At 63.8% G+C, this 57671-nt stretch carries 47 protein-coding genes and 2 pseudogenes (1 of these 49 only partly in view); 23 read left to right on the top strand and 26 right to left on the bottom strand.

Going from position 1 to position 57671, the window contains the following annotated elements:
• A protein-coding gene (locus ACNFBR_RS08445) for a helix-turn-helix domain-containing protein (RefSeq protein WP_416734476.1) crosses the window boundary here: on the top strand, positions 1-239 show its 3' end. 577 nt of this gene lie to the left of the window's left edge; only the last 239 of its 816 coding nucleotides appear in the window; the start codon falls outside the window, past its left edge; the stop codon is at positions 237-239.
• Here ACNFBR_RS08445 and ACNFBR_RS08440 read toward each other — a convergent pair.
• The 3 genes from ACNFBR_RS08440 to ACNFBR_RS08430 form a co-directional block, all read right to left on the bottom strand.
• Positions 229-1014, bottom strand: coding sequence for a 2-keto-4-pentenoate hydratase (locus tag ACNFBR_RS08440; RefSeq protein WP_416734475.1), 786 nt, complete (start codon positions 1012-1014; stop codon positions 229-231). The genes ACNFBR_RS08445 and ACNFBR_RS08440 overlap by 11 nt on opposite strands.
• 277 nt (positions 1015-1291) lie before the next feature.
• Positions 1292-2635, bottom strand: coding sequence for an MFS transporter (locus ACNFBR_RS08435; protein WP_416734474.1), 1344 nt, complete (start codon positions 2633-2635; stop codon positions 1292-1294).
• A gap of 44 nt (positions 2636-2679) precedes the next feature.
• Positions 2680-3822, bottom strand: coding sequence for an iron-containing alcohol dehydrogenase (locus ACNFBR_RS08430; RefSeq protein ID WP_416734473.1), 1143 nt, complete (start codon positions 3820-3822; stop codon positions 2680-2682).
• A gap of 142 nt (positions 3823-3964) precedes the next feature.
• On the opposite strand from ACNFBR_RS08430, the gene ACNFBR_RS08425 reads away from it, so the two are divergent.
• From ACNFBR_RS08425 to ACNFBR_RS08405, 5 genes are all read left to right on the top strand, one after another.
• The gene (locus ACNFBR_RS08425; protein WP_416734472.1) at positions 3965-4906 is read left to right on the top strand and encodes a LysR family transcriptional regulator; all 942 of its coding nucleotides are present in this window, start codon (positions 3965-3967) and stop codon (positions 4904-4906) included.
• Positions 4907-5022: 116 nt separating this feature from the next.
• Positions 5023-6246: an SfnB family sulfur acquisition oxidoreductase gene (locus ACNFBR_RS08420; RefSeq protein ID WP_416734471.1), complete on the top strand. Its 1224-nt coding sequence runs from the start codon at positions 5023-5025 to the stop codon at positions 6244-6246.
• Positions 6247-6255: 9 nt separating this feature from the next.
• On the top strand, positions 6256-6921 hold the full coding sequence (locus ACNFBR_RS08415; RefSeq protein ID WP_416734470.1) for a methionine ABC transporter permease: 666 nt from the start codon (positions 6256-6258) through the stop codon (positions 6919-6921).
• 26 nt (positions 6922-6947) lie between these two features.
• Positions 6948-7718 carry a MetQ/NlpA family ABC transporter substrate-binding protein gene (locus ACNFBR_RS08410; protein ID WP_416734469.1) on the top strand — a complete coding sequence of 257 codons (771 nt, stop codon included), beginning with the start codon at positions 6948-6950 and terminating at the stop codon, positions 7716-7718.
• A gap of 42 nt (positions 7719-7760) precedes the next feature.
• Positions 7761-8774, top strand: a complete 1014-nt coding sequence (locus ACNFBR_RS08405) for a methionine ABC transporter ATP-binding protein (RefSeq protein ID WP_416734468.1) — start codon at positions 7761-7763, stop codon at positions 8772-8774.
• Here ACNFBR_RS08405 and metC read toward each other — a convergent pair whose 3' ends face one another.
• From metC to ACNFBR_RS08375, 6 genes are all read right to left on the bottom strand, one after another.
• Positions 8775-11465 carry a cystathionine beta-lyase gene (gene metC / locus ACNFBR_RS08400; RefSeq protein WP_416734467.1) on the bottom strand — a complete coding sequence of 897 codons (2691 nt, stop codon included), beginning with the start codon at positions 11463-11465 and terminating at the stop codon, positions 8775-8777.
• 145 nt (positions 11466-11610) lie between these two features.
• Positions 11611-12201 (bottom strand): cysteine dioxygenase, encoded by a 591-nt coding sequence (locus ACNFBR_RS08395; RefSeq protein ID WP_416734466.1) that lies wholly within the window; start codon positions 12199-12201, stop codon positions 11611-11613.
• 29 nt (positions 12202-12230) lie between these two features.
• Entirely contained in the window at positions 12231-13049 is an 819-nt protein-coding gene (locus tag ACNFBR_RS08390; protein ID WP_416734465.1) for an amino acid ABC transporter ATP-binding protein, read from the bottom strand.
• Positions 13039-13719, bottom strand: a complete 681-nt coding sequence (locus tag ACNFBR_RS08385) for an amino acid ABC transporter permease (protein ID WP_416734464.1) — start codon at positions 13717-13719, stop codon at positions 13039-13041. The genes ACNFBR_RS08390 and ACNFBR_RS08385 overlap by 11 nt, the downstream gene beginning before the upstream one ends.
• On the bottom strand, positions 13709-14443 hold the full coding sequence (locus ACNFBR_RS08380) for an amino acid ABC transporter permease (protein ID WP_416734463.1): 735 nt from the start codon (positions 14441-14443) through the stop codon (positions 13709-13711). The genes ACNFBR_RS08385 and ACNFBR_RS08380 overlap by 11 nt, the downstream gene beginning before the upstream one ends.
• Positions 14443-15282 carry a transporter substrate-binding domain-containing protein gene (locus ACNFBR_RS08375; protein WP_416734462.1) on the bottom strand — a complete coding sequence of 280 codons (840 nt, stop codon included), beginning with the start codon at positions 15280-15282 and terminating at the stop codon, positions 14443-14445. Before ACNFBR_RS08375 ends, ACNFBR_RS08380 begins: the two co-directional genes overlap by 1 nt.
• A 274-nt stretch (positions 15283-15556) precedes the next feature.
• Between ACNFBR_RS08375 and ACNFBR_RS08370 the strand changes: the two genes are divergently transcribed.
• A complete protein-coding gene (locus ACNFBR_RS08370) occupies positions 15557-16408 on the top strand; it encodes a LysR substrate-binding domain-containing protein (protein WP_416734461.1) in 852 nt (283 codons plus the stop codon).
• Between the two features lie 18 nt (positions 16409-16426).
• On the opposite strand, the gene ACNFBR_RS08365 is transcribed toward ACNFBR_RS08370, so the two are convergent.
• Positions 16427-16891: an Lrp/AsnC family transcriptional regulator gene (locus ACNFBR_RS08365; RefSeq protein ID WP_416734460.1), complete on the bottom strand. Its 465-nt coding sequence runs from the start codon at positions 16889-16891 to the stop codon at positions 16427-16429.
• Between the two features lie 119 nt (positions 16892-17010).
• Here ACNFBR_RS08365 and ACNFBR_RS08360 point away from each other — a divergent pair, with 119 nt between their 5' ends.
• From ACNFBR_RS08360 to ACNFBR_RS08330, 7 genes are all read left to right on the top strand, one after another.
• Positions 17011-17730, top strand: coding sequence for an AzlC family ABC transporter permease (locus tag ACNFBR_RS08360; protein WP_416734459.1), 720 nt, complete (start codon positions 17011-17013; stop codon positions 17728-17730).
• Positions 17727-18029 carry an AzlD family protein gene (locus tag ACNFBR_RS08355; protein ID WP_416734458.1) on the top strand — a complete coding sequence of 101 codons (303 nt, stop codon included), beginning with the start codon at positions 17727-17729 and terminating at the stop codon, positions 18027-18029. Before ACNFBR_RS08360 ends, ACNFBR_RS08355 begins: the two co-directional genes overlap by 4 nt.
• 159 nt (positions 18030-18188) lie before the next feature.
• Entirely contained in the window at positions 18189-19064 is an 876-nt protein-coding gene (locus ACNFBR_RS08350) for a universal stress protein (RefSeq protein WP_416734457.1), read from the top strand.
• 231 nt (positions 19065-19295) lie between these two features.
• The gene (locus ACNFBR_RS08345; protein WP_416734456.1) at positions 19296-19982 is read left to right on the top strand and encodes a TetR/AcrR family transcriptional regulator; all 687 of its coding nucleotides are present in this window, start codon (positions 19296-19298) and stop codon (positions 19980-19982) included.
• 210 nt (positions 19983-20192) lie between these two features.
• On the top strand, positions 20193-21248 hold the full coding sequence (locus ACNFBR_RS08340) for a Rieske 2Fe-2S domain-containing protein (RefSeq protein WP_416734455.1): 1056 nt from the start codon (positions 20193-20195) through the stop codon (positions 21246-21248).
• Between the two features lie 36 nt (positions 21249-21284).
• The gene (locus ACNFBR_RS08335; protein ID WP_416734454.1) at positions 21285-22640 is read left to right on the top strand and encodes an FAD-dependent oxidoreductase; all 1356 of its coding nucleotides are present in this window, start codon (positions 21285-21287) and stop codon (positions 22638-22640) included.
• Positions 22641-22765: 125 nt separating this feature from the next.
• Positions 22766-23695 (top strand): LysR family transcriptional regulator, encoded by a 930-nt coding sequence (locus ACNFBR_RS08330; protein ID WP_416734453.1) that lies wholly within the window; start codon positions 22766-22768, stop codon positions 23693-23695.
• 22 nt (positions 23696-23717) lie between these two features.
• Here the strand turns inward: ACNFBR_RS08330 and ACNFBR_RS08325 are convergent, their stop codons facing one another.
• Positions 23718-24194: an Lrp/AsnC family transcriptional regulator gene (locus tag ACNFBR_RS08325; protein ID WP_416734452.1), complete on the bottom strand. Its 477-nt coding sequence runs from the start codon at positions 24192-24194 to the stop codon at positions 23718-23720.
• 107 nt (positions 24195-24301) lie between these two features.
• On the opposite strand from ACNFBR_RS08325, the gene ACNFBR_RS08320 reads away from it, so the two are divergent.
• Together ACNFBR_RS08320 and ACNFBR_RS08315 are read left to right on the top strand one after the other, a co-directional pair.
• On the top strand, positions 24302-25147 hold the full coding sequence (locus ACNFBR_RS08320) for an EamA family transporter (protein WP_416734451.1): 846 nt from the start codon (positions 24302-24304) through the stop codon (positions 25145-25147).
• Between the two features lie 156 nt (positions 25148-25303).
• Positions 25304-26530, top strand: a complete 1227-nt coding sequence (locus ACNFBR_RS08315) for an MFS transporter (protein ID WP_416734508.1) — start codon at positions 25304-25306, stop codon at positions 26528-26530.
• Between the two features lie 153 nt (positions 26531-26683).
• Here the strand turns inward: ACNFBR_RS08315 and mgtA are convergent, their stop codons facing one another.
• The 3 genes from mgtA to ACNFBR_RS08300 form a co-directional block, all read right to left on the bottom strand.
• Positions 26684-29398, bottom strand: a complete 2715-nt coding sequence (gene mgtA, locus ACNFBR_RS08310; protein ID WP_416734450.1) for a magnesium-translocating P-type ATPase — start codon at positions 29396-29398, stop codon at positions 26684-26686.
• Positions 29399-30136: 738 nt separating this feature from the next.
• On the bottom strand, positions 30137-31762 hold the full coding sequence (locus tag ACNFBR_RS08305; protein WP_416734449.1) for a methyl-accepting chemotaxis protein: 1626 nt from the start codon (positions 31760-31762) through the stop codon (positions 30137-30139).
• 139 nt (positions 31763-31901) lie between these two features.
• Positions 31902-32792 carry an alpha/beta fold hydrolase gene (locus ACNFBR_RS08300; protein WP_416734448.1) on the bottom strand — a complete coding sequence of 297 codons (891 nt, stop codon included), beginning with the start codon at positions 32790-32792 and terminating at the stop codon, positions 31902-31904.
• A gap of 226 nt (positions 32793-33018) precedes the next feature.
• Between ACNFBR_RS08300 and ACNFBR_RS08295 the strand changes: the two genes are divergently transcribed.
• The gene (locus tag ACNFBR_RS08295; protein ID WP_416734447.1) at positions 33019-34263 is read left to right on the top strand and encodes a DUF1835 domain-containing protein; all 1245 of its coding nucleotides are present in this window, start codon (positions 33019-33021) and stop codon (positions 34261-34263) included.
• A gap of 154 nt (positions 34264-34417) precedes the next feature.
• Here the strand turns inward: ACNFBR_RS08295 and ACNFBR_RS08290 are convergent, their stop codons facing one another.
• A complete protein-coding gene (locus tag ACNFBR_RS08290; protein WP_416734446.1) occupies positions 34418-35893 on the bottom strand; it encodes a PLP-dependent aminotransferase family protein in 1476 nt (491 codons plus the stop codon).
• On the opposite strand from ACNFBR_RS08290, the gene ACNFBR_RS08285 reads away from it, so the two are divergent.
• The 3 genes from ACNFBR_RS08285 (at position 35894) to ACNFBR_RS08275 (ending at position 39988) form a co-directional block, all read left to right on the top strand.
• Positions 35894-37636 carry a M24 family metallopeptidase gene (locus ACNFBR_RS08285; protein WP_416734445.1) on the top strand — a complete coding sequence of 581 codons (1743 nt, stop codon included), beginning with the start codon at positions 35894-35896 and terminating at the stop codon, positions 37634-37636.
• Positions 37637-37725: 89 nt separating this feature from the next.
• Entirely contained in the window at positions 37726-39420 is a 1695-nt protein-coding gene (locus ACNFBR_RS08280; protein ID WP_416734444.1) for a GmrSD restriction endonuclease domain-containing protein, read from the top strand.
• Between the two features lie 31 nt (positions 39421-39451).
• Complete coding sequence (locus tag ACNFBR_RS08275) at positions 39452-39988, top strand: hypothetical protein (protein ID WP_012272811.1); 537 nt, start codon at positions 39452-39454, stop codon at positions 39986-39988.
• Positions 39989-40064: 76 nt separating this feature from the next.
• Here the strand turns inward: ACNFBR_RS08275 and dapA are convergent, their stop codons facing one another.
• Positions 40065-40931, bottom strand: a complete 867-nt coding sequence (gene dapA, locus ACNFBR_RS08270; RefSeq protein ID WP_416734443.1) for a 4-hydroxy-tetrahydrodipicolinate synthase — start codon at positions 40929-40931, stop codon at positions 40065-40067.
• Between dapA and ACNFBR_RS08265 the strand changes: the two genes are divergently transcribed.
• Positions 40930-41208 carry a hypothetical protein gene (locus tag ACNFBR_RS08265; protein ID WP_416734442.1) on the top strand — a complete coding sequence of 93 codons (279 nt, stop codon included), beginning with the start codon at positions 40930-40932 and terminating at the stop codon, positions 41206-41208. The two genes, dapA and ACNFBR_RS08265, sit on opposite strands and share 2 nt — an antisense overlap.
• A 47-nt stretch (positions 41209-41255) precedes the next feature.
• On the opposite strand, the gene bcsC is transcribed toward ACNFBR_RS08265, so the two are convergent.
• The 9 genes from bcsC to ACNFBR_RS08220 are packed head-to-tail and all read right to left on the bottom strand — an operon-like array spanning position 41256 to position 54965.
• The gene (bcsC, locus tag ACNFBR_RS08260) at positions 41256-44774 is read right to left on the bottom strand and encodes a cellulose synthase complex outer membrane protein BcsC (RefSeq protein ID WP_416734441.1); all 3519 of its coding nucleotides are present in this window, start codon (positions 44772-44774) and stop codon (positions 41256-41258) included.
• A complete protein-coding gene (gene bcsZ / locus ACNFBR_RS08255) occupies positions 44762-45877 on the bottom strand; it encodes a cellulose synthase complex periplasmic endoglucanase BcsZ (RefSeq protein ID WP_416734440.1) in 1116 nt (371 codons plus the stop codon). Before bcsZ ends, bcsC begins: the two co-directional genes overlap by 13 nt.
• Entirely contained in the window at positions 45877-48165 is a 2289-nt protein-coding gene (gene bcsB, locus ACNFBR_RS08250; protein WP_416734439.1) for a cellulose biosynthesis cyclic di-GMP-binding regulatory protein BcsB, read from the bottom strand. The genes bcsZ and bcsB overlap by 1 nt, the downstream gene beginning before the upstream one ends.
• Entirely contained in the window at positions 48162-50771 is a 2610-nt protein-coding gene (gene bcsA, locus ACNFBR_RS08245) for a UDP-forming cellulose synthase catalytic subunit (RefSeq protein ID WP_416734438.1), read from the bottom strand. Before bcsA ends, bcsB begins: the two co-directional genes overlap by 4 nt.
• Complete coding sequence (gene bcsQ, locus ACNFBR_RS08240) at positions 50768-51475, bottom strand: cellulose biosynthesis protein BcsQ (protein WP_416734437.1); 708 nt, start codon at positions 51473-51475, stop codon at positions 50768-50770. Before bcsQ ends, bcsA begins: the two co-directional genes overlap by 4 nt.
• Positions 51472-51690, bottom strand: a complete 219-nt coding sequence (gene bcsR, locus ACNFBR_RS08235) for a cellulose biosynthesis protein BcsR (RefSeq protein WP_416734436.1) — start codon at positions 51688-51690, stop codon at positions 51472-51474. Before bcsR ends, bcsQ begins: the two co-directional genes overlap by 4 nt.
• Positions 51687-53300 carry a cellulose biosynthesis protein BcsG gene (gene bcsG, locus ACNFBR_RS08230; RefSeq protein WP_416734435.1) on the bottom strand — a complete coding sequence of 538 codons (1614 nt, stop codon included), beginning with the start codon at positions 53298-53300 and terminating at the stop codon, positions 51687-51689. The genes bcsR and bcsG overlap by 4 nt, the downstream gene beginning before the upstream one ends.
• Positions 53293-53478 (bottom strand): cellulose biosynthesis protein BcsF, encoded by a 186-nt coding sequence (gene bcsF / locus ACNFBR_RS08225; protein WP_416734434.1) that lies wholly within the window; start codon positions 53476-53478, stop codon positions 53293-53295. Before bcsF ends, bcsG begins: the two co-directional genes overlap by 8 nt.
• Entirely contained in the window at positions 53475-54965 is a 1491-nt protein-coding gene (locus tag ACNFBR_RS08220) for a BcsE family c-di-GMP-binding protein (RefSeq protein ID WP_416734507.1), read from the bottom strand. Before ACNFBR_RS08220 ends, bcsF begins: the two co-directional genes overlap by 4 nt.
• A gap of 297 nt (positions 54966-55262) precedes the next feature.
• Between ACNFBR_RS08220 and ACNFBR_RS08215 the strand changes: the two genes are divergently transcribed.
• The gene (locus ACNFBR_RS08215; RefSeq protein ID WP_416734433.1) at positions 55263-57116 is read left to right on the top strand and encodes an ABC transporter ATP-binding protein; all 1854 of its coding nucleotides are present in this window, start codon (positions 55263-55265) and stop codon (positions 57114-57116) included.
• Positions 57117-57271: 155 nt separating this feature from the next.
• On the opposite strand, the pseudogene ACNFBR_RS08210 reads toward ACNFBR_RS08215, so the two are convergent.
• Positions 57272-57385, bottom strand: a pseudogene (locus ACNFBR_RS08210) (IclR family transcriptional regulator); the annotation flags it as partial.
• Here ACNFBR_RS08210 and ACNFBR_RS08205 point away from each other — a divergent pair.
• Positions 57379-57627 (top strand): annotated as a pseudogene (locus ACNFBR_RS08205) (multidrug ABC transporter ATP-binding protein); the annotation flags it as partial. The pseudogenes ACNFBR_RS08210 and ACNFBR_RS08205 sit on opposite strands and share 7 nt — an antisense overlap.
• Positions 57628-57671: the final 44 nt, after the last annotated feature.

Here is a 57671-nt window from a genome sequence, read left to right as displayed (position 1 = left end):
GCATGCGCGAACTGCCGGCTCCGGGCAGCCCGCTCGAAGCGGCTGCCACGCCAGTGCTGCTGACGCGTGTGCATAGCCCCTATGGCGAGCTGAGGTTCCTGTCCACCTTCACCACCTTCGGCATGCCGCAGGACATCACCGTGCAATCGCTGCGCATCGAACACCTGATACCTGCCGATGCACAGACCCGCCAGCGGATGCTGGCGGCATACGAGCAATGGTCGGCCGTTACAGCGTGAACGACAGCTCCTGGCCAAGGAACCTGGCGCTGATCCGGTGCCCGGTTCCGTTCAAGTCGAATGGCTGGCACATGGCGCCCGTGGTCACCACATCACCTGCCTTCAAGGTCTGGCCACGTTCGGCTGCATGTGCATAAAGGTGGGCTAGCGACACCAGCGGATCGGTAGCCGCCTCGCCCGACAAGCCACGCGCCCGTAACACGCCGTCTACATACACCTCGGTGGTCTCGGCCAGGTCGGCCAACAGCGGTACAGCGATGCCTGCGCCCAGGCTGCTGCCGACCACCAGTGCCTCGAAACCTACGTTGTCCGCCACGAAGCTCGGCCAGCCGACCGCCTTGCGATCGACGAAACGCGAGCGCACCACTTCGAAGGTGACGCAGGTAGCGCGGATGTCCTCGCTGACCGGGGCCCGCCCAGCGTGCGGCGGGATATCACGATCGAGCACGAAAGCGATCTCGCACTCGATGGTCACCGGTGTAATGGCTGGCAGTTGGATGTGCGCGCCATCTGCATGGCAACGCCCGGCCGCCAGTTGGCCAACCAAAGGCTGCGACAAATTGGCAGCACGCATGGCTGCGGGGCTGCCGACGCCCAGCTTCCACCCCGCACGCTGGCCAGCGGCAGCGGCAAACAACTGGTCCTGGCTGTCATAGCCTTGCTTCAATGTCTCGGGCTTGAGGCTGGCGGGCAGTTCCGTCAGCAGGTCACCGCTGCGCCAGTGCTGCAGTAGCAAGGCTGCGGTGCGTTGGTGTACGAAGAGCGAACTGTTCATCAAGACCTCATGGAAATGGGCGATGGTGGGCAACAGAGGCTAGGGCATGAAATTGATAAGGATAAATATATTGTCATGATGCCTGGCATAACAAGTTGTTATGAACAGCCTCCCCGAAGCGGTGCATCTGTCTTGCACCGTCACCCAGGCTACCGCGTCACCCGGTAGGAGCAGCCTTGTGCTGCGAAGAGGTCATTGCAGCCAAAGCGATTCTTTAGCCTTGCCGGCCTCTTCGCAGCGCAAGGCTGCTCCTACAGGGATTGCGCTGGCGTGGGGGTCATTGGTCGTTGGATATCGGCTGCTTCAGCAACAGTACGTAAGCCATCGCCGCCACCGCTGCCACCGCTGCGCTGATCAGGAATGCCGAAGCGAACGAGCCGGTCTGCTGGATGCTGAATCCGGTCACGATCGGTGCCACCGAGCCGGCCAGGTAGCCCCCGAAGTTCTGGATCGAGCCAAACGAGGCCACACGCCGGCTGTCGACCACGGTGTTGGCAATCATCCAGGCGGTGGAGCTGGCCATGTTCACGCTGAACAGCGCGCAGCACAGCAGCGCCACGCTGAGCATGAAGCCGCTGCCGAACGACAGTGGAACGGTGAATGCCGCCGCCGCGAACAACGCAGCCACCACTACCCGCTTGCGGCTACCCAGCACACTGGCGCCGTTCTTTACCAGGCGGTCGCAGATGCGGCCCGCGACAATGGTACCCAGCGCGCCGAACACATAGGCCAGCGAAACCACCCAGGCCGTCTGGTACAGGCTCAAGCCATGCTCGCGCTCGAAGTAGCCCGGCAGCCAGGTCAGGTGCAACCACAGCATGTAGATCACGCCCATGAAACCCAAGACCGCGCCCCAGGTGCTCTTGTGGCGGAACAGCTCGGCCCACGCTGCCAGTTGTGCCCGCAGGCTCGGCCTGGCGCTCGCCACCGGCTGGTTATGCGCCTGGGTCGCCAGCAGCCGCTCACGCTCCTCGGCCGGCAGTTCGGCCAGGTAACGCGCCTTGCTTTTGTAGAAGGCGAACCAGCAGGCGGCGACCAGAATGCCGAACACCCCTGTGACGATGAACATGCCACGCCAGCCCCAGGTGACCATCAACAATGTCAGCAACGGCGGCGCCAGGCACGGCCCGATGCAGGTCGACGACAGCACGATACCGGTCGGCGTACCCCGTTTCTCGGCCTCGAACCACTCCGCCAGCGCCTTGGCCGCCGACGGGAACATCGGCGCTTCGCCAATCCCCAGCACCACCCGCAGCCCGATGAATGCGGCAAAGCTGTTGATCAGGCCAGAAGCCGTCTGCGCCACCGACCAACCCAGCAGGGCCGCCCCCAGCGAGATCTTGCTGCCCAGGCGGTCGATGATCATACCCAGGGGCAGTTGCGAAAAGGCGTACGCCAGGGAAAACGCCGACAGCAGAATGCCCATCTGTGACGGCGTGATGCCCATGTCGCGCTGGATCGACGTGTTGGCAATCGACAACGCACTGCGGTCGACGTAGTTGATGATGCCGATCACCAGCAACAGGCTGACGGTGATGACCTGGTACTTTCTGAACGGGTTCGCACTGGCGACCGCTTCCGGCGCGCCTGCAAGCTCGGCTTGCGCATATTTGCTATTCATGGGCGTTCACTTTTGTTGTTATTAAAAGAACCGCGAGCAACGGCTTACATGGACGCTTCAAGCAACCATTGGTAGTCCTCGGCAGACGCCTCACGCGGGTTGGTGCGGTGGCTGTGATCGGCCAGCGCGCCGTGGATGATGCGCGGGAACAGGTCCTCGCTCACGCCAAGCTCGCGCAAGCCAGTCGGCAGGCCCAGGGTGCGGGTCATCTCGCGGATGGCCGCTTCGATCTGGCTATCGTCAGCCAGCCCCATCGCCTGGGCGATGCGTTGCATCTTGTGCTCGTTCAGCACCGTTTCGGCCTGGCGGTTGAAGCTGATGACGGCGGGCAGGAAGATCGCATTGAGGGTGCCGTGGTGCAGGCGCGGGTTGATCCCGCCCAGCGCATGGCTAAGGCTGTGCACGCAACCCAGGCCTTTCTGGAAGGCCAGCGCGCCTTGCAGCGAAGCACTCATCATGTTGATGCGCCCGTCCAGGTTGCCCGGTTCGCGGGTGGCGGTTTCGATGAAGCGCCAGGCACGCCACAGGCCATCCAGGGCAATGCCGTCGGCAGGCGGGTTGAACGCAGGTGCCATGAAGGTTTCCAGGCAGTGGGCAATCGCATCCATGCCGGTGGCCGCCGTGAGCGGTGCCGGCAGGCCGAGGGTCAGTGCCGGGTCACAGATGGCGGCCTTGGGCACCACGTGGGGCGAAATCACCCCCACCTTGCGCCCGTCATCCAGAATCAGGATGGCGCCCCGCCCTACCTCGCTGCCCGTGCCAGCGGTGGTCGGCACGGCAATCACCGGCGCGGTTGCCGGGGTGATGCGCGCCAGCCCGCCCTCGATCACCGCAAAGCTTTTCAATGGGCCGTCGTGCCGGGCACACACGGCCACGCCTTTGGCCAGGTCAATCGCCGAGCCGCCGCCAATGGCGATGATGCCGTCACAGCCGCACTCTTTGAACATGGCCACGGCTTCACGCACCGCATTCTCGTTGGGGTTGGGTGGCGTACCGTCATAAATCGGCAGTTGCACGGTGCTGTCGCCGAAGGTGTTCAACGCCGTATCGACAATACCGGCAGCGCGTACGCCACGGTCGGTCACGATCAAAGGCTTGGTTATACCAATGCGCTCGCATTCGGCGGGAAGGCGTGCAATGGCGCCAATATCGAATTGGATCTGAGTGATGTAATTGATCAGCGACATAAGGCTTGGCAGGCTCCTGATGTTATTGTTCTGGGTGTTTCGGCCGCATTGGATGCGACACTGTGCAGCGCCAGTATAGGAATGCGCGGCTGACCATGGTATTGACAACTATCCATATCGGTATAACTAGAGCACATACCAGATGACCCCATCGCTCAATTCGATCATGTCCCGCCTGCATGCCCGCCACCTGCGTTTGTTGATCGAGCTGGACGAGCACCGCTCGCTGCTCGGTGCGGCAAGCAGCGTCGGGCTCACCCAGCCTGGTGCCAGCAAGGCACTGCAGGAAATCGAAACCACCTTCGGCAGCCTGCTGTTCAACCGCACCAATCGCGGGCTGGAACCCACGGCCGCCGGGCACTGCGCCATCCGCTACGCACGCGTGCTGCAAACCGATATCGCCAACCTGCGGCATGACCTGGATGCCATCCTGCGTGGGGTCGGCGGCCGGCTGGCGGTGGGGGCGATCATGGGCGCCGTGCCGCTGCTGATGAAGGCCGTGTCACAGCTGGCCAGCATCCAACCGCAGATGTCGTTCGAAATCATCGAGGACACCAGCCAGTCACTGCTGGCGCAGATCGAAAGCGGCCGCCTGGACATCGCCCTGTGCCGCACCAGTGTCAGCAACACACCACAGCTGTTCGCCAGCACCTTTGTCCAGGATGAAACCCTGGCAGTCATCGCCAACTTCGACCACCCGCTAAAGCATGCGCCCAGCCTTAGCCTGGCCGAGCTGGCCGAAAGCCGCTGGATCGTGTACCGGGCCAACATGCCGATGCGCGTGCAACTGGAGCGCGAATTCCACGATGCCGGGCTGCGCTTCCCGCTGCACCTGGTCGAAACCACGTCGATCCTGGCGACCTTGTCGCTGTTGCAAAACCGCCCCGACTTCGTCGCGCTGGTGTCGATCGACGTGGCCCGGCAATGTGCGATGAATCAACAGGTCAGCATACTGCCCTTGAACATGGGCTCGGTCAGCGACCCCTACGAGCTGGTTACCCGTAAAGGCAGCCAGGCCACTCCGGCCATGGACAAGCTCACCGAACTGCTGCTGTTGCAGGGCCGACAGTGCAACAACAGTTAGTTGGGTTTCAGGCAGATAGCACCCGAAACCCTAAGCTAAAAGGCTGATTTCATTGGGTTTAAAGGTTGGCACAGCAGCTGCAAAGTGAAGTTATCCGACTACACGACGAGTTGCTCATGCCTGACCCTACCGTTTCCGCCAACTACGACATCCGCACGCCAGCGGCGCACATCATCCGCGATGACGCCGAGGCGCTCTCCGTCGCCCATCAAGTCGCCGAACTGCTGCGCGAGGGTGCAGCCGAACGCGACCGCAACCGCGAAGTGCCGGCTGACATTGTCGACGCCTTTTCCAACAGCGGGTTGTGGGGCATCACCGTGCCGCGAGCCTACGGAGGCGCCGAGGTCTCGTTCGCCACGCTCGCCCGGGTGATCGCCATCGTCTCGGCGGCCGACCCGTCGCTTGGGCAAATTCCACAAAACCACTATTGCCTGCTCGAAGACATCCGCCTGCAAGGTACGCCAGAACAGCAACGCTACTTCTACGGCCTGGTACTGCAAGGCCACCGCTTTGCCAATGCGCTGTCGGAAACCGGCGGCAAGACCGTCCAGGACATCCGCACACGCTTGGTCGCCGAAGGCGATGGCTACCGCATCGACGGGCGCAAGGGCTATTGCACCGGCTCGCTGTATGCCCACTGGCTAGGCGTGCTGGCACTGGATGAACAGGACCGTGCCCAACTGGCCTTCGTGCAACGTGGCAGCGCCGGCCTGGTGATCGTCGATGACTGGAGCAGCATGGGCCAGCGCACCACGTCCAGCGGCACGGTGCTGCTCGACGGCCTGCGGGTGCCGGCCTTCAATTTGTTCCCCAGCTACCGCTCCTACGAGAGCCCGACTCTCGCCGGCCCCTTCGCCCAGTTGACCACGGCCGCCATCGACGCCGGCATCGGCCGCGCAGCACTGGACGACACCATCGCCTTCGTGCGCGAGCATGCCCGGCCGTGGATCGATGCCCAGGTCGACAAGGCCAGCGAAGACCCATTGACCATCATCCAGGTCGGCTCGCTGGAGATTCGCCAGGAGGCCGCCGAGGCGCTGCTCGAACGCGCAGGCCAGGCCCTGGATGCGGCCAAACCCGCACCCGACGAAGACAACGTGGCCCTGGCTTCGCTAGCGGTGGCCAAAGCCAAGGTGCTGACCACCGAGACGGCTATCGAAGCCAGCAACCGCTTGTTCGAGCTGGGCGGCACGCGCTCGTCGCTGACTCGCCACAACTTCGACCGCCACTGGCGCAACGCCCGCGTGCACACCCTGCACGACCCGGTGCGCTGGAAGTACCACCTGGTCGGCAACTGGGCATTGAACGGCATCAAGCCGCCTCGCCACGACTGGAACTGAGGCCACCCTATGAACGACCTGCTGAGCAACGTCGACTGGGCGGAAATCGCCCAGGCCTGCCTGGAAACGCTGAGCATGCTGGGCGCCGCGCTAGGCTTTACCGTGCTTCTGGGCCTGCCCCTTGGCGTACTGCTGTACCTGACCGGGCAACGTCAGCTGCTGGCCCATGGCCCGCTGTACCGGAGCCTGTCGGTGGTGGTCAACGTGCTGCGCTCGCTGCCGTTCATCATCCTGCTGATCGTGCTGATTCCGCTGACCACCCTGCTGACCGGCACTTCGCTGGGGGTGAAGGGCACCATTCCACCGCTGGTGGTCGGCTGCACACCCTTCTTCGCCCGCCTGGTGGAAACCGCCCTGCGCGAAGTGGACCGCGGCCTGGTCGAAGCCAGCCAGGCCATGGGTGGCAGCATCGCGCAGATCATCCGCTACACCCTGCTGCCCGAAGCGCGCACCGGGCTGATCGCGGCGGTCACCGTCACTGCCATCGTGCTGGTCGACTACACCGCCATGGCCGGCGTCATCGGCGGCGGCGGCCTGGGCGACCTGGCGATCCGCTTCGGCTACCAACGTTTCCAGACCGATGTGATGGTGGTCACCGTCCTGCTGCTGATCCTGCTGGTGCAGGTGCTGCAGATGAGCGGTGACCGCCTGGTAAGACATTTCACCCGCCGTTGACCCCCTACTCTTCTCAGGTACCGACCATGAAAAAGACCCTCACCGCCCTTGCCGCTTTGTTCGCCTTCAGTGCCCAGGCCGCCGAACACCTGGTGGTCGGCGCCACGCCGGTGCCGCACGCGGAAATTCTCGAGTTCGTCAAACCGGCACTGGCCAAGCAAGGGGTCGACCTGGACATCAAGGTGTTCAACGACTTCATCCAGCCCAACCTGCAACTGGCACAGAAGAACCTGGACGCCAACTACTACCAGTACCGGCCGTTCCTCAATGACTTCAACAAGACCCGGCACACCGACCTGGTGCCGGTGGTGGGTGTGCACATCGAGCCCTTTGGCGCTTATTCGGCCAAGTACAAGACCCTGGCCGAACTCCCCGATGGCGCCAGCGTCGCCATCCCCAACGACCCGGTGAACACTGGCCGCGCCCTGGTGCTGCTGGCCGAGGCCGGCCTGCTCAAGCTGAAGGACCCGGCCAACCCGCAGTCCACCCAGCGAGACATCATCGACAACCCCCACCACCTGAAGATCCGCGAACTGGAAGGCGCCATGCTGGCCCGCTCGGTGAAACAGGTCGACCTCGCCTTCGTCTTCGCCAACTACGCACTGGAGGCCGGTATCGATACCAACAGCGCGCTGATCGTGGAAAAAGGCAAGGACCTGTACGTGGAATACCTGGTCGCCCGCCCCGACAACCTGCAGGACCCAGGTATCCAGAAACTGGCCAAGGCACTCAATTCCCCCGAAGTGCGCAACTTCATCCTGACCCGCTACAAAGGCCAGATCGCCCCTGGTTTCTAAACCCACGACGCCCGCCGTTCACGGCGGGCATGGAACCTGAACATGAGCCGTTACCAGCAGCAAATCCAGCCCACCGATGCCCACCTGTGCCTGCGCGGCATCCACAAACGCTATGGCGCGGTCAGCGCACTCGACGCCATCGACCTGCAGGTGCGCCGGGGCGAGGTGTTCGGCATCATCGGCCGCAGCGGCGCGGGCAAGTCCTCGCTGCTGCGCCTGCTCAATCGCCTGGAGGCGCCTAGCGCCGGGCAGGTACTGATCGACGGCCAGGACATCGCCGGGCTGCACGGCAAACCCTTGCACGCCCTGCGGCGCAAGGTGGCGATGATCTTCCAGCACTTCAACCTGCTGGCCAACAGCACGGTGGCCGAAAACATCGAACTGCCGATGCGCATGGCCGGGGTGCCGCAAGCACAGCGCAGCGCCCGGGTGGAAGAACTGCTGCGCCTGGTCGGCCTGGCCGGCCGGGGCGGCGCATACCCCGCGCAACTGTCCGGCGGCCAGAAGCAACGCGTCGGCATTGCCCGGGCGCTGGTGCTGGAGCCGCAAATCCTGCTGTGCGACGAAGCCACCTCGGCGCTGGACCCGGAAAGCACCCAGGCAATCCTTGACCTGCTGCGCAGCATCAACCAGCGGCTGGGCCTGACCATCGTTCTGATCACCCACGAAATGCAGGTGATCCGCGACCTGTGCGATCGTGTGGCAGTGCTAGAGCAAGGCCGAATCGTCGAGACCGGCGCGGTGTGGGAAGTGTTCGGCAACCCCAGGCACGCCGTCAGCCGTATCCTGCTCGGCGAAGGCACGCCTGCAGCGCAGCCCCTCGGCACCGGCAAGCGCTACCTCGACTTGCACTACACCGGCGGCAAAGGGCTCAAGCCCGACCTGGCAGCCATCGGCGCCGCGTTGGGCGATGGGGTCAGCCTGTTCTGCGGCTCGATCGCGCCAATCCAGGGGCGCTACCTTGGTCAACTGCGCCTGGCCATCGCCAGTGCGACGCCAGACGACGAGCTGTTGCGCCAGGCCAGCGTGCTGGCTGACCGCGCCGAGTGGGCCTGATCAGCGCAGCGCCTGGTCGAGGTCGCGCTGCAGCGAGCCGAGCGCTTCCAGGCCCACGTGCAGGCGCACCAACGCGCCGCGCACGGGCGTTGCGAAGCTGCGCTCGCCCAGCTCGGCCAGGGTCACCAGGCTTTCGTAGCCACCCCAGGAGGCGCCAATGCCGAACAGGCGCAGGCGATTGATGAACGCTTCTGCCCGGCCCAGGCTGGCGTCGGCCAGTTCGAGGCTGAGCAGGCCATTGCTGCCCTTGAAGTCGCGCCGCCACAGGGCGTGGCCCGGGTGCTCCGGCAACGCCGGGTGATACACCCGCGCCACGTCCTCGCGTGCCTGCAGCCAGTGGGCGATCTCCAGGCCCTGGTGCCCGTGCACGGCCATGCGGCTGGCCAGGCTGCGCGCCCCCCGCAGCACCAACCAGGCATCGTCCGGGCTGACCGTGCAGCCGCAGGTATCGCTGCTGCGCGACAAGGCGGCGAAGGCCTGGCGGGTGGTGCACACGCTGCCCATCATCACGTCACTGTGCCCGCCCACGTACTTGGTCAGGGCCATGACCGAGATGTCGGCGCCCAACGCCAACGGCTGGTACAGGTAACCCGAACCCCAGGTGTTGTCGACCGCCAGCAGGATCCCGCGCGGCTTGCACAACGCCGCCATGGCCGGCAGGTCAATGAGCTCGTACAGCAACGAACTCGGGCTCTCGCTGTAGACCATGCGCGTGTTCGGGCGCAACGCGGCCTCCAGGCCCTGGCCATCGGCGGCGAAATAGCTGACCTGCACCCCGAACGGCTGCAGCAGCTCGCGCGCCAGGCGCCGCACCGGGCCATACACCCCGTCGCTGAGCAGCACATGGTCGCCGGGGCGCAAGTAGGCGAGAAAGGTCTGAGCGATGGCTTGCAGCCCGGTCGCGAACAACTTGCAGCGGTAGCCGCCTTCCAGTTCGCTGACCAGGTCTTCGAGGGCAAAGGCCGTGGGGTTGCCGCGGGCACCGTAGCTGAGCACCCGTTGCTGGTCCCGGTGGCTACGCGCTTCACGCTGCTCGGCGACGCTGTCGAACAGCACGGTACTCAGGCGACTGACCGGTGGGTTGACGCCGTGGGCACCTTGGCCCGCTTCGCCACGCCCGGCATGCACCAGCCGTGTCGCGACCGGGTCGCTGTGCGTCAGCGGTGTGAAGCTGGCAACCTCGGCGGCACTCATCTGCGCGATCAGCCCGGTTTCCCAGGCCAGGTAGCGGCGTGCCGCCTCCTTGTTGCCAGCGTGTCGGTCATGGACGAAGAACAGGAAATCGATGCACGCGGCGTCCGGCAACAAGGTGTCGTCCGCGACCTGCGGCCATTCGGCCAGCAACGCCTGGGGGAACAGGCGCGCGGCGCGGCGCTGTGTATCAGGCAGTTCGCTGGCTGCCAACTCGGCGACGCGAGGGTCGTCGGCAATGAACACCAGGCGCCCAGGCTGCTCACGCACCTGCTCGGCCAGCCCTGGGCGTATCGCCCACTGGGCGCCGCGCAGGTGGCGCTTGCGGTAGGCCGTGCTCGGGCGCAGGTCCAGCAGCACGGCGCCCTCCAGTTCTTCAGCGCAGGCTTGGGCCAAGGTGACTGGCAACGGCGGCGTTGCCGGTAATGCCAGGCCACTGCCCAGGCCGCCTTCGAGCACGTACGCTTCATGGCCCATCTGCTTCAGCCAGCTGGCCACCACCGGGGCGCGCACACCGTCGCCATCGAACAGCACTACCCGCGCCTTGCGCACGCCAATGTACAAGTCAGTGCCCTGCACCAGTTGCCCGCCTGGGCAATGCTGCGCGCCGGGCAGGCTGCCGGCGGCGAATTCCTCCGGCGTGCGCACATCGCACAGGAACAGCGAGCGTTGTGCATCCTGCTGCCAGGCTTTAACCTGCGCCGCCGTCACCCACTGCACCCCGGCCTTGTGCGCCAACCCCGTAGCACGTGCCCGTTGTCGCCCCAGTGCCTGGCCGCTGTGCGGCGGATACCCGCGTTGCCCACCGTGCTCCAGGGGCAGGTCGACCAGGTACCAGCCTTGGGTGCCGTTCTCCAGGGCATAGACCGGGTTGTCGATGCCGAGGTTGATCAGGGTTTGCGCGCCGATGATGCTGCGGGTGCGCCCTGCGCAGTTGATCACCACCGGTGTTTTGGGGTCATGCACCAGGTCTTCCAGGCGGTAGCCCAGTTCACCGTTGGGGCAGCAGGTGGCGCCGGGGATGTTCATCTTGGCGAACTCGTCCAGCGGCCGACCATCGAGCAGCACCAGCGGCTTGCCCTGGCGTTGCCATTCGGCCAGTTCCTGGGCGCTGATGCGGGGGGTGTGGCAGGCATGCTCGACCAACTCGCCAAAGGCCTTGGAGGGCAGGTGCACGCCAGCGAACAGTTCGAAGCCAGCGGCCTGCCAGGCCTGGCTGCCGCCTTCGAGCCAATGCACGGCCGTGTAGCCCAGCGCCTGCAGGCGCTGCACGCCACGCTGCGCCAGTTCGCCGCCGGTTGCGTCGTAAACCACCAGACGCACCCGTGGGTTGGGCGCCAGGCGCGGGGCCTCGATTTCCAGCCGGCTGTACGGCAGGTTCACGGCGTAGAACAGGTGAGCTTCGCCGTATTGGCCGTGCTCGCGCAGGTCGAACAGGGCGATTTCGTGGCCGTCGAACAGCCAGTCATGCAAAAGCGCGGGGGTGATGCTGGAGGTCATGGGACGCAGTCCGTGGTCGTTTTCAGGGTTGAGCAATGGTTGTCTGTGCCGGCCCCTTCGCAGCACAAGGCTGCTCCTACAGGTGGCACGCGATCCCCGTAGGAGCAGCCTTGTGCTGCGAAGGGGCCGGCACAGGCAACACACATCAAAGGCCGTAAGCCGCGATCGAAGGCGCCATCTGTGATTTGTTGTAGTTCACCACGCTGCCGTCGTCCTTGACCCCGTAACGGTTCTCAAGCGATTCCAGCGGCCGACCATAAAGGTGGAAGTGCAAGGTCGGCTGATCACCCTCGACACGAATGCCATGCAGGTCTTCGCCCAGGAACGCCACCGAGGTCCCTGGCTGCACCACGATCTCCTGCTCCAGCGCCAGGCGCGCACGGGCCGGGTCGCTGCCGTCATCTTCGCGGCGGTACACCCGGTTCAGCTCCTGCCCCTCGACGGCGACGATGATCGCCCAGGTCTCGTGGTTGTGTGGCAGGGTCGCCTTGCCCGGCAGCAGCGAGTTGACGTACAGGGTCGGCGACTCGCCATCGTCGTTCAGGCGGTAGCGGAACTGGGTCTCGCCGGTGGTCGCGTCCGGTGCCGGGAAGCGTTCGAAGTTGAACAGTTCGCGGCGCTCGGCAAGGCCTTCGAGCAAGCGCACGATCTGCTGCAAGGCGGCGCGGTCGACGCCACGCTCATGAATAGCGCGCACTTGCGCCAGAAACGGCTGGATCACGGAATCACGGGACATTATCGGTTTCTCTTCTTGGCTAGCGGAGGTCACACGCTGAGGCTGTAGCGCCCCAGGTTGCTGAATACATCGGGCGCCGGGCGGCTCGGGCGTTGGCCGCCCTCACCCAGCGCATGCTGCAGAAAAGCACGGGTACGCTCGTGTTGCGGGGCGCGGAACAGCTGTTCGGCGCTACCCTGCTCGACGATACGACCATGCTCGGTGAAATACACCCGGTCGCTGATTTCTTCGGCAAAGCGCATTTCATGGGTGACCAGCACGCAGGTCATGCCCTCCTCGGTCAGCTCACGGATCACCGCCAGCACTTCGCCGACCATTTCTGGGTCCAGCGCCGAGGTCACTTCATCGAACAGGATCAGCCGTGGCCGCATCGCCAAGGCACGGGCTATGGCAACGCGCTGCTGCTGCCCACCCGACAGCTCACCCGGGAAGGCTGCTGCCTTATGGCCCAGGCGCACCTTGTCGAGCAGCGCCAGGGCCTGCTCGCGCGCTTCAGCGCGGTTGCGCCCAAGCACTTTGGTCGGGGCGATCAGCAGGTTGTCCAGCACGCTGAGGTGGGGAAACAGGTTGTATTGCTGGAAGACGAAGCCCACCTGTTTGCGCAGGGCGATCAGCTCAGCCTCGCCGCGCAAACGCTCGACCTGGGTATCGCCAATGCGGATGCTGCCACGCTGCGGCCGCAGCAGGCCGGTCATGCAGCGCAGGATGGTTGATTTGCCCGAGCCGGATGGGCCGATGATCGACACGGCCTGGCCCGCCTGCACATCGAGGTCGATGCCGCGCAATACCGGGTTGTCGGCAAAGGCCAGGTGCACGTCGCGCAACTGGATCAAGGGTTCAGAAGGCATAGCGGCGCTCCAGGCGTTGAGTCAGGCGGGCAATGGGGTAGCAGTAGGCGAAGAACAACGCCAGCACGCTGAAGTACACCAGCACGGTGAAGCTGCTGCGGTTGACGGTATTGGCGGCGATCTGCGCGCTGTCGATCAGGTCGTGCACCCCCACCAGCGAAGCCAGGGCGGTGCCCATGGTCACCACCGCGTACAGGTTCATCCAGGGCGGCAGCATGCGCCGCAGGCACTGCGGCAGAATGATCGAGCGGAAGATCTGCACTCGGCTGAAGGCCAGCGAACGCGCGGCCTCCCACTGGGTACCCGGGATAGACGCCACCGCGCCGCGGAAGATCTCGGCAACGTTGGCACTGGCAGGCAGGGCCAGGCCGATCGTGACCTTCAGCCAGTCGGGAAAGGCCAGCCAGCTACCAGCCACCTGGATTTCGAACGGGAACACGTAGGAAGTGAAGTAGATCAGCACCAGCCACGGCGCGTTGCGGAACACCTGCACCCACAGCCGTGCGATCACCCGCAGTGGCGCCAAAGGCGACAGCAAAAGAACGCCTACCAGCAAGCCCAGCATCGTGCCCAGACCAATGGCGCCGACGCTGATCTGGATGTTCTGCAACAGGCCCGCCCCCAGGGTCGGTGACCAATGCCACAGCGTGGCGAGGTTCTCAATGGCCATAACCAGGCATCCTCAGGCGCGCTTCCAGGGCGCGACCGGCACAATTGACGGCGAAACTGAGCAGGCCGTAGAAGGCCAGGATCAGGATCATCAGTTCGATGACGTTGTCGCCCTGGGTCCAGATCATGATCGAGGCATAGGTGATATCGTTGACCGCGATCGCCGACGCCACGGCGGTCATCTTCACCAGGTCGATGAGGTTGTTGACCAGCGCCGGCAAGGCGAAGCGCACGGCCAGCGGCAGCTGTACCTGCAGCAATAGCTGGCGACGGTTGAAGGCCAGCGAGCTGGCCGCCTCCAGGGTGACTGCCGGCACCGCCTCGATGCCGGCGCGCAGCGCCTCGGCGTGGAACGCCCCTTTGTGCAGGGATATCACCAGCACCACCCAGGCAAAGGGCGTCATCGGGTTGGCGTTGCCCAGGCTCTGGTTGATCAGCATGTTCAGCACCAGGAACGCGCAGTACAGCTGCACCAGCGTCGGCGTATTACGCGTGACCTCGATAAAGGCCCGCGCCGGCCAGGCCAGCCAGCGGCGGCCGCTGGTGAGCGCCGCCGCCAGCAGCACACCGACCAGCAGGCTGCCGACCACGCTGAACAGGCACAGCCAGACGGTGGTCAGCGCCCCCTGCAACAACTTGCCGCTGGCGTAGGCGTCGAACAGGAAGCCGTAATTCAGGCCAAGCCGGGCGAGTTGCCCGACCAGCCCGTGCAAAACCTCGCTCATCAGGCGCCTTCGCCCTGCAACTTGGCACGCAGCTCCACCAACGCCGGCGAGGCCGGGGTGATGTGGTTGGCCTGCTCACGCTCGATCAGCCAGCCGCTGCGGTGCCACTGTTTGACGAACGGGTCCAGGCGCTGCTGGGTGTCGGTCTCACCCAGGCGTGTCCAGATCACCGACGGCGCCGGGTTGAGTTCGGGGGCCAGGGCGCGGTAGCCGCTCCACTCGCCACCTTTGGCCAGTAGCGGATTGATCAGCGTGGCATCGTGCACGGCAGCCACGCAGTTGTTGCCGCGCAGGGCCAGCAGCGATTCGGCCGAGGTCTTGAAGGCTTTGATGTCGGCACCCAGGTCCACCAGCGCCTGGGTGTAGCTGCTGCCCTGGGAGGTGCACACCGGCTGGCCCTTGAGCTCGGCCCAGGTTTTGATCGAGCTGTCCTTGGCCAGCGCCGCGGTACCGCCCACGCGGTAGAACGGCGTGGGCACGTGGCCCAGCAACTTGTCGCGCTCGGGGGTCCACTCCATGTTGGCGATCAGCAGGTCGACCTTGCCCTGTTGCAGAAACTGCACGCGGTTGGCCGGCTGCACGGCTACCAGATCGACCGCCACGCCCAGCTGGCGCGCCAGGTCACGCGCGAGGTCGACGCTGAAACCGATCGGTTCGCGGGTGGCCGGGTCGATGGCGCCGAACGGGCCACCGGACAACACCACGCCCACGGCCAGCTTGTGGCGTTGCTGGACCTTGTCCAGGGTGGCATCGGCCTGGGCCAGGCCGCTGGCGGCCAGCGTGGCGGTGGCCAGCAACGATGCGAACAGCCCACGACGGGCAATGGTGGACAGCGACATGATGGGGGTTCCTCGTCCCGGCAGCCGGAACACCCGGCCAATGAGCGCGCATGCTAGAAAGTTGCAGGGATGAGGGGAAATTCAAATATCGCCTATCGTTATAACATTGAATGATCAGAAAGTTTTCAAAATGGGTATAAGCCGCGAAAAACCTGGCCCATGCAGATTCCCTCTTGATCAATGACCAAACAATAGATAAACATTCATTATCAGTGGCTGCGTACCGTTAATGTAAAAGCACGCCCTTATTCCGCTTCTTTGCCTGGCCCACTCCATGAGCACCCTCGACCTCGACCTGCTGCGTACGTTCGTCGCCATCGCCGACCATTCAAGCTTTGCCGAGGCCGGCCGTAACCTGGGCCGTACCCAGGCCTCGGTCACCCAACACATGCAGCGCCTGGAACAGCAAGTAGGGGTGCCGCTATTGCGCAAACAAGGCCGCCACAAGTCGCTGACCGACGCTGGCCGCCAGCTACTGCGCGATGCCCGGCAAATGCTCGCACTCAATGACGAGGCGCTCGCCGGCCTGCGCCTGGATGGCCCCAGCGGCGTGCTGCGGATCGGTTCGCCCCACGACATCGCCGACACCATCCTGCCGCCTCTGCTCAGCCACATCGCCCGCTCGGCGCCCAACTTGCGCCTGGAAATCGACGTTGGCCGCAGCCCGTTCCTGATGGAGGACTTGCAGCGCGGCAAGGTCGACATGGTCATATCGACCCGCACCGCGCCCGGCCTGGAAGGCTTTGCGCTGCGCACCTCGCCGGTGTGGTGGATATGCGCGGCGCAGTATCAGCACCTGCCCGGCGAGCCTTTGCCGCTGGTGCTGGTGGACGAGCCCAGCCTGTACCGCAAACTGGCCCTGGAGGCCCTGGAGCGGGCCGGTATCGCCTGGCGCCAGGCGTACCTGGCGTCCAACCTGATCGGCGTCAAGGCAGCGGTGCGCGCCGGCCTGGGCATTACCGCGCGCAGCCAGGAAATGGTCGGGCCGGACATGCGCGTGCTCGGCCAAAGCGACGGCCTGCCGGCGCTACCCGATGTGACCTACCACTTGTGGGTGCGGGCCAACACCGTCAACCCGCTGGTGCGCCAGGCCTACGCGATGGTGCGCGCCAGCGCGGGGCTATGATGGCGAGCAGCCGGGCAGCTACACCGGCAGCTCGGTGGTCAGCTTGATCTTTTCCATCGGCACTTCGGTCTTCACGTTCTGCACCACGCTCAGGCTGGTCAGGTGCGCCACCTGGAAACGTCGATAGGCCTCAAGGTCTGCCGCCACCACCCGCAACATCAAATCACAATCACCGGCCATCACATGGCATTCCACCACTTCAGGCAACTGGCGCACGGCCTCGACGAACGCGTCGGTGGTTTCCTGGTCCTGGCGCTTCAACCACACCCGCACGAACAGGGTCAGGCCCAGCGCGACCTTGGCCGGGTCCAGCAGTGCCACATAGCGCTCGATCACCCCAGCCTCCTCCAGCAGCCGCACCCGGCGCAGACACGGTGAAGCAGACAACCCCACCTGTTTGGCCAGTTCCTGGTTCTGCAACTTGCCGTCGCGCTGCAGCGCCCGCAGGATACGCCGGTCGATGGCATCGAGCTTGATTGGCATTGATAGTTCTCTTTCTTGAAGTATTGGGTAGCAGATGCCAAATGCTGTGCGCACAAGCGCAACTACGCAAGCCAATTCCACCGATTCATTGGAATAATTTTCCTCCACTGGAGGTGACCATGAATACCCTTGAACCTGTACTGAACGATCCCCCCGCCGCCACGCCGCAAAGCGAACTGCGCCGCGGCGCTGTCGCCGCCCTGCCGGTGCTGCTGGGGTTCATCCCCTTTGCCCTGGTACTCGGCGCGCAAGCTTCCCAGCACCAGTTGGCAGCCGGCGAAGTGGCACTGATGACCGGCCTCAACTTCGGTGGCGGCTCGGAGTTCGCCGCCATCGAGCTGTGGACCTCGCCGCCGGCAATCCTGGTGATTGTCACCATGACCCTACTGGTCAACAGTCGCCACCTGCTGATGGGCGCGACACTGGCGCCGTACCTGCGTCACCTGCCGTTGCCCAAGGCATTAGGGGCGCTGTTCTTCATGTGTGACGAGAGCTGGGCCATGGGCCTGGCCGATGCACGCCAGCGCGGCGGCTTCAGCCTGCGCTACTACATGGGCGTGTCGCTGTGCCTGTGGGCCACCTGGGTCACCTTCACCAGCCTTGGCGCGCAGGTCGGGCCGCTGCTTGGCGACCTGCGCGGTTATGGCTTCGACATGGCCTTCGCCGCCGTCTTCCTGGTGCTGCTCAGAGGCATGTGGAAAGGCGTACATGCCGCCGTGCCGTGGCTGTTCAGCCTGCTCACCGCAGCGCTGTTCTACCTGCTGATCCCCGGTGGCTGGTACGTGCTCGCAGGCACCGTGGCCGGCCTGGTGAGCGCTTACCTGTGGGCCAAGCCATGATCGACGTTGCTACGCTGGTCACCATCCTGGGCATGGCCGTGGTCACCTACCTGACCCGCGCGCTGGGCTTTTTACTGCTGCGCAACCGCACCCTTGGGCCGCAACTGACCCAGGTGCTCAACGCAGCGCCCGGCTGCGTGCTGATTGCCGTGATCGCCCCCAAGTTCGTTTCCGGGCAGCCGGCCGACCTGATTGCGCTGGGGCTGACCCTGTACGCCGCCACGCGGTTTCCACTGCTGCCGGTGGTGCTGTTCGCCATCGTCGTGACCGGGCTGCTGCGTGCGCTGCTGCCGGCATGATCCGCCGCTGCAACTACACTCCTTTGACCCAAATCAAGCCCTCGCACCGGGTTCGCGCGACGATGACTGCAAGCTATGAACGACTCAAGCACCGCCAGGCGCACAATGCTCAAGGCTCGCCTTCGAGCACTGTGCGCGGCCTTGGACAAGGAGCCCCACATGAGCCCGCTGAAACACATACTGGTAGCCACCGACCTGTCCCCCCATGCCCGCAACGCAGCAGAACGCGCGGCCTACCTGAGCAACACCCAGCAGGCCGCACTGGACCTGCTGTACGTTGCCAACCCGGCGCCCTTCGAGCGCCTCAAGCAACTGGTGGCGCCTGATGACGACCTGTTGAAACGCGTACTGGACAGTGCCGGCGAAAAAAACCGCGCACTGGCCGCCATGCTGTTCCAGCGCTACGCCATTTCCGCAGGTGTGCAGGTTGCCAGCGGTTCGGTGATCAGCGAAATCACCCGGGTAGTGCAGGACAAGCACAGCAACCTGCTGGTGTGCGGAGCCAAGGGCCAGAGCGTGGCGCGGCGCCTGCTGCTGGGCTCGACCGTGCAAAAAATACTCAACCACATGCCCTGCCCGTTGCTGGTGGTCAAGCCGGCCCCTCGCGACGCCTACCGCACCGTGCTGGTTCCCGTCGATTTTTCACCCGTTTCGCTGCGCGCCATCCAACTGGCCAAGGCCATTGCTCCGCAGGCCGAGATCATCCTGCTGCATGCGTACGAAGTGCCATTCGAAGGCAGCGTGCGCTTCGCCCATATCGACCAGGACACCCTCACCCGCTACCGCAATGTCATCCGCAAGGATGCAGAAGCACAGCTGGCTGCATTGAGCGAGGCTGCCGGCCTGGCCGACGCCAGGCAGGTCCTGGTGCACGGCGACCCTGCCTGGCGCATTGTCGAGCAGGAACAGGAGCTGGAATGCGACCTGATCGTGGTCGGCAAGCAGGGTACCAGCGCGCTGGAAGAACTGTTGGTGGGCAGCGTCACCAAGCACGTGTTGGACGAATCGCAGTGTGATGTGCTGGTCTCACCCTAACTGCAGTGCCCGGGGCTTCAGTCCGAGGCCCCGCTCAGTTCGGCAATGCCACTAGCCGCCAGAATGCCCAGGATTTCAGGGTGGCTGCCGGCACTGTGGCTCGCCGGATAGAAAAAACCATGATTTTGCTGCTGGCGTGTACCTGGCTGCCTTGCAACGGCTCGAGAAAAGCATAACACTCGCTATATACGTTTCTATATATCGTTTCTCAAAAGCCCAGATGAAGCCGTGATGTACGCTCAACCCGACACGCCAAGCACTGCCAATGAAGGCACTGACGCCCATTACTGCGCGCTCGATCAATCACCGGGCAACCCCGGTATTCGGCGCAAGAATCAAAAGCTGATTCTGCGGGCTGCCAGCGAAGCGTTTGCCGTGACCGGCTTCACCGCCACTCACTCGCACGATATCGCCGAACGCGCCGGGCTGCCCAAGGCCAATATCTATTACTACTTCCAGACAAAAGAGAACCTGTACGTGCAGGTGCTGATGAGCTTTGTCGAACCGCTGGTGAAGGCCTCGGCAGCGCTGCGCAAAAGCGACGACCCGATAGTGGGCCTGCGGGCCTATATCAAGGCCCGCATCCGCATCATTCGCGAGCACCCGTTCAGCGCCGCCGTGTTCAGCCAGGAGTTGCTCTCAGGGGGCAAACACCTGCCAGAGGCATGCAAGAACCTGCTGCACGAGGAAGCCCAGCGCAACGTCGCCTGCCTGCGCAACTGGATCGATCATGGCCGGCTGGCGCCCTGTGACCCTGAGCACCTAATGATCTTCATCTGGTCGTCGACACGCACCTACACCAACCTGGCCTGGCAAATGTCGCAGCTCAGAGGCATGGCCGAACCTGACAAGGCGGACTTTGACCGCGCCACCCGAACGGTCACCCAAATGGTGCTGGGCGGTGTAGTCCCGGCATGACCGGTAACCTTGCAACACGCAGGGTGCTGCCGTGGTTCTCATCCACATGCTCAAATGCATATAGACACTATGCGCCTGCCACCATGGGCGGGGCAGTCTCGGCTCTCTAGCATGGATTCGTCAGCGGGTACTCGTCTGCATACCAGGTAAAGGCCTGGTCTTGCGCCGACGAATGCTCCCGATGCCACATTCATAACAAGGAGAACTGACGTGTCCACGACCGCGATTGCCTGCCGGGATGTAACCTGGAACCCGATCACCCAACACAGTACGTTCACCCCACACGACCGGGAGATCCTCCGCCAGCACTGGCACCCCGTCGCGTTTTCAGCAGAGGTCAGCGACAAACCCTTTGCCGCTACGCTGCTCGACGAGCCCATCGTGCTCTACCGAGCCGGTGGCAAGGTGAATGCCGCGCGCGACATCTGCAGCCATCGCGGAGCTCCGCTGAGCAAAGGCTGGGTACAGGGTGAAAACCTCATTTGCCCCTATCACGGCCTGCATTTCGGCATTGACGGCCGCTGCACCCGCATTCCTTCGGAGCCGAACGCCAACCTGACCGAGCGCCATCGTATCCAGATGTATTCGGCCCGCGAAGATTTCGGTTTGATCTGGGTGTTGATGTCCGGCACCAGCGCGCCGTTCGCCGAAATGCCCTCCTGGCATGACGAAAGCTATCAACGCATCCTGCCGCCCGCGATCGATATCGCCGCTTCGGCCGGCCGCCAGGTCGAAGGGTTCATCGACGTTGCCCACTTCGCCTGGATCCACCATGAAGCCTTCGCCGAGCGTGACAACCCAGTAGTGCCGACCTACAAGGCCGAACTGACCCCTTACGGGATTCACGCCGAATACGTCAGCAATGTCAGCAACTTCCCAAAGCACATGCAAGATCGCGCCCCACGCGATTTTCTCTGGACCAGAACCTTCGATGTCTTTACCCCCTTCACTGCCCGCCTGACGGTCAACTTCCCGGCCCCGGAACACCGCTTGGTGATCCTTAACGCAGCCTGCCCTGTCTCTGCGCGCAAGACCCGGATGTTCTGTGCCATCACCCGCAACTTCGACAAGCAGATGCCGTTGGAGGACGTGTACGCCTTCAATCAACAGGTATTCGAAGAGGACCGCGACATCGTCGAATTGTGCCGCCCGGAAGACCTGCCGCTGGACCTTGCGCTGGAAATCCATATTCCCGCGGACCGCTCCTCGACCGCCTACCGCCGTGCCCTGAGCGCGCTGGGCCTGGGCCGTGCCTTCACCAGCTGAAGACCTGACTGCAAATCGATTGAAGGAGTACCGATCATGTTCAAGTGGGAATGTCTGGTGTGCGGCTTCATCTATGACGAAGCCGCAGGCATGCCGGAGCACGATATCCCGGCGGGAACCCGCTGGGAGGATGTGCCGGACAGCTGGTTTTGCCCGGAATGCGGCGTGGGCAAGGCGGATTTCGAAATGGTCAGGATCCCGGCCGAGGCCGGCGCAAGCCAGCCGAACGCAGTGAGCGACCCCGTCATCATCCTGGGTTCAGGACTGGCCGGCTACAGCGTGGCACGCGAGCTGCGCAAACTGGACAGCACTATCGCGATCAAGATCGTGACGCGTGATGGCGGCGAGTTCTACTCCAAACCGGCCTTGTCCAATGCCTTGCAGAAGGGACGGCAGCCAGATCAACTGGTCACCTTCAGCGCAGGGCAAATGGCCGAGCAATTGCAGGCCCAGGTCAGCACCTACACGTCGATCGAGCGCATCGATACCGACGCGCAACAGGTCTATATCGACGGATCGCCGCAGCGTTACAGCGCACTGGTACTGGCATTGGGGGCCGACGCCAGGCGCCCAGCCCTGGACGGTGATGGCGCAGACGCAATCATTACCGTGAATGACCTGGAAGACTACCGCAAGCTTCGTCGACAGCTCGGCGCAAGCAGCAGAGTCGCCATCCTCGGCGGGGGCTTGATTGGCTGCGAATTCGCCAACGATCTGCGCCATGCCGGCCACTGGGTCAGTATCGTCGATCGCGCTCCTTGCCTGTTGAGCCGCCTGCTGCCTGCCGAGGCCGCAGAAGAAATGGCCAATGCGTTGCGATCCATTGGTGTGCGCCTGGCGCTTGGCAATGCGCCCGTCGCGGTTTACCGCAGGCACACGGGCCTGGAGTTGCACCTGGCCGATGGTCAACGCCTCGAAGTGGACCATGTGCTTGGCGCTATTGGCCTGGCACCTCGGGTAGAGCTGGTGCGAGCGGCAGGCATTGCAGTGGCCAACGGTGTGGTTACCGATGACTGCCTGCGGGCAAGCGCCAGAAATGTCTATGCCTTGGGCGACTGCGCCCAGGTCCACGACCTGGTTCTGCCCTATGTGATGCCAATCATGCTCCAGGCCCGCGCACTCGCCCGCACACTGGCAGGTACGCCCACGGCAGTCGCCTACCCGGCCATGCCTGTAACCATCAAGACCAGTGTGCTGCCCACGGTCGTAGCCTCGCCAATGGCCGATACAGGCGAGTGGTCGACCGAGTTGGCAAGCCGCTGCGAAAAAGGGATCGCAAACATCCGCTGTGTCTACCGCGATCAGCACAACCAGATGCAAGGGTTCGTACTGATGGGGGCCAGCGCCCAGGAAAAAACCGCACTGTTGAGAGCGTTGCCCGACTGGAAATAGTCGGCCGCCCGGCGGTACGCACGTGGACGCACCTTGGCTAGCGCTATATCATAATTTATATAGCGATAGCCAATGCGCCGGGCCGAGACAAACCGCCCGATGGCTGCGAGAGATTCGAGGCTTCTGTGTCCAAGTCCATTCCGAACTGCGATGCTCAACTGATCCGCACGCTTCACACCCTGCTAACCGAATGCAGCGTCTCGCGTACCGCCGAACTGCTGGGGCAAACCCAGCCAGCTATCAGCGTGGCATTGCGCCGACTGCGTGAGATCACCGGCGACCCCTTGCTGGTGCGCAGCGGCAGCCATATGGTGCTGACCGAGCATGGCCAGGCCTTGATCGATCCGGTTGCGCAGACATTGGCCGGCATCGAACACATCCTGCACCCGGTGGATAGCTTCGACCCCGCCACCACCCAGCAGACATTTCGTATCAGCACCCCAGACTATCTAAGCGTGTTCTTCGTGCCGGCCATCATCGAACGGTTTCACGCGCAAGCACCTTTCGCCACGCTGGAACTGAAGCACCTGCAAGCCGAAGGTGGATACTCCCGTGGGCTGGAACAAGGCTATCTGGACCTGGTCATAGGCAACTGGAGAACACCTGCCGACCATTTGCACTTGCAACCGCTGTGCGACGACGACCTGGTGTGCCTGATGCGTGACGGGCACCCCATCGGGCCGGGTAACCTCACCCCCGAAGCCTATGCAGTTGCCGACCATCTGGATGTCATGACCCACAATGCGTCCGGCCAAGGCACGATCGGCCTCGAACTCGCCAAAAGCGGCCTGGTCAGGCGCGTGACCACTACCTTGCCGTACTTCTGTCTTGCGCCTTACGCGCTGGTCAAATCGAATTTGCTGTTCACCACCACGCGCTCATTTGCCATGCATTACACCGAGTTGCTGCCACTGCGCATCGAGCCCTTTCCTGTGCCGGCGCAGCCGTTGCGCTACTACCAACTTTGGCATGCTCGCAAACACCGTTCGGCGGCCTCCCGGTGGCTGCGCAGCCTGGTGCTGGCCGCGGCCCGGAACATTGGTTTGCCGCGCTGAGCAAGTCGACCGCGCGGAACACTCAAAGCGGCACAGACAGCCCGACCTTGACCTTGTCCAGAACGATCAGCGTGCGGTAGGTCAGGATGTCTTCGTTATCGGCAAAATGCAGCCTCACCAGTTTTTCGAAATGCGCCACGTCACGGGCAAGCATGACGATGATGAACGACACCCCGCCATTGACGAAGTAACACTGCTGTATCTCCGCCACATTGGCGAAGTAACGCTTGGCGCGGTCCATCACCCGCGAGCGGTCGTCCCGCAAGCGCGATTCGACGATCGCTGTAATCATCTGGCCGACACACTCCGGGGCAATGACTGCGGTGTTGGCAGCGACCACCCCGCTCGCTTCCATCTGCGCGATGCGCCGCTGTACAGCCGGTGTGGACAGGCCGATTTCCTCGGCAATGGCGCGCTGCGAGGTTTTGTTGTCTTGCTGCAGCAGCCGCAAAATAGCGTGATCGAAGCCGTCCAGCGGATGGTTGGCGCAGTCGCTCATTTTCAGGTTCCAAAGAAAGCAGTTCACTCATCAGAGGGCCATTTTCACAGCAATTGCTTCGCAGGCCGAGTACTAAAATGGCGCCTCGACCGTTGCTGGAGCCACACGTGGACGCAAAAAACGCTGGAACCTTCGCCCCTGTCGGCGCAGCCATCGCCGCCCTGGTGTCGGTACAGACCGGTGCCGCCTTGGCCAAGACCCTGTTCCCACTGGTTGGCCCCGAGGGCGTAGTCGCCCTGCGGCTGGGCATATCCGCCGTCATCTTGCTGGCCGTGCTGCGGCCCTGGCGCATCTGGCACCAGGCCAACAGGCTTCACCTGCTGGGCTATGGCGTGATGATGGGCCTGATGAACATTCTGATTTATCGCGCATTCCTCTACATCCCGGTGGGCATCGCGGTGTCCATCGAGGTCATCGGCCCGCTGGGGGCGGCCTTGCTGACTTCCCGGCGCCGAATCGACCTGCTGTGGATCGCCTTGTCGGTGGCCGGGCTTACCTTGCTGCCGTGGGGTACCGATAGCCAAGGCCTCGACCCACGTGGGGTGATGTACGCGCTCGCTGCTGCGTTGGCCTGGGGGCTGTACGTGATGCTCGGCAGCAAAGTGGCGGTTCACGGCAAACAGGCAGTCGCCAGCGGGATGTTGTTCGCGGCGCTGCTGGGCGTACCACTGGGCGTCAGCCACGCCGGTGCCGAGTTGCTGGCGCCGTCGGTGCTCATGGTAGGGTTGGGCGTCGCCTTGCTGTCCAGCACAGTGCCCTTCCTGCTCGACATGTATGCAATGCGCCACCTGCCACCCAGCATTTTTGGCGTACTGCTCAGCGCTTCGCCCGCTGCGGGGGCGATAGCGGGCTGGCTGATCCTCGGTGAAGTACTGGCATTGACTCAATGGCTGGGCATTATCGCCATCGCCATGGCGTGCGCAGGTGCCGCCTTGGTGGGGCGTGGTCGTTGACAGCGGGCGCTCTACGCAAGGCGTTTCATCGATTGCGCTGATGATTACTATCGAGCGGCCTGCGTGTCGGCCTGGCAAGGCCGTCTCTATAATCGCCTGCAAATCTCCCCGCTCCTGCGCCTGCTACAGGCGATATCCCTCATGGAACCGAACCCCATGCCAAGCAACCGCCAGGCCTCCCGTGGCCTTCCCGAACATAGTCAACAGAGTGTCACTCAGCAATGGCTGGCCATCCTTTCGGTCGCCGTGGGTGCCTTCGCCCTGGTCACCAGTGAGTTCCTCCCGGTGGGGGTGCTCAACGATGTGGCCAGCGACCTTGGCATCAGTGCCGGCCTTGCCGGCTTGATGGTGACCCTGCCCGGTATCATGGCCGCGCTGGCCGCGCCTTTGATTTCGGTGGGTGTCGGCGCGCTCGACCGGCGCTACCTGCTGATCGGCCTGACGCTGATCATGATCATCGCCAACGCCATCGTGGCCTACGCCGGCGACTTCAACCTGCTGTTGGTCGGCCGGGTGCTGCTGGGTGTCAGCATTGGCGGTTTCTGGGCGACCGCCATCGCCCTCAGCGGCCGCCTGGCCCCTGACGGCATGGGTGTAGCCAAGGCCAACTCCATCATCATGGCCGGGGTCACCCTGGCGACCGTAGTGGGCGTGCCCGTGGGCACCTGGCTGAGTGGCCTAATGGGCTGGCGCATGACGTTCCTGGTTACCGCACTGGTAGGCGTACCCGTGCTGCTGGCGCAGGTATTCCTGCTGCCACGGCTGATGCCGGAAAAGGCCATTCGCATCAGCGACCTGCCGGCGTTGTTCATCAACCCGCAAGCACGGGTCGGCTTGATCGCCGTGTTGCTGATCGGCCTGGCGCACTTTGCCGCGTATACCTATGTGGCGCCGTTCTTCAAACAGAATGCCGGCTTCGACGGGCCTACCATCGGCTCGTTGTTGCTGCTGTACGGTGTGGCCGGCTTCATGGGTAACATCTTTGCCGGCTTTGCTGCCAACCGCAGCGTGCGGCACACCCTGATGCTGGTCGCGCTCATGATCGCAGTCAGCACCGCCCTGTTCCCGCACTTCGCCACCGGCATGACAGGCGCCGCGATGCTGATCGCACTGTGGGGTTTTGCCTTCGGTGCGTTCCCGGCCTGCGCCAACATCTGGATGTTCGTGGTGGCGCCCAAGGATGTCGAACGGGGCATGCCGCTGTTCGTGGCCATGTTCCAGGTGATCATTGCCGTAGGTTCGTTCTTTGGCGGGCAGGTGGTCGACCATATGGGCACGGCGGTGCTGTTGAGTCTGGCCACGGCGCTGGTGGGCTGTGGCTTCGTCACCGTGCTGGTGCTGGGGCGCAATGTCAGCAATAGCCTGGCGGCGCAGCCAGGCTAAGTTGCGGCACCCTCACCCAGGCCACCGCGTCACCCTGTAGGAGCAGCCTTGCGCTGCGAAGAGGCCGGTACGGCAACAGAGAGTCTTTTGCCGAGCGGGCCTCTTCGCAGCGCAAGGCTGTTCCTACAGGGGGCTGTGCTTGCCTTGGCGGGTTCAGAACCACTGCCCGAAGCGGCGGATGTACAGGGTTTTCATGGCCTGGGCGACCACGCAATAGCCCAATAGCGTGGCAGCCAGCCAAGGGAAGTAAGCCAACGGCAGCGGCACCAGGCCGACCATGGCCCCCACCGGCGAGAACGGGATGTAGATACCCAAGGCCATCACCAGCCCCGTTGCCAGCACCACCGGCAACGCAGCGGTGCTCTGGAAGAACGGTACCTTGCGCGTACGCAGCATGTGCACCACCAAGGTTTGTGACAGCAACCCCTCGACGAACCAGCCCGACTGGAACAGTGCCTGCATCTCGACGCTGTTGGCAGCGAACACGTACCACATCAGGGCAAAGGTGGTGATGTCGAAGACCGACGACGTAGGCCCGATCCACAGCATGAAGCGGCCGATGTTGCGCGCATCCCATTTGCGCGGCTCGCTGAGAAACGCCTTGTCCATACGGTCCCACGGCAGCGACAGCTGGGAAAAGTCGTACATCAGGTTCTGCAGCAGCAGGTGGATCGCCAGCATCGGCAGGAACGGAATGAACGCACTGGCCACCAGGACCGAGAACACGTTGCCGAAGTTGGAACTGGCGGTCATGCTCAGGTACTTCATGATGTTGCCGAAGGTTTCGCGGCCTTTGAGCACACCCTCCTCAAGCACCATCAGGCTCTTTTCCAGCAGAATGATGTCTGCCGATTCCTTGGCGATATCGGTGCCGCTGTCCACCGAGATACCGACGTCGGCATCGCGCAGGGCGGCGGCGTCGTTGATGCCGTCACCGAGAAAGCCCACCGTGTGACCATTGGCCTGCAGGGCCTTGAGCACGCGTGATTTCTGCAGCGGGGTGAGCTTGGCGAAGACCGTGCGCCGCTCGACCTGAAGCTTCAGGGTGGTGTCGTCCATACGCTCGATGTCCTGGCCGAGCAGTGGTTGGCCAGGCTCCAGGCCAACTTCCCGGCAGACTTTGCACGTGACCACCGGGTTGTCGCCGGTCAACACCTTGACCCGCACCCCCATGTCGCGCAGGGCTGCAATGGCCGGGCCGGCGGTTTCCTTGGGCGGGTCGAGAAAGGTCAGCAAACCCTGAATCACCAGATCGCGCTCATCGTCAGTGTGATACTGCGCCTTGCCCTCGGCCGCCGGGATCTGGCGGGTGGCCACCACCAGCACGCGGAAGCCGTCCTGGTTATAGGCATCGACGCTGGCCAGCAGGCGCTGACGACGGCGCGGATCAAGGGCGACGACAGCGTCGCCTTCCTGCACATAGGTGGCGATGGCCAGCATTTCCTCGACCGCCCCTTTGCTTACCAGCAAGTGATCGCCCAGGGCGTCCTTCACCACCACGGACAGGCGACGGCGGATGAAGTCGAACGGCAGTTCGTCGACCTTGGCGTAGGCGTAGGGCGCCTGGAACTGGTGGTCCTGGCCAGCGGAGTGCAGCACGGCCTGGTCCATCAGGTTGCGGATGCCGCTTTGGTGATGGCTGTTGAGCCAGGCCAGTTCAAGGATGTGCTTGTCGCGCTGGCCGTCGACGCGCACATGGTGCTCGAGGATGATCCGGTCCTGGGTGAGCGTGCCGGTCTTGTCGGTGCACAGGACGTCCATGGAGCCCAGGTTCTGGATGGCGTTCAGGCGCTTGACCACCACCTTGCGCCGGGCCATGGCCACGGCGCCCTTGGCCAGGTTGGCGCTGACGATCATTGGCAGCATTTCCGGGGTCAGGCCCACGGCCACGGCGAGTGCGAAGAGGAACGCATCCCCCCAGTCGCCCTTGACCACCCCGTTGATCATGAACACCACCGGTACCATCACCAGCATGAAGCGGATCAGCAGGCTGCTGACACTGTTCACCCCACGGTCGAAAGCGGTCTGGCTGCGCGAGCCGGCAATGGCCTTAGCCAGCGAGCCGAAATAGGTGCGACGGCCAGTGGCGACCACCACGGCACGGGCGCGGCCACTGACCACGTTGGTGCCCATGAAGCAGATGTTCGCCAGTTCGAGCACGTTATCCTGGTTGCCGCTGTCCTCGCTGGCGGACTTCTGCGCGACATGGCCCAGAGTGTCGTACTTTTCGACCGGCAGCGCTTCGCCCGTGAGCACCGCCTGGCTGATGAACAGGTCGCGCGATTCGAGCAGGCGGATGTCAGCGGGGATCATGTCCCCCGCGCTAAGCTGCACGATGTCGCCGGCCACCAGTTCGTCCATGGGCACTTCGCGCAGGCGCGGGGCTTGCCCGACCTGCTCGCGGCGCAGCACGGTGGCGGTGGTGCGCACCATTGCCTTGAGCGCATCGGCGGCCTTGGTCGAGCGGTACTCCTGCCAGAAGCGCAGCAGGCTGCTAAGGCTGACCATGGTCATGATGATGATGACTTTGGTCAGGTCGGCGTCATCCGTTTCGCCTGCGCTGACCGGCAGCCAGTAGTCGGTGACGAAGCTGATCCCGGCCAGAATCAGCAGCACATAGATGAACGGGTTGTGCAGGGCCTTGAGCAATTGCACCAGGGCGTGGGGTTGCGGGTCATGGGCGACCTGGTTGGCCCCATCGCGCTCCAGGCGCTTGGCGGCTTCGTGCTCGGTCAGGCCCTGTTCGCTGGCATCGAGGTTGGCGAGGGTGACGGCCAGGCCATTGCGCGCTTCACGGGCAGCGCGAGTGGCCAGGCGGGTTTCGCGTTCGGCCTTGGCCGATGAGGTGTTGCGGTGTTTGACAGTCATGTTGCTGTGCTCCTGCCGCTGCGGCGGCACGACACACAGACGTTTCACTCACACGGTGAACGCAGGCATGTCGGGTCGCAGAAAAATGCTGGGGTATTCCGACAGTTGTCTGTCCGCCGCCGAGAGTCGGAAGTTATATCGGCAGCGAACTTTCTACTTGCGCAATCCATGGTGTAATTCCTTTTTTGTAAACGAAGGGCAATAGTTACCCGGCGAACTTTCCACTTGAAAAGTTCGACAGCAAAGATGCCATTGAATAGCGTTTATTTAGTGTGAAGCCTGGGGCTCAGCTGTGCCGACGCATCAGCAGCCCGCCTCTACTTGGGGGTTTCCGGGTGCCGTCAGGGTACCCAGGCAAACGAAGCGGCCAAGTGCGGGCCTGCCGCGGCGCAATGCGGGCAAGCAGGCGATGTGAAGCGAAAGATATGAGGTTCATGAGCTTGCCTCCAACCGGCGAACACCGGCGGCGGCAAGTCACGGCGGAGCATCAGGCTCTGGCGCGGCTTGCCCGACCAGGGTGTCGGGACCGGTGTTCCGGTTCAAGTGCCTGACCGGGCCTTGCGGCAGGGGTCAGGCAGCGACTAGATACTGTGTCCATTGAATTCTTCAGTGAATGAAAAAAGGCCCTTCTCTGCGGGCGATCGAACTTTATTCAAGGGTAGTATCGAAGTCAACCCGCCAGGGAAAGTTTAAATAAGTTTCACCTTGTTTTAATGTTCATTGCCATGTGGTGGTATTTCACACGTTGAACCGCCCTACCAACGCCGTCATCTCCCCCACCAGCCCCGACAGCGCCTTGCTCGCCTCGCTGGTTTGCTGGGCGCCCGTCGCCGAATGGTTGGACAGCTCGCGGATGTTCAGCAGGTTGCGGTCCACTTCTCGCGCCACCTGGGCCTGTTCTTCGGCCGCACTGGCAATGACCAGATTGCGCTCGTTGATTTCGCCGATCGCACTGTAGATGCCTTCCAGCACCTGCCCTGAGGCCAGGGTCACATCCAGTGTCGATTGAGCGCGACTGGTACTGGCCTGCATCGAAGCCACCGCCGCTTCGGTCCCTGCTTGCACGCGGCCGATCATCTGCTCGATTTCCTGGGTCGATTGTTGCGTACGGTAGGCCAGCGTGCGCACTTCGTCCGCCACCACCGCAAAGCCGCGTCCAGCCTCACCGGCGCGGGCGGCCTCGATGGCAGCATTGAGCGCCAGCAGGTTGGTTTGCTCGGACACCGAGCGGATCACTTCCAGTACCTTGCCGATATCCCGCACCTGCCCGACCAACTGCTGCAGGTGCGCGCTGCTGGTCTGGATCTCGCGGGTCATGGCTTCGGTGCCGTCGATGTTGTCGCTGACTTGCCGGCGGCTTTGCGCGGCCAACTGGTTGGATTCACTGGTGGTCTGCGAGGTGGTGATGGCATTGCGCGCAACCTCCTCCACGGCCGTGGTCATTTCGGTCACGGCGGTGGCGGCCTGCTCCAGCTCCTGCCCCTGCTGGCGCAGGTTGTTGGCGCTTTGCTCGGTGACCGCGTTCAACGCCGTGGCGGCTGCGTCCAACTGCCGGGCACAGCCGTTGATCTGCCCAAGGGTGTCGCGCTGGCTCTGCTGCATGCGCTGCAGCTCGTGGAACAGCTGGCCGATTTCGTTGCTGCCCTGCCCTTGCACCGACACGCTCAAGTCACCACCGGCAATGCGCTGGAAATGCCGGCCAGCCTCACGCAGCGGGTGCAGCACACGCTGGGCAATGAAGGCCCAGCACAGCGCCGCCAGCACCAAGGTCACCGCCAGCAGCCCCAGGCTCAGCAGTTGCGCCCGGGCCAAGCGCCGGTCGGACTCGAGCATGATCTGCTGACCACGTTCGCTCAATGCGCCAACCAGCTGCTGACGCAGCGCTTGTAGCCGGCCCATGGCATTGCCGGCGTCGCTGTTGACCTTGAAGTACTGCTCCAGCGAGCGCTGGCGGGTTGCATCGCGCTGCCCTGCCACTGCCTTGGCGTAGTCGGCAAAGGTAGCCTGCAGCTCGGTCGCCAAGGTGCGAAGCGCTGGCTCGCGGGCGTTTTCGACAAACGCGTCGACCAGCGCCTGGCTCTTGTCGTTCAGCTCAACCGACAGCGCCATGCGTTTGCTCGCACTTTCGTCATGGCCACCCAGCTGCTCGATGAAACCCGAAGACACATTGGCGCTGGCACGAATCGCCATCAGCAACGCATTGTTCAACCGGTCCGACTGGTGAGCCGTCTGGTCCAGTTCCGTGATCTGCTGGTCGCTACCCACGGCTGCCCACCAGGCACTGGCAGTGGAAAACAGCAGGGTCAGGCTGAACAGCGACAACACCCAGAACATTCCGGTGCGGATCTTGAGGTTGGCAAGCATGCGGGCAGTACTCCTTGTTGGCACCACTTCTGGTCGATGATTCGACGGTGGGTGTGCTGCTATCGGAGGTGCTGGCGCAGGCTTGAGGCGCCGGGATGCGGTTATGGGCGGTAACCGAACAGATGTTGCGCAGCCAACCTCAGCGGTTCAGGAAGTCGGCTACCGCCTCGGCGAATGCTTGTGGTTGGTCCAGCATGATGAAATGGAAGCTGCCATCGATACGCTTGAAGCGGATACCCGGCGTACCGGCATAGGCGTTGGTGAAGGTTGCATCGACGCGGGCTGCGGGTATGCCATACAAGGGGTCATAGGCGTAAACGACTTCTACCGGTGCCCGAATACCGCCAAGCTCCGAACGCAGATCGGTGGTCATCAATTCATACGTGGCATCGGCAACCGTCTGCCGGTCCGAACGCAGCGCCGCCTCGACCAACGCCGGCCTGGCCTCGGCAGACTTGGCCAGCCGGTCGATGGCTGTGCGCTGCATTGCTTGTGCCTGCGCTGCCGGGGCCGCCAGCAGCGCATCGCGAAATGCAGCAGCCTGCGGTGCAGCCGTTTCGGCGTTTGCCGCCGGGTCGATCAATAACGTGTAGAACGGCAGCGCATCGACAACCATCAGCCGCCCGACCCGTTCGGGATGACGAGCGCCAAGCATCAGCGCGACCTCGCCACCCAGCGAATGGCCGATGATGGCCGGCGCCTTCAGGTGCTGGCTGCGGATATAGTCTGCAATGGCCTCGGCCACGGGCGCGGCCACGCGCCCGTCCACGGCGGGCACGGCAGGCGAACCGGCAAAACCGGAAAGCTGCACCAGATGCAGGCGGTGCTGCTCGCGCAGCGTGCTGGCGAGCCCCGCCCATACCTCACGCGATGAGGCCAGGCCCGGGATCAGGATAACGTCCGGCCCGGCGCCTTCGACCTGCACCGAAATGCGTTCGCTTAGCGCAGGCGCTGGCTGGCCGGGTGCGGCCAATGCCGAAGACAGCGACAAGCTGGCCCCGATTGCCGCCAGCAGGGTACGTACGCGCATGTCAGCCACTCCTTTGACTTCTACCGAGAAAAGCCCGCCACTATAAGGCGCGCGGCCAGCCATGGGAAAACTATCGTTTGCATCCCGGGGCGCCGCACCGTTAAAGTCGGGGCCTGGGCGCTGGCTGCGCCTGCGGTCCGCGCGAAGGGGTTGCCCGAGCCATGCATCATCACATTCCCATACCAGCTCCCGGCTTGTCGGCGGACCGAGCCCCAAAGGAGTTGGCATGCCCGCCATCAATGCATCCCGTCACCACGGCCTGCTCGACCTGCCCGCCTTGCGCAAACGCGCCAAGCGCCTGCTGAGCGCCCTGAACGATCACCAGGCCGACGACGCCCGCGAGCAATTGCGCACGCTTGGCCTGCCCGGCCCGGACTACCGGCTTGCCGATACCCAATGGCTGGTGGCCCGCGAAGCCGGCTTTGCCAGTTGGCCAAAGCTCAAGGCACATGCCGATGCCGTGGCCTTTGCCGCACGCCACCCCAGGTTCGTCGCCGATGACGAAGCCGCCGTGCAGCACTGGCGCTGCGGCAACGACATCGCCCACAGCTTGCGCACCGCCGGGTTTGCCGGCGCCTTCCAGATGTTCGACGACCCCATGGTCATGGGGCCGGTACCGGCCCTGCCCGAGGCGCAGTACTGGCAGGTTCGTGGCGCCTATGTGCAGCAGGCGTTCAACCTCCGGCCCGAGGACGTCGAGCAGCGCCAGGCCGCACAGCGAGCGGCATTGGCCGGGCTGAGCAGCGACAGCCAGTTGGTGCTGTGGTGCGAGGCCGACGCCTACGACCAGCTGTTCCTGATTCGCGTGCTCGCCAGCCTCCCCAGCCTGCCACGGCGGCTGGAGCTGATCGAAGCTGACCAGGTGCCCGGTATCGAACGCTTCATCGGCATCGGCCAATTGGCGCCTGACCTGCTGGCGTGGTTGTGGCCACAACGTCGCGCACTGGGTGAAGATGCACTGGCCCTGGCACGCCAGGCATGGGCAGCCTACACCGCACCCACCCCGCAGGCCTGGGCAGCGCTTGCCGGCCGCCAGCACACGGCCTTGCCTTTACTGGGCCGGGCATTGGCGCGCCAGCTACAGGAACTGCCAGGGGCGAATGACGGTTTGAGCCTTACCGAGCGCCTGTTGCTAGGCGTGCTGGCCTCTCGCGGCGAGCTACCGGCCGGCCGCGTGTTTGGCCAGTTGATGATGCAGGATGACCCGCTGCCTTACCTGGGTGACATGATGTTCCATGTCCTGTTGCAGCCGTTGATCCATGCGCCACAGCCGCTGCTGCTGGAAGGCCCTGGAGAAGCCTGGGCACAACGGCCGTTGCGGCTGACCCCGCTTGCCGAGCAAGTGCTGGCAGGAAAGGCGCACTGGCTGGATCACAACCCCGCGCAGCGCTGGGTTGGCGGGGTGCTGGTCAATGCGGGTGACAAGCCTTGGGTGGTCAGCGAGCAAGGTCAGGTGCACCGGCGCCAATAACCGGCAAGCCATCAAGGCATGCGGGAACCTGTAGGAGCAGCCTTGTGCTGCGAAAGGGCAATTACTGTCGATGCAAATCGTTAGCCTTATGTCCGTTCGCAGCACAAGGCTGCTCCTACAGGCGCGGCGCCGACCAGACGGGTTGCGCAGAAAATCACATCAGCGCCGCCTGCGCCAGACGCTGGGTGGCCAAGCGGATCTCATCCACATCCAGCGAAGCGAACCCCAGGCGCAGCGCATTCTCGGCATGGCCAAACGGCGAAAACTGTCGCCCACTGCGCACCACCAGGTCCAGCGCCAGCGCGTTGTCGACCAACTGATCCACGTTGATCGCATCGGTAAACCTCACCCACAGCGCCAGCCCGCCTTCGGGCACCTGCACGGTGACCTGTTCGCCGAACGCGTCACGCAAACACGCCAGCAAGGTTTCGCGGCGCCGGCGGTACTCGCGGTTGACCCGGCGCAAGTGCTTCTTCAGTTCACCATCATTGATCAAGTCCGCCAGCATCCGCTGCATCACCGCATCGCCTTGCCCCAGGGTCAGCGTCGCCCTGCGCTCCAGCACGGCCGTCACCTCCACCGGCGCCACGATATAGCTGCAACGGAACGTGCTGCCCAATGGCTTGGACAGGGTGCCGATGTAAATCACATGCCGCTGCTGGCGGTCGCTGGCCAAAGGCAGATAAGGCCGCCCGGAAAAGTGGTATTCGTAGTCGTAGTCTTCTTCGACCACGCAGAAGTCGTGTTGCCGCGCCAGCTCCAGCAACTGCTGACGGCGCGCTGCTGGCAAGCTGACCGTGGTCGGAAACTGGTGATGAGGGGTTATGTACATCATCCGTACCCTGTGCTGCCGGCACAGGGCGTCGAGCTGATCGACACGGCAACCCTCATGGTCCAGGTCCACGGTCACCAACCGGGCACCCAGTTGACGAAAAATCTCCCATGCAGGCGGATAACTCAGGCGCTCGACCAGCACAACGTCACCTGGCCTGAGCAACACGCTGGCCACCAGCGACAACGACATCTGCACACCCTGGGTCAGGCAGATATGCTCGGCGCCAACGTTCAGGCTGCGGTTGTGCCTGAGCATGTCGGCCAAGGCGGCGCGCAGGTACAGGCCGCTGCAATCGCTGCCATGGCGCACGCTGTTGCTGGTGAAGCTGCTGCGCAAGGCGTTGCGGTAATAGCGGTGCAAGACAGCCTGTGGCAGCAGGCGATGGTCACAGGCGCCATTGTCGAAAAACAACGCACCTGGCCGCCCCTGCTGCGCTGCGGCCTGCTCGTTGGCCTTGAAGTAGGCAACGGCGGGCTCCTCTGGCAGTGCCAGGGCAAACGGCCGCGCGCCACCCGGCGCGGCCAGTGTGCCAAGCGCCAACTGCTGACTGACGAAGGTGCCCCGGCGCTGCACGCTTTGCAGCCAGCCTTTGGTTTCGGCTTCTTCGTAGGCAAGGATCACCGTCTTGCGGTTGACGTTGAGCAGTTGCGCCATCTCCCGCGTGCCCGGCAAGGGCGTGCCAGGGCGCAAGCGGCCCTCGTTGATCGCGGCCACCAGCCCTTCGACGATCTGCCGGTACGAAGCCTGCGCCCCATCGAGCTTGAGCAGTGGCTGCCATTTACGTAGCTGGACCATGTGAATTATCCAAATCTGGAGGTTCTGCTGGTCCTGGACTATAGCAACAATCGAACCTCCAATTGCCCCGAGGTGTTCATGCAAAGCCGCCACGTCATTGAATTGTCGCCTTCGGGCAAAACTTTCGAAGCCAACCACGAACTGCTGCTCGACGCCATGCTCGCCAGCGGCCTGCCGGTCCCCTTCTCCTGCCGTCGCGGCGCCTGCGGCTCGTGCAAGGTCAAGGTGGTATCGGGGCAATATCAGGACAAGCAGCGGGACGCGGACACTCCGGCCCCCTCCTACCCCCTGGCCGCCGACGAAATGCTGCTGTGCCAGAGCCACGCCTGCAGCGACATGCGCCTGGAGATACCTGGCTGGTCACTGGACACCCCGACACTGGAAACCCACGCACAGGTTGTTGCCAAGCGCGCGCTCAGTGCAGACATCGTCGAGCTGGTGCTGCAGCCTGCTCTGCCACTGGATGTTCGAGCTGGCCAGTACGTACGGTTCCAGCTGGACAACGGCGACAGCCGCTGTTTCTCCATTGCCAACCTGCCTGTCCAGCAGCAAGGGCAACTGGTGTTTCACATCCGCACGGTCAGCGGTGGCCTGTTCACCGAGGGTGTGCTGCCCACCCTGCAAGCAGGTGCATCGGTAAGGCTCGAAGGCCCGCTGGGCGCCTGTACCTGGCAACACGATGAGCAACGCCCACTGGTGCTGCTGGCCACCGGCACCGGTTACGCCGGCATCAAGCCCTTGCTGCTGACGGCCTTGGCCGGCGATACCGAGGTCACGCTGTACTGGGGCGGCTCATCGACCGCGGATTTCTACGACCACGCGTTTCTCGAACAGGCCAGCCGCGAGCACCCACATTTTCGCTGGCACCCGGTACTCTCGGCCGAGGCACGCATCCAGCAGGTGGCGTTGGACCAAGGGCATTGCTGGGACGAAACCCAGGTCTATGCCTGCGGCAATGCCACGATGATCAGCCAGGCCCGCGAACACTGCCTGGCGGCGGGCGTACCACCCCATCGCTTCGTCGCCGAGGCCTTTGTCGCCAGCGGCGCACTGGCAACGCAGGCGTCATCAGCCGGCACGCTGCACCCTGAGCTGGAAAAGGTCGGCCCTCGCTACTCGCTGGACGGCATGCTCGCGGCTCGCGAGCAGTCGGTTCGGTCCGTGGCCGCTATTGCCAGCCAACTGCAAGTCGGCATGACTACCGCCCAGGCGCTGGAAATGGCCGCGCAAACCCTGCAGGCAATGGGCGCGTCGCACACCTGGCACCCCACTTACATCCGTTTTGGCGACGATACCGTGCGCACGCCACGGCAGGGCATCGATCTGCAACGCGTATTACGTAACACGGACATCGTCGTGGTCGACGTTGGCCCGGTATGGGATGGCTATGAAGGTGACTATGGCGACACCTTCGTGTTTGGCCAGCACGCACTGCACCACGCCTGCGTAAAGGCGTTGCATGAAGTGTTCGACGAAACCCGCCAGGCCTGGGGACGTGGGCTGACCGGGCGCGAGCTCTATGACTTCGCCGAGTGCAGCGCCAAGGCCAAGGGCTGGCAGCTTGAGCGGAACCTGGCCGGGCATCGCATCGCCGACTTCCCGCATGTGTTGTATGGCCAGGACAAACTGGCCGAGGTGGAAATCGTCCCGAGCGAGGTGGTGTGGGTACTGGAGATACAGTTGTGCCACCCTACCGAACCGGTCGGGGCATTCTTCGAAGACATCCTGATTAGTGCTGCCTGAGCCGAGCGAAATGTAGCGCCCAGGCATGCAAAAAAACGTGATTCAAGCGATGATGAGGCAAAACGCCACCACTCATAAGGACATACCCCGTGGACGCCTCGTCAACCCTTCGCAGCATGCTGGCCAACAACCGCATCGTGGTGCCCGCCTATCAACGCGCCTATGCCTGGGATACGCCCGTTGAAGGTTCGACCCGCGTCAGCCAGACACAGGTGTTTCTGACCGACCTGGAAGCCTACCGCAACAGCCACTCCCGCAGCCCTTATTACTTCGGCCATTTTCTGTTCGAGCAGACGCAGCGTGAGTATCGGGTCATCGACGGCCAGCAACGGCTGACCACGATCACGCTGTTTCTGGCGGCCTTGTTCGCGTGCTTGCAAGCCAAACGCGCCCTGACCGAAGATGAACAGGACTGCTACAAAGACATGATCAAGCGAGACAGCCAGATCCGCTTGAAGACGGTCGACTACGACAACCCGATCTTTGTCGATTACGTGATCAACCAATCCAGAACCGTCGCCCCTGCTTCTCTCACCACCTCTGCCCAGCGACTCATCAATGGGTTCGACTTCTTCAAAAAGCACTTGGGGGCTCAGCCTGAAGCCTACCTGACCGACATGCTGCGGATCGTTTCCCAGGCGTCGTGCAGTACGCACCCGGTGCGGGACGAGGCAGAAGCCATCCAGATGTTCATCTTCCAGAACAACCGCGGCAAGCGCCCGTCCAACCTTGAAGTGGTGAAGGCGCAGTTCATGTATGCCATCCACCTTCATGGCGAAGATCAACACGCCAAAGACAGCCTGATCGAAGAAATCCAGCAGCGCTTCGAGACCATCTACAAGTCGATCTCAGCCATTGAATACCGCATCAACGAAGACGACGTGCTGCAGTACACCCTGCGCGTGCACTTCAATACCCTGTGGGAAAGCGGCGCGCTGGAGCGGATTGAGAAAATGCTCGCAGCAGAGGCGCCGCTTGAATTTGTGAGAGACTTCACTCGGTCACTGGCCATCAGTTTCGAGCATTTGTCGGAGTTTTTCGGCGATGACGAGCGAAGCAGTTTTCAGATCCACTCACTGGTGAGCTTGGGCGGGATCGCGGTTGTGCTGCCATTTATTCTCAAGGCCTATCGCTTTGGTCTCCCCCTGCCAGACAAGAACCAGCTTTGTGTCGCCTTTGAAAGCCTAATCATCCGTCATCGCCTGATTGGTACCCGCGCGGATATCACGTCACGCATCAATGATATTTACGAGGCTTTTACCAGCGAAGCGCCGACGATAGCCCCTATCCTTGAGCGCATCGAGTACCTCAAGACCGTAACCAGCGGCTGGTGGGCTTTTTGGAACAATGAAAGGCTGGCAGAGGCTTTAGAATGGAATATCCGGCATTCCATCGCCAGGCATTTGCTCTGGAAGTATGAAGTACACCTGGAAGGACAAGGCCAGCGCGGTTACGCGCCACGGCGCAATAACGACACCAAGCGTCCAGAGCTGGAGCACATCGCGCCCACCACCGAGCCCACCGCTAGCCCACATGGTTACGGTACCTACGACGAAACCTTCAAGGGCGAGTACCTGAACTGCCTTGGCAACTACCTGCTGCTGTCCAAGTCCCACAACTGTGCCGTGGGAAACATTCTATTCAGCGAAAAACTGGCTACCTATAAGCACAACTACCAACAGCGGGAAGTCGCAACGTTCGTCAGTGCCGGCGGCCTGTGGGACCGCGATGCAATCCAGGTTCGGCACGATAAAATCGTTGCCGCACTGATGGCTGAGCTTTAAGTAACTGATTTACAACACATGGAATTGAAAAATGCTTCAATGGCCCGCCCACTCAAAGATCACTTGCTTTAATGCAAAAAATGAAGTCATCGCCGACTCTGCTCGCAGCAGGCTGGATTTAGCAGACTCGCTGATGCTGCACCACGACCATAAGAAGCCATTAACTTGTCACATTGAGGTTCTCACCAGGTCGGCCGACTGGACCACCTGGAATTCAGTCAATGTGAAAAGGATTGAAGACCATATCGTCTACGACCTTGAATTTGACGGTTACCAGGTAAAAATCGAACGCGTCAGCAAGCCCAGCAGAACGTTGTGCAGCAAACCCTTCCGGTGGCAGCTCGAAATAAGCGTTGAAGAGGACAACGCGCTTGCGCTGGATAAAAAGCCTATCGGCACGCGTTTCAAGGTGGCTCGAAGCGATGCCTCGGTCAAAACCATTCAAACCACTATCGAGAAGGTGTTCGGTTTACCCCATGGCTCCGTTTGTTTGCTGACGCCCGATGGCCAAAACGCCAATTTGCGCACCTCCATAAAAAACCTGAGGAGCAAATGGAAACAGAGCTAACGCTGAACCGCTGTCGGCGCCCTTGCCACGGGCTAGCGTAAGCAAGGGCGCAGGTAGAGACTCCGCGGTTGCCGCTTCAGGCGCCGAGTGAACCCAGCACGCGTTGCAGCGTGTCCCGAGTGGCTTGCGTACACGCCTGCATCGGCTCGCGCAACTCGTCTGCAATCAGGTTTTGCAACCGCAGCGCCGCCTTCACCACGGCCGGGTTTGGCTCGGCAAAGGCCACCTTGATCCACGGCAGCAACTGGTAGAACGTGCCACGTGCAGCCGCCCAATCGCCGCGGTCGACCTGCTGCAACATGCGCACATACAGGTCGGCGCGCACATGCGCGGAGGCTGAAATGGCCCCTGCACCACCCAGGCACAGGTTGTTGAAAATCTGCAGGTCTTCACCGGCCAGCACCTGGGCGTGGCCGTCCTCGATCAGGGCCATGGTGGTCTCGCTGTCGCCGCTGCAGTCCTTCACGGCCGCAATGCGCGGGTGGCGAACGATACGGCGCAGGGTTTCACGCTCGATGCGCACGCCGGTGCGATAGGGAATGTCGTAGACGATCACCGGCACGCTGGCGGCATCGGCCACGGTGGCGAAGAAAGCTTCGATGCCGGCCTGCGACGGGCGGATGTAGCACGGTGCGGGAACCAGCAGGCCGCCAAGGTCACGCTGCTGGATTTCAGCCTGCAAGCCCAGCAGTTCCCGCAGGTTGTAACCCGACAGGCCCATCACCACCCTGCCCGGTTCCACCCAGGCCAGTACGGCATCCAGCACCGCCAGTTGCTCGGCCTTGGACAACGCCGCCGCCTCCCCCGTGGTACCGCACACCACGAAACCGGCCACGCCGTCTTCGAGCAGCTTCTTCACCAGCCGTTCCAGGCCGGGGAAATCGATTTCGTTGTCGCGCATTGGCGTGACGAGGGCGATCCAGATACCACGGAAATTCGACATGCAAAAACTCCTGATGTTGACCGAAAGTCAGCGTCAGAGGATGAAGAGTCGAAGTGGTCTGGCAGGGATACCTGGCGCCTTCTGTCTCGTCAGCCCACCTGACGAGACAGCGCGCCTCGGTCAGATGAGCGGCTGTTTCTTGGATTTCTTGGCAACGGCAACGCACGCGCCTGCCTGGGCGAGGAAGCCCGAAGCGGAAATGGCGTGGTTGGATATGGACATGCTGGCAAGCCCGTTGCGTTGGTATGGCCGGATAATGGTGGGGCATCGGGGCTGATGTCAACCCTGGCCATGTGTGGTCTGCGGCCAATCGACTCGATGCGCTCAACGCCACTCGCTGTACGGCTCCAGCGGCGTTACCGGCAAGGCCAGGTTGCCGCGCCATGGCTCGAACAGGTAGCGCAGGTAAAGCATGCCATGGCTAGGTACGTAGTCATCGCTGTGCTGCCAGTCAAAACCACCGCCCAGTACCCAATGGTCACTCAGGCGCCGCTCGAACAGGCCGCGCAGACGGTAGCCCAACCCGTTGCTGTCGCTGGCCTCGGTCATGGCATCGATGTTGGAATCGACGCCATACTGCGCCAGCACCTTGCGGTTGAGGTGCGCGTCCGGGTACAAGCGGCTACTGCCGCTGTGAGCCTGGGACCAACTGACGGAACCTTCCAGCAATACCGACCAGTCGTAGTTGCGCCAGGCGTAACTGACCGGCACGCCCACCGAGCTGTAGCGCTGGGGGCTGTAGTAACCGCCCTGCCCCAGGCTGTAGCCGCCCAGGTCCTTGTCGTGGCGCCAGTGCATCAGCGTCAGGCCAACGCGTACACGCTCGTCGGCCTTCTCCACCACCCGGTGGTAATAGCCCGCCATGGCCCGAGTACGCTGGTTGTCGGCCACGTGCTCGCCGTACAGCCAATGGTGCCCCAGGCTGGCCCACACCCCGTTGTCGCCCCCTTGGTCCCAGCTCAGGCCGAGCGTGGCACCGTTGGCGGTGACCCCGCCCCAGCGCACGCCCGTCGGGCGGTCGCGTGCCCCGGCGAACGACAACAGGGAATTGCTCATCGGCCGGCGCGAGGCAGTCAGCGACCAGCCAACCTGGCCCAGGTCGCCGTTGAGCGTTGCGCCGCCCAGCCAGTTGTCGATCGCATAGCCTTGGGTGGTGCCCAGGTCGAACGCCCAGCGGCTGCCCTGCCAACCCAACGCCAGTACGCTGCCGTTCGCGGTCTGCGAACCGCCCGTGCACGCGGGCAGCGTTTTGCCGTCAACGGTCTGGCCAACGAACTGGCAGCTGCCGAAGTCGGGGGTGTAGCGCCCGTCATCGTTCGGCTCGAACGCGCCCGCATCCATGCCGATACGCTCTACCCGCGCAAAGGCAGTGCCGTCCTGCCAAGGGGTGTCGACATGCAACAAGGTCGAATGGGTACTCAGTTCGGAAGTGCCAGGCGTACCGCCATCCTCGCGCCAGCCATAGTCGTGCATCAGCGTCACATGGGTATTGCGTTGCCGATACAGGGCATCCACGTCACTGCGCAGGCTGCGCGCCAGCCAGTCGTCGCCGTCCTGCTCGCGGCTGGCTAGCGTCAGCGCACGGTCATCCCGTGGTGCTAGTGCAGCGCGGTCCAACAACTGTGCATCGGCCATCGCTGCCGCATGGAGGTCCAGCGCCCGTTGCGGGTCATCCCGCGCGACCAGGCGGGCGGCGTCGCGCCGCAACAACGGATCGGGTCGCGTCTGCTGCGTTGCAATCCGGTCGAGCAGCCTGGCCGCCTGCTGGCGTTCGCCCAAGGCGACCCAGACCGCCGCCAGGCGCCGCTGGGCATTGCTGTCATCATCGGCCAATTGTGGCACTTGCACGCCCAGCATGTGCCGGGCCTGCGCCAGGTTACCTTCGGCCACTGCGCTTTCCATCACCCCAAGGCGTGCATCAGCACGGCCTGGTTGCACGGTAAGCACACGCTGGTAATAGCCGCGCGCTTGGCCAGGTTCACCGCGCGCGGCTGCCCAATCGGCCAACAGCATCCAGTCATCCGGGCTACCTTCACCACGCGCTAGGGCGGCTTCAAGCAAGGCGGTGGCCTCGGCGCTGTGGCCTTGGGCCTGCAACTGCTGCGCCGAGGCCAGGGTCAGGCGCCGTTGAATGCGCTGGTGCAGCGCGCGCATGTCCGGGTTCCAGGTCGCCTGCGGGATCGCGCCCAGGCTGTCCAAGGCCAAGGCGTCACGGTCGCTGGACTCCAGGAACAGGCCGTGGGCATAGCGGGTTGCCGGGTCGAGTGGCTGCTGTTGCACCAGCCTGGCGAATGCCGTATCAGCCTCGCTCATGCGCCCCTGGTGACGCAGGCTGTTGGCCAACTGATAGACCAGCCAAGGCTCATCCGGAGCCAAGGCGCTGGCCTGGCCCAACACGTGGCTGGCCAGCACCCAGTCTTCGCGCTGCAGGGCTTGGTCCGCTTGCTGGCGCAGGCGCGCCAGTGTCAGGCTGCGGCGCAGGCTGGCGAACTGCACTTGCTGGCGTGGTGGCAGGCTGTCCAGGTAGGCTTGCGCCTTGGCTGGCGATTGCGCCTGGTACACGCGCATCAAACCACGCACGGCGCTTGGGTTGTCCGGCGCCATGCGCCGCACCTGCAGAAAATGCCGTTCGGCAGTAGCCGCATTGCCTTCGGCCATCGAAACATCCGCCAGCCCCAACACGGCGAACGGGTCGTTCGGACGCTGCTGGTGCGCCTGCTGATAACGTGAACGCGCTGTTCGCAGGTCCTTGGCATCCAGCGCACGGTCGCCCTTCTGGATCACCGCCCAGTAGTGGCTCACCGCTTCCATGTCGCTCCATTTGCTGATCTTGTAGCTGTCCTGTTCCTTGCCAGTCGCTGCTCGAAAAGCGGCATTGGCTTGGCCGTATCGCTTTTGCGACATCAGGGCATAACCCAAGGCCCCCTGCAGGCTGGCATCGTCCGGGTACTGGCGCAGCGCCCGGCGCAGCTGTGCTTCGGCTTCGGCATGGCGGCCCTTGTCGAGCAACACCTTGCCCCGTTGGCCGGCCTGCCAGGCCGGGTCGGCCAGCAGTTTGCGTTGCTGTTGCAGGGTCTCGCTGGCCTGCGCCAACAGTGGCGAGGCCGGGTAGCGCTGGAGAAACGCTTGCCAGGCCGTCGCGCTGCCGGTGCTCACCGCTAGCCCGGACAGGTAGTCGAACTCGCGCTGGGCCGCGGCGTCCCGCGCATTGGGGTCACGCGCCAGCTGGTCCAGCAAGGCCAAGGCCTCGCGGTCGCGCTTTTCGGCGAACAACCAGCCGGCCAGGGTCTGGCGCAGCCCGGCGCTGCCTGGATACTGCTGATCCAAACGCTGCAACTGGCGGATCGCCTCAGCCCGCTGCCCCTGTAAATTGCCGCGCACGCGCCAGTAGTCCAGGGCCAATTCAAGGCTGGGTGGCTCGCCGGCAAACAACTGCTCATAGGCCGCCAGCGCCTCTTCATTGCGGCCGGTGACCGCCAGCAAGCGCGCCTGCTGCAAGCGCCGCGCAGGCTCCGGTCGTTGCAGCTCAAGCAGACGCCTGGCCTGGCGTGCTTGCAGGCTGCCCGGCGCAACAGCGTTGATTCGGGCACTCAGCTGCTCGGCTTCGCTGCTGTTCTTTTCGCGCAATGCCAGGTTCAAGGCCGCCAGCAACACATCCGGGTTGCGCGGTTCCAGCAACTGCAGCCGGCCCAGTGCATCGCGCACCAGGTCATCACGGTGCAGCGCCTCGCCACGGCGCACCTGGTCCAGCAGCCATTGGCGCTGCTCAGCGGCGTCCTTGGGTTGCCCGGCTGCCTGGCAGGTGACTGCCGCCAGCATCAGCATGCCGATCATTCGCTGCATGGCGCGCTCCAGGCCGGCACCAGGCGGCCGTGCAGGTCAAAACGGTAGCGGGCCTCGTCCCAGCCTTGGCCAAACAGTGCCAAAACTTGGCTGTAATACGCCTTGGCCTCGACCGGCTGTTCTCGCAAGCGCTGACGCTGGGCCGCCAAGCCGGCCACGTGCGTCGGCGAGGCTGCCAGCAAAGGCAGCAATGCCGCAGAGAAACCGGCCGGGCCATGGCCGCTGGCTTCGCCGCTGCGTGCATCCACGTGCTCGGGGGGGAGCCCATGGCGCTGGGTCAATGCCGCCATCGGCGCAAAATGGGCGACCAGTTCGCTGCGCTGCGCCGCATCCTTGGCCAGCATGCCGACCCACAGGTACACACGAATGGCGTCGTAATCACCAGCACTGCCATGCTTCGGGTCCGCCGCTGGCTTACCGCTCGGTGTCCACAGCAGCCAGTCCGGGGCAAAGCCTTTTGGCGACGAAGCCAACCACAAGCGCCGCGTGTTGGCCGCCAGCTCCCCCCACAAGGGGTCCACCTCGCTGAAGCGGTCGAACAGCTGCAGTGGCAGGTAGCTGGGGTTCAGGCGGGTACCCTGGGCGTCCTCGAAGCCGTAGTCGCCAGGCAGCAGCATCACCCCAAGGCCTGGGAGTTTGCGCACGGTCTGCGCCGCAATGCGCCACAGCAGCCGCTGGCCCAGCTGCGTATAGGCCGGCTGCTGCCACAAGCGCCCTGCTTCGAGCAGGCTGTAGGCGATCCACAGGTCGGCATCGCTGGCGTTGTTGGCGTCCAACACCTGCCATTGCCGCTGCTCGTTTCGCCCCCACAGCCAGGCCGGCAGGTGCCTGGCCAGGTCACCCTCGGCGAGGTTGTTGCCGGTCCAGCGCAGCAGCTGGGCGAAGGCTTCCCGGTCATTGCCCACCAAGGCGAAGAACAGCCCATAGCTCTGCCCTTCCGAGGTGGTGATCAGGCGCTCATCGCTCGGGTCGATCACCCGGCCATCCACACTCACCAGCTCGGCCTTGAAACGCTCCCAGGCAGGCCATGAGCAAGCCGCCTCGGCGTTGGCGAAAACGGGCAGGCCCAAGGCGACCAGCCCTATCAGCATCCGGCGCATCATCAACCTGCCTCACCCAAACGGCGCTTGCCGGCCCAGCGCAGTGCCCGCCACAGCAAGAAGGCGAACAGCACCACGCAAACGGCCGCGATCATCGCCAGCAACACCGGCTGCTCGGACAAGTGGAACCACAGCAGCAGCCACCACGGCAGCGCGCCGACAAAATAGTGCTCGCCGACAAACTGGCTGCTCACGCCACTGCTGCGTACCAGCGCTACCGAGCCTGCCACTGCATCGAGCTTGCCCACATCGCCAAGCACATCGCGCAGCAACGCGTAGTCGCTGTCGCTGTTGGCCAGCAGGGCGACCACGCTGCGTTGCGCGTGGAACGGTGATTTGAGCCCGGTGATGGCAGCAATCGGCGCCTGCGCGCTGACGGCCACGCGGCTGCTCGCGGCCACCGGCTCGGTATCGAAACGCTGGCTGCCAGGCAACCTTGCGTTGCGGCCCTGCAACAGCCAGTCGCGCTGGGCACTGAGCAGCAAGCCAAGGTTGGGCGCATCGCTCAATGCCTCGGGCAGGCTGCCGATCAGCAGCAAGTCGGCGTCAGCCGTTGTAGCTTGTTTCCAGTCATCGATCAGTTGCAGGCCAAGCGCCGGGTAACCGATCTGCCCAGCCAGCCCGCCAACGGTGTCGAGCAAGGTGCCAACTTGCATCGCCGTGGGTTTGGCCGGCATGACCACCAGGGTCTCGGACAGGTCGGCCATGCGGCTGAACGGGAAGCCGCTGCGGGCGAAGGCACGCAGGTCGGGCATGGCGATGTAATGGTGATAACCGGACAGGTCGATGGTCGAGTTGTCGTCGATCGCTGCGCGCACGTCTACCGGCAGCGAGGTCTGGCAACGGTCGCGCTGGGCGCTGCCCAGGGTACTGGCAAAGCTGAAATCGAAGCGGATGCGGTTGCGGTCGCCAATCTTCAGCGCCGGTACCAGCGACTTCTCGGTCACTGCCGTGTTGTCAGTGGGCAGCACGGCCAGGCGCATTTGCTCGAGCGTACCGCCGCGCCGGTCGTTGCCCAGCAGCGGCATGCTGGTGATGTACTGGTCGTTGACACTGATGCTCAGGCGCGATTCATCGGTCACCGCCGGTGCGGTGTAGCGGTACAGGGTGCGCAACGCAATGCCCTGGTTGCGCCAGACGAACAAGTCGGGCGGCAGGTTCAGTTCCAGTGTCACCGGCCGCGGTTGCAAGCCGCTGACTTGCAGTTGCTCGGGGTAATCCAGCAGTTCGGCAAAGCGTACCGGCCGGTCAGTGCGTGTCCAGTTCGGCGCATCGTAGGGCTGGCGTGGTTGCAGCGCGGTCAACTGCTCCACCTTGACCCGCGCGCCACGGAACAGGTTGTTGCCGACCGCCAGCGCCGAAGCAGCCTTGACCAGGTCGTCGTCGTTACGGCCCAGCACCAGCAGCACTTTGCTGAAGCGGTCGTCGGGGTGGTCGATCATCTGCAGCACCGGGCCGTCGACCGGCGGGAACTGCTGCAGGTCGGCGAGGAACGCCGGGCGGCGGTCGTTGCTGGCAAACACGATGCTCGGCACAGGCCTGTCGCCACGGGCCGGCAGGTGGTTGTACAGCACCGGGAAGCTGGCTTTGCGCCAACCGGCCTGGCTGCCGAAATAGGAGGCCAGGATGGCCGCCGCGCGCTGCTCGCCCAGGCTCGGCACGCCGCTGAACACCACCGGCAGTTCTACCTTGCCGGTGTCGCGCGTATCGAAGAACGGCAATGGGAAGTACGCCAAGTCGTTTTCCAGCACCAGCGCCTGCTCGTGCAACTGCACCTGGCTCTTGCGGTTCAGGTTCAACCACAGGCCGCTGTGCGCCGGGTCTTCGCAGATGTCGGTGTAGTGCCCGACGAACTCCAGGCGTACCCGGTTGAAGTCGCTGAGCAGTTTCGGGTCCAACGGCAGCTGGCGGCGCACGCGTTGGCCCAACTGGTCCTTCTCCACCGGCACCACGCCCATCAATTCGTCATTGAGGTAGACGCGCAGGTGCGACAGGTTCGGCAGCAGCGCCGGCGAAGGCGTGTAGTCAAGTTGCAAGCTGGCCTCGGTAGCCAGGCGATCGCGACGCAAGCCGAATTCGATATGCTCGCTGTTGCGTACGCCCAGCAGCAGGCTGTCCGATGCATGCCCAAGCTGCTCGAAGGTTTTCGTGGCTGGCCAGTTCGGTACCGTGGGTGTGGGTATTGCGGGCTCGGCAAGCGGGGCTACGGAAGCAGCGGCGGCACTCTGCGACAAGGCGGCGAACAGTGCCATCGCCAGGCCCCAGGTACGCGCGGGATAACCAGTCATCATGCGTCTCGATCAACAGGGTTCATGGAAGGGATTGCCCGCGGCGTGCGGGGCCAGTAGCTGGCCAGCCACAACGCCAGCGTTCGCAGTGGGCGCAACCACGCCCGCAGCCATGGCGGCATGTGCTCGACGAGGCGCAGGTAACCGACACCGCCCAGCTTCAGTACATCGATCAGGCTGCGCAGCGGGCGCTCCACCTCATGCTCCTCGCTCCAGCCAAGCCAGGCATCGGCACGGGCAAAGGTGCAGTGGACCAGGTCGATGCGCTGTTGCTGGTCAAGCGCGTGGAACACCAGGCCCACGTGTTGGCCGACGGTACGGGTGACACACGCTTGGAAGGCGAACTCACGCTGGCCGCGATTGAGCAGCAGACGTACCTGCGCCCCCGGTTTCAGCTCAAGGCCTTGCGGCACCTGCAAGCCGACACCACCCTCGGAGTAATCGACCAGGGTGCAGGGGTAGGCATGACCGCTGGCCAGCACCAACCCCGCCGGCAAGCGCATCTGCACCCGATGGGCACGGCGCACCTGGCGCACTTCGGCGGCCACGGCAACGGCGGCGCCAATGATCAGCAGGTTGTAGATCACCCACAGCGAGCTGACGATCACCGTGCCGATTTCTGCCGTGGGGCCGGTGAACAGGCGCCACGCGGCAAAGCCCAGGCCAACCACGTTGAGCGCCGCCAACCACAGGTAAGGCTGGGCGATACGCCAGTCGAACTGCGCCTGCTCCATCAGGCCGCCCTTGGCGGTGACGTTGAACGTGCCCTTTTTCGGCGCGAACAGCGCGACCGTGGTCGGGCGGGCGATGTACCAGGCCAGCACGGTCTCGTACACCTCGCCCCAGAAGGTTTGCCGGTACTTGCCCTGCATCCGCGAGTTGGTCAGGCTGGCGTGGATCATGTGCGGCAGCACGTACAGCAGAATCATCAATGCCGGTGCGTAGATGATGTAGGCATGCAGCAACAGGAACGCCAACGGCGCGGTCAGGAACACCAGCCGTGGCAGGCCGGCCAGGAAGTGCAGCATGGCGTTGGCGTAGCACACCCGCTGGAACAGGCTAAGCCCACGCCCGAACAACGGGTTGTCGGTGCGGAAGATCTGCACCATGCCACGTGCCCAGCGAATGCGCTGGCCAATGTGCGCCGACAGGCTTTCGGTGGCCAGGCCCGCGGCCTGCGCAATGCTCAGGTAGGCCGACGACCACCCCTGGCGGTGCATGCGCAGGGCGGTGTGAGCATCTTCGGTCACGGTCTCGACGGCAAAACCACCGATGCTTTCCAATGCGCTGCGGCGCAGCACGGCACAAGAGCCGCAGAAAAACGCCGCGTTCCACATGTCGTTGCCATCCTGGATCAAGCCGTAGAACAGTTCACCTTCATTGGGGCGTCGGCGGAACGAGCCGAGGTTGCGCTCGAACGGGTCTGGCGAGAAGAAATGGTGCGGTGTCTGCACCAGCGCCAGTTTCGGGTCTTTGAGAAACCAGCCCACGGTCATTTGCAGAAAGGAGCGCACCGGCACATGGTCGCAGTCGAAGATGGCGATCAGCTCGCTGTCGGTCACACCCAGCGCATGGTTGAGGTTGCCGGCCTTGGCGTGCTTGTTGTCGGGCCGCACGATATAGCCCACCCCGACTTCGTCGGCAAAGGCACGGAATGCTGCGCGGCGGCCGTCATCGAGGATGTAGATGCGCAGGCACTCGCGTGGCCAGTCCAGCCCCAGCGCGGCCAGTACCGTGGTGCGTACCACCGACAAGTCTTCGTTGTAGGTGGGAATCAGCAAATCGACGGTGGGCCAGTGCTGCGGGTTGGCCGGCAGGTTGGCCGGCTTGCGCTGCAAGGGCCAGCTGGTCTGGATGTAACCCAGGATCAGCACGAACCACGAATAGGTTTCGGCCGCCAGCAGAATCACCCCGAACACCAGGTCGGTGGTGTCGTTCCAGTTCAGGGTCGAGGTGTAGCGCCACCACAGGTAGCGGCACGAGATGATGGTCGACAGCACGATCAGCATCAGGGTCGGGAAGCGCCCCGGCATGTGTCGCACCAGCATGGCAATGCCCAGCAACAGGCAGATGAACGTCAGTTGCGCCAGGTAGCCGAACGGTTCTGTCACACACAACAACGCCAGGCTGATGGCGCACACGGTCAGCACACTGTAGAACCCTCGACGGGCGAGCACGCTCAGTCCGCGCAGGCGTACCGAGGCTTGGTGCCTGAACGCGCTGGCACGGTAGCGCGCGGGTACCCGTTGCAGTGCATCGACCAGCAGGCCACGGTAATGGCGCGCAACCCGGCCTGCACCTCGCAGGTGCAAGCGCACTGCGCCCCATATGCGGCGGCCAGGCACGGCTGCGTGCGCCACCGGTTGGCACCGCAGCAGCAACCACAGGCTCTGGATCAGCAGCCGTAGCGGGTCGCCCAGGGTCGGGCGCTTGCCCACCAGCTGCGGGTACAGGCGCTGGCGCTCGGCCAGCAGCGCCTGCCAGGCGGGTGACTCCAGGCGCAGGAACAGAAAGGCCAGCCACACGCCGAGGGTGAACAGCCAGGCAACCGGCAAGCGCGCGCCACGGGCCGTGAACCAGGTATAGGCCGACAGAGGGGTCAAGGTCACGGCTGACGCCTCGTCATGCAGCGCACCGCCAGGCTCTGCACATCCCGGCAGGCCAGGCTTTGCGGGGCGTAATGGCCAAGCGGCGCCTTGCATGCCAGGGCTTCGAGGAAGGCTTCGTCGCGGTGGACCACCTGGATCGGCAAGCGATCGCCGAACAGCTCGCGCCACACCATCAACAGGTCGCTCTGCAAGCGGCTGGCCGGGTCGTAGCGGTTGACCAGCAGCATGTCATAGTGCTCGACCGGTCGGCGCCCGAGCAGCAGGTGGCTGGCCATTTCGGCCTCGGCCACCAGTACCCGCACATCGGTCTCGATGCCATTGTCAGCGCTGTCGGCGGGCAGGTAAGGCAGGTCGAACAACAGCCAGTCGAACGGCTCGGCCAGTTCGGCCTGGCGTGCACGCCAGGCCTGCGCGTCGGGCACAAGGTGCCGCGCACCGCCTGGCAGGTTGCCGAACGGTAACAGGCACAGGCCATCGAGCACCTCATACACGGCATCGCTGAGCGGCCGCCCTTCCCGCTCGGCCAGCGCCCAGCCCTCGGACGTGTCCAGCGGCAGGTTGAAGTGCAGCCCGAGCAGGTTGCTTGGGCACAGGTCAATCAGCAGCACCCGCTCGCCCACACCCTGCAGCGCATAGCCCAGTGCAGCCAGCAAGGCGCTGCGCCCCAGGCCTCCGCGTAGCCCGTGCAGGGCCAGGCTGGTCATGGCGAAACACCCTCGCGCGGCGTGACAGCCGCGCACAACGTACCCTGGCTGCCGGCCCGACAGCTTTCACCCAGCAACGGCCAGCGCTGCAGGGCTTGCTGAACGCCCACCAGCATCGAGATGTCCTGGTAGTTCAGCGTGGGCATGCCCAGGTGCTGGCGCAGTTGGGCAATGTCGTCGCTACGGTCGAATGGGTCTGCCTTTCCAGCGATCATGGGCGCTCCTTGGGGATGGGCTGCCAGTCAGGCTGGCCTTGCAGGCGCATGTAGGCGCGCCCCTGGTAATGCAGCACCTGCGCGCCGGCGGTTTCGGCCACCTGTTCGGTGGTTGGCAGGTCGGTCAACAGGCCGGGCACATCCAGCACTTGCTGCTGGCCCAGGCCTGCGTACACCCGCGAGACCAGCTCGGACAAAGCCAGGTAACTGGTAGCCGACGTGACCCGCAGCGGCTCGCTGCGGCCGGGCTGGCCCATGCCAATGAACTTCAGGCCGACCGGCACGTGGGTAATCGACGGCGTGGGGATTTCGCGCATGCCCGACAGCTGCATGCGGTCGCCATGCAACGCGGCGCCATGCTCTGGAACGATGGCCACCACTACCCGGCGGCCACTGCGTTCCAGGTCATCGAGGAAGGTGCCAAGCTCGCCGAACAGGCGATTGGCGCGGGTGGCATAGTCGGCCACGCGGGTACCGCCGTCAGCGGTGACGATACGGTTGCCGTCATGCAGGCTGATGCTGTTGTAGAACAGCGACACATGCTGATTCGGAATGCTCTTGCGTTGACCCCACCAACCGCGCAGCACATCCAGGTCGCTGGCAATCGGCGAGCCATCGAAGCCCACCAGTGCCCGTGGGAAGTCGGTGTTGCGCAGGCTCGGTTGTGGCATGCGCTGCTGGGTAATGTCGCCGATGAAGTTGTCGAACCGGCCACTGTGGTTGAGCAAGGTGTTGCTCTGGAAACCCAGCCGGGCCAGGTTCTGGAACAACAGGCACTGTTCCGGGGCGCTCTGGTACAGGCCGGCGTGGGACGACTGCCCGCAGCTGGCACGCAGCACACGTATCGCGGCCGGGCCGCTGTAGGAAGTCGCTGAGTTGAACTGGTCGAAGATCACATCCATGCGCGACAGCAGCGGGTTGTCGCGCAGCCCCACGGCGGACAGGTCGTCCCAGGCCAGCGAGCAGATGTTGATCACCAGCAGGTCGAACGGCTGCTCATCGGCGTTCAGCGCAGGGAACGTCGTCACCCGCTCACGTTCACTGGCGAAGAAGCGTTCGAGCCAGCTGTCGAGCGTAGCATTGTCAGCGGCTGCGCCTGCCGGTACCGGTTCGGCCGTGGTACCAGCCGCCACGCTGGGCGCCAAGCTCGCACCCAGCGATGGCAAGCCGCCGACCGCCAACCAGGCCAGCCCCAGCAGGCTCAGGGTACTCAGGCGCAGCCAATGGCGCAGGTACAGGTAGCCCACCAGCAATAGCGCCAGCGCGCCCAGCAAGCTCCAGTTGACGAAGCGGCCCAGTAGTTCGAGCAGGTAGTCCCACGAGAAGTCCAACACTCCCGGCTGTGCCAGCAAACGGCTGAAGGGCGGCAGCCAGGTGTCCTGGTAGAACAGCGCAATGCCGATTGGCACCGCCACCAGTTGCCGGCCAATGCGCAACCCTTTGCCCGGCAAAGGGATCAGCAGAAACGCGGCGAACACCAGGTTCGGTAACGCCTGGAAGTCGAGCATGCCAACGGCGACCAACAAGAATTTGGCGAAAAAATAGAGGTTCCACCCTCCCAGTCCAGGCCAACGGGCCAGTACCGGGAGGGTGACGGCGGTATTAGTCATTCTGGGGGTCCTGGCGTGCAGCGCGGTGGCGTACGCCCAGCGGTTTCAAATAACGGGGGGAAAGGCGGCGGCGCAACCTGCCGCGCAATGCCACGCACAGGCGCAGTAGCAGCAAGGCCAGGGCGAGCGTGACCAGTGCGGTAATGCCGACCACCTGCAGCAGTTGCACGAAGTTCATGCGCCACCCCGCTTGGCCAGCGCGACCTTGCGCGGTGCCAATGCCGACCACGCCTGTGCCGGCCGCTGTGCCGCCAGGTTGGCTCGGGGTGGCTGCGCCAAGCTGCAGTCGAGAAACGCCGGGGCGGCCAGGCTGTCGAGGTCGGCAAGCACTTCCTGGCTGATGAACAGCTCTTTCCACGACAGCTGGAAGATGTGGTCCAGTGCTTGTTCGACACCTTCGCAGCGGCAAGCGAACAGGAACAGGAACAGCACGTCGCCAACCACGCAGGCAATATCGCCATCACGGCGGAACACCGTGCGCGAGCAGGCCTGCACTGGGGTCAGCCCGGGCGCCGGGCGCAACACCAGCAACTGGTGAACGATTTCACCGTTGCGCACACCCGGCCACATGCTCTGCACGGCTTCGGCGAATGCACGGGGCGCCACCAGCCCGCAGATGGCCAGCGGCCGTAGCCGGGCCAGCAAGGCGTCGAAATCGCCTGGCAGATGCCGGCGCCAGACATAGCCCTGGATGCTTTCGACCATGGTCAAAAAGCGCGACAGGCTGGCGCCGAACGGCACGATCTGGGTGGCGCCGCAGGCCAGCAGCAATTGTTCATCTTGATAACGCAGGGTGGGTGCCATCTCGCGCACCACCAACTTCAAGGCGTTGCCACGCAACTGGCGCAGGCGGTGTAGCTGGCGTGCCAGGCTGTCCAGACGCTGCCCAGCATCCATGGCGAAGATCACCGTGGCAGACACCGCACGGCTGGCTTTGGCGCTCAAGTCATCAAGGCTTTCGTAGATCTGCCAGTGCTCGGAGAACGCGGGTGCGCCTTCCAATGCCGGGCGCTGGGCCAGATACAGCAGTTCATCGCCACCGGCGTCGGATGGCACCTGAGGCGCCCCGTCAACGGCAAACCCCGCATCAAGGCGCGCCAGCTGCAGCTCGCGAGTGCCGGCCTTGCCCAGCAGGTTGCTCCAGAAGTGCTGCAGGTAGCCCACACCGCCGTTGCCGCGGTACACCTGGGCCAATCCGTCCACGCTCTGGTTGCCTGCACGCAGGCACTCGACCAAGCCGGTGCTCTGCCCGCCACTGATGACCAGCAGCAACGCCGCTTCGGCCAACAACACGGGGCGCAAGGCATCGCACCAGCGCTCAGCTTCGGTGCCCGCCCAGGCATCGGCCGGCGCCAGCAGCACCAGCACACGCCCACGGGCGTCAAGACGGGGTAGATCCTGGAGCAGATAGCGGGTGGCGTGCGGGTTGGTTCCATACAGCGCCAGCTCGGTCGGGCCTTGCGCGGGGTCGAGCGTGCCCAGCACGTCATCCATGGCTTGCGTTTCGGCAATCAGGGCTGCCCTGGCATGGCCGGGCATGCCTTCGATCACCTGGCGGCATAGCAAAGTGGCGTCTTCGGCGGCGTCACAGGCTAACCAATACAGTCCTTGCTGATGAAGCTGGCTGCTCTCGGCGCTCAGGCCGGAAACCGCCAACAACGGTATTGCATACGTCAAAACACTGGCTCTAATAACTAAAATGAAACGGCTTGAAAGTTGAATGTGACATATCGGCTGTCAAAGCCTTATGACCGATGTCAATAAAACGGCAAAAACGGTACGAATCACACAAACGCGTCAATTCTACAGCACCAAGGCAAATTGCAATCAGACGAAAATGTAATCAATTGCAAAGTTTTGTTAAGGGACGCCCCGTGGCCGACCTTTTCCGGGCTAAAAGCAAATGCCGCCCTGTGCTGTAGGGTGGCCGGCCAGGCAACAACTGATTTTCCGGAGACAACTATGCTTCGTATCTTTGAGCGCAGGCTCGACCCCTTCCCGCCCGACGAGGTGCCACCGCCGCCGATGGGGCTGTTGCGTTTCATGTGGGCCTGCACCCGCGGCGCCCGTGGCTACATCCTGGCGCTGGCACTGCTCAGTGCCGGGGTATCGATCTATGAAGCCTGGCTGTTCGCCTTCCTCGGCCAGGTGGTCGACCTGCTTTCGGCCTGGCAGGCCGGCGGCACCGTCGGCCCCGAGGAACGCCGTGTGCTCTGGGGCATCGGCATCGTCCTGCTGGTCAGCGTCGGGCTGGTGGCGCTGCGCACCATGGTTCAGCACCAGGTGCTGGCCATCAACTTGCCGCTGCGGCTGCGTTGGGATTTCCACCGCTTGATGCTGCGCCAGAGCTTGTCGTTCTTCTCTGACGAGTTTTCCGGCCGGGTCACCACCAAGGTGATGCAGACCGCACTGGCGGTGCGCGATGTGCTGTTCACCCTCATCGAAATCCTCCCAGGGATTGGCGTGTACTTCATCGCCATCATTGCCCTGGCCGGTGGCTTTGCCCTGAAACTCATGTTGCCGTTCATGGCCTGGGTTGTGCTGTTCGGCCTGGCGATGCTGTATTTCGTACCGCGCCTGGGCAAGGTCGGCCAGGAACAGGCCAATGCCCGGTCGTCGATGACCGGGCGGGTGTCCGACGCCTACACCAACATCACCACGGTGAAGCTGTTCTCCCACTCCAACCGCGAAGCGCACTTTGCCCGCGCAGCCATGGAAGACTTCAAGCAGACCGGTTTTCGTCAGATGCGCCTGGTCAGCCAGTTCGAGATCGTCAACCAGGCGCTGGTGGTGGGCTTGATCATGGCTGCCGGTGGCTATGCGCTGTGGCTATGGCACCAGGGCCAGGTCGGCACCGGGGCCGTGGCGGCGATTACCGCCATGGCCCTGCGCATCAACGGCATGTCGCACTGGATCATGTGGGAGATCACCTCGCTGTTCGAAAACATCGGCACCGTGCAGGACGGCATGGCCACCCTCACCCGCGGCCCCAAAGTGCAGGATGCGCCGGATGCCACCGAGCTGGTCACCACGGGTGGGGCGGTGAGTTTCGACAAGGTCAGCTTCAACTACAACGGCGAGCGCCAGGTGCTCAACGACCTCAGCCTGAACATTCGCCCAGGCGAAAAGGTTGGGTTGGTGGGGCGCTCCGGGGCTGGCAAGTCCACCTTGATCAACCTGCTGCTACGCTTCTACGACGTGGACAAGGGGGAAATCCGCATCGACGGGCAGAACGTGGCCAAGGTCACGCAAGACAGCCTGCGCAGCGCCATCGGCATGGTCACCCAGGACACCTCGCTGTTGCACCGGACGATTCGCGACAACATTGCCTATGGCCGCCCCGATGCAACCGAGGCGCAGATCCGCGCCGCGGCGGCCAACGCCCAGGCCGATGGTTTCATCAAGCAGCTCAGCGACCGCCAGGGCAACAGCGGTTACGACACACTGGTGGGGGAACGCGGCATCAAACTGTCAGGCGGCCAGCGTCAGCGCATCGCCATTGCCCGGGTAATGCTGAAGAACGCACCGATCCTGCTGCTGGACGAGGCCACCAGCGCGCTGGACTCGGAAGTGGAAGTGGCCATTCAGGAAAGCCTGGATGAAATGATGCAGGGCAAGACCGTTATCGCCATTGCCCACCGCTTGTCGACGATCGCCGCCATGGATCGACTGATCGTGATGGATGAAGGGCACATCATCGAGCAAGGCACCCACACCGAACTGCTGGCCAGGAATGGCACCTATGCACGGTTGTGGCAGCACCAGAGTGGCGGGTTCCTGGGCGAGGACCAGGGTGTGGCAGAGGCGGTGGAATAGGTACAGCGCAACCCTTCTGGTCGGCGCCGTACCTGTAGGAGCAGCCTTGTGCTGCGAAGAGGCCGGTACAGATACGGTATTTGTGTCGCCGGTACCGGCCTCTTCGCAGCACAAGGCTGCTCCTACAGTTTCCGCGCATACCTTACGTCGTGGCATTAACCAAACACATGCGAAGGCCGGCGCAACACAGGGTCGAACGGGTTGATCCGCTCGCCAATCGCCGCAGCCTCGCGCTTGAGCAGTGCCACCACGGTCGGCATGCGATGTGGAAGTGGCCATTCAGGAAAGCCTGGATGAAATGATGCAGGGCAAGACCGTTATCGCCATTGCCCACCGCTTGTCGACGATCGCCGCCATGGATCGACTGATCGTGATGGATGAAGGGCACATCATCGAGCAAGGCACCCACACCGAACTGCTGGCCAGGAATGGCACCTATGCGCGGTTGTGGCAGCACCAGAGTGGCGGGTTCCTGGGCGAGGACCAGGGTGTGGCAGAGGCGGTGGAATAGGTACAGCGCAACCCTTCTGGCCAGCGCCGTACCTGTAGGAGCAG

The sequence above is a fragment of the Pseudomonas sp. NY11955 genome, from assembly GCF_048068035.1.
Classification (GTDB): Bacteria; Pseudomonadota; Gammaproteobacteria; order Pseudomonadales; family Pseudomonadaceae; genus Aquipseudomonas.
This window is presented reverse-complemented; position numbering and strand designations above follow the sequence as displayed.

Bases quoted from the DNA above. Each gene is read 5' to 3' on its own strand.
- ACNFBR_RS08440 (WP_416734475.1), bottom strand. From the start codon at position 1,014: ATGAACAGTTCGCTCTTCGTACACCAACGCACCGCAGCCTTGCTACTG.
- ACNFBR_RS08435 (WP_416734474.1), bottom strand. From the start codon at position 2,635: ATGAATAGCAAATATGCGCAAGCCGAGCTTGCAGGCGCGCCGGAAGCG.
- ACNFBR_RS08430 (WP_416734473.1), bottom strand. From the start codon at position 3,822: ATGTCGCTGATCAATTACATCACTCAGATCCAATTCGATATTGGCGCC.
- ACNFBR_RS08425 (WP_416734472.1), top strand. From the start codon at position 3,965: ATGACCCCATCGCTCAATTCGATCATGTCCCGCCTGCATGCCCGCCAC.
- ACNFBR_RS08420 (WP_416734471.1), top strand. From the start codon at position 5,023: ATGCCTGACCCTACCGTTTCCGCCAACTACGACATCCGCACGCCAGCG.
- ACNFBR_RS08415 (WP_416734470.1), top strand. From the start codon at position 6,256: ATGAACGACCTGCTGAGCAACGTCGACTGGGCGGAAATCGCCCAGGCC.
- ACNFBR_RS08410 (WP_416734469.1), top strand. From the start codon at position 6,948: ATGAAAAAGACCCTCACCGCCCTTGCCGCTTTGTTCGCCTTCAGTGCC.
- ACNFBR_RS08405 (WP_416734468.1), top strand. From the start codon at position 7,761: ATGAGCCGTTACCAGCAGCAAATCCAGCCCACCGATGCCCACCTGTGC.
- metC (WP_416734467.1), bottom strand. From the start codon at position 11,465: ATGACCTCCAGCATCACCCCCGCGCTTTTGCATGACTGGCTGTTCGAC.
- ACNFBR_RS08395 (WP_416734466.1), bottom strand. From the start codon at position 12,201: ATGTCCCGTGATTCCGTGATCCAGCCGTTTCTGGCGCAAGTGCGCGCT.
- ACNFBR_RS08390 (WP_416734465.1), bottom strand. From the start codon at position 13,049: ATGCCTTCTGAACCCTTGATCCAGTTGCGCGACGTGCACCTGGCCTTT.
- ACNFBR_RS08385 (WP_416734464.1), bottom strand. From the start codon at position 13,719: ATGGCCATTGAGAACCTCGCCACGCTGTGGCATTGGTCACCGACCCTG.
- ACNFBR_RS08380 (WP_416734463.1), bottom strand. From the start codon at position 14,443: ATGAGCGAGGTTTTGCACGGGCTGGTCGGGCAACTCGCCCGGCTTGGC.
- ACNFBR_RS08375 (WP_416734462.1), bottom strand. From the start codon at position 15,282: ATGTCGCTGTCCACCATTGCCCGTCGTGGGCTGTTCGCATCGTTGCTG.
- ACNFBR_RS08370 (WP_416734461.1), top strand. From the start codon at position 15,557: ATGAGCACCCTCGACCTCGACCTGCTGCGTACGTTCGTCGCCATCGCC.
- ACNFBR_RS08365 (WP_416734460.1), bottom strand. From the start codon at position 16,891: ATGCCAATCAAGCTCGATGCCATCGACCGGCGTATCCTGCGGGCGCTG.
- ACNFBR_RS08360 (WP_416734459.1), top strand. From the start codon at position 17,011: ATGAATACCCTTGAACCTGTACTGAACGATCCCCCCGCCGCCACGCCG.
- ACNFBR_RS08355 (WP_416734458.1), top strand. From the start codon at position 17,727: ATGATCGACGTTGCTACGCTGGTCACCATCCTGGGCATGGCCGTGGTC.
- ACNFBR_RS08350 (WP_416734457.1), top strand. From the start codon at position 18,189: ATGAGCCCGCTGAAACACATACTGGTAGCCACCGACCTGTCCCCCCAT.
- ACNFBR_RS08345 (WP_416734456.1), top strand. From the start codon at position 19,296: ATGTACGCTCAACCCGACACGCCAAGCACTGCCAATGAAGGCACTGAC.
- ACNFBR_RS08335 (WP_416734454.1), top strand. From the start codon at position 21,285: ATGTTCAAGTGGGAATGTCTGGTGTGCGGCTTCATCTATGACGAAGCC.
- ACNFBR_RS08325 (WP_416734452.1), bottom strand. From the start codon at position 24,194: ATGAGCGACTGCGCCAACCATCCGCTGGACGGCTTCGATCACGCTATT.
- ACNFBR_RS08315 (WP_416734508.1), top strand. From the start codon at position 25,304: ATGCCAAGCAACCGCCAGGCCTCCCGTGGCCTTCCCGAACATAGTCAA.
- mgtA (WP_416734450.1), bottom strand. From the start codon at position 29,398: ATGACTGTCAAACACCGCAACACCTCATCGGCCAAGGCCGAACGCGAA.
- ACNFBR_RS08305 (WP_416734449.1), bottom strand. From the start codon at position 31,762: ATGCTTGCCAACCTCAAGATCCGCACCGGAATGTTCTGGGTGTTGTCG.
- ACNFBR_RS08300 (WP_416734448.1), bottom strand. From the start codon at position 32,792: ATGCGCGTACGTACCCTGCTGGCGGCAATCGGGGCCAGCTTGTCGCTG.
- ACNFBR_RS08295 (WP_416734447.1), top strand. From the start codon at position 33,019: ATGCCCGCCATCAATGCATCCCGTCACCACGGCCTGCTCGACCTGCCC.
- ACNFBR_RS08290 (WP_416734446.1), bottom strand. From the start codon at position 35,893: ATGGTCCAGCTACGTAAATGGCAGCCACTGCTCAAGCTCGATGGGGCG.
- ACNFBR_RS08275 (WP_012272811.1), top strand. From the start codon at position 39,452: ATGCTTCAATGGCCCGCCCACTCAAAGATCACTTGCTTTAATGCAAAA.
- ACNFBR_RS08265 (WP_416734442.1), top strand. From the start codon at position 40,930: ATGCAAAAACTCCTGATGTTGACCGAAAGTCAGCGTCAGAGGATGAAG.
- dapA (WP_416734443.1), bottom strand. From the start codon at position 40,931: ATGTCGAATTTCCGTGGTATCTGGATCGCCCTCGTCACGCCAATGCGC.
- bcsC (WP_416734441.1), bottom strand. From the start codon at position 44,774: ATGCAGCGAATGATCGGCATGCTGATGCTGGCGGCAGTCACCTGCCAG.
- bcsZ (WP_416734440.1), bottom strand. From the start codon at position 45,877: ATGATGCGCCGGATGCTGATAGGGCTGGTCGCCTTGGGCCTGCCCGTT.
- bcsB (WP_416734439.1), bottom strand. From the start codon at position 48,165: ATGATGACTGGTTATCCCGCGCGTACCTGGGGCCTGGCGATGGCACTG.
- bcsQ (WP_416734437.1), bottom strand. From the start codon at position 51,475: ATGACCAGCCTGGCCCTGCACGGGCTACGCGGAGGCCTGGGGCGCAGC.
- bcsR (WP_416734436.1), bottom strand. From the start codon at position 51,690: ATGATCGCTGGAAAGGCAGACCCATTCGACCGTAGCGACGACATTGCC.
- bcsG (WP_416734435.1), bottom strand. From the start codon at position 53,300: ATGACTAATACCGCCGTCACCCTCCCGGTACTGGCCCGTTGGCCTGGA.
- bcsF (WP_416734434.1), bottom strand. From the start codon at position 53,478: ATGAACTTCGTGCAACTGCTGCAGGTGGTCGGCATTACCGCACTGGTC.
- ACNFBR_RS08215 (WP_416734433.1), top strand. From the start codon at position 55,263: ATGCTTCGTATCTTTGAGCGCAGGCTCGACCCCTTCCCGCCCGACGAG.